50 protein-coding genes and 1 pseudogene (1 of these 51 cut by a window edge) are annotated in these 57,671 nt (G+C 63.5%); 28 read left to right on the forward strand and 23 right to left on the reverse strand.

Annotated features, from left to right (window positions below; all coding sequences use genetic code 11):
* Both NKH89_RS14285 and NKH89_RS14290 read right to left on the reverse strand, forming a co-directional pair.
* Window positions 1–344, reverse strand: partial view of a YciI family protein gene (locus NKH89_RS14285; protein ID WP_023720202.1) — the 5' portion only. The gene continues 37 nt to the left of window position 1, outside the view; 344 of the gene's 381 nt are visible here — the first part of the coding sequence; the start codon lies at window positions 342–344; its stop codon lies off the left edge, out of view.
* Window positions 345–372: 28 nt separating this feature from the next.
* Entirely contained in the window at window positions 373–1,557 is a 1,185-nt protein-coding gene (locus tag NKH89_RS14290; protein ID WP_352909160.1) for a pyridoxal phosphate-dependent aminotransferase, read from the reverse strand.
* Between the two features lie 82 nt (window positions 1,558–1,639).
* Here NKH89_RS14290 and NKH89_RS14295 point away from each other — a divergent pair, with 82 nt between their 5' ends.
* From NKH89_RS14295 to denD, 4 genes are all read left to right on the forward strand, one after another.
* A complete protein-coding gene (locus NKH89_RS14295) occupies window positions 1,640–2,326 on the forward strand; it encodes a GNAT family N-acetyltransferase (protein ID WP_023720204.1) in 687 nt (228 codons plus the stop codon).
* A 13-nt stretch (window positions 2,327–2,339) separates the two neighbouring features.
* On the forward strand, window positions 2,340–3,323 hold the full coding sequence (locus NKH89_RS14300) for a cation diffusion facilitator family transporter (RefSeq protein ID WP_023720205.1): 984 nt from the start codon (window positions 2,340–2,342) through the stop codon (window positions 3,321–3,323).
* Window positions 3,324–3,385: 62 nt separating this feature from the next.
* Complete coding sequence (locus tag NKH89_RS14305; RefSeq protein WP_031194351.1) at window positions 3,386–3,592, forward strand: hypothetical protein; 207 nt, start codon at window positions 3,386–3,388, stop codon at window positions 3,590–3,592.
* A 1-nt stretch (window position 3,593) separates the two neighbouring features.
* Entirely contained in the window at window positions 3,594–4,571 is a 978-nt protein-coding gene (gene denD, locus NKH89_RS14310) for a D-erythronate dehydrogenase (protein WP_352590598.1), read from the forward strand.
* A gap of 25 nt (window positions 4,572–4,596) precedes the next feature.
* On the opposite strand, the gene NKH89_RS14315 is transcribed toward denD, so the two are convergent.
* The 4 genes from NKH89_RS14315 to NKH89_RS14330 form a co-directional block, all read right to left on the reverse strand.
* Window positions 4,597–5,751, reverse strand: coding sequence for a nickel/cobalt transporter (locus NKH89_RS14315; RefSeq protein ID WP_352482093.1), 1,155 nt, complete (start codon window positions 5,749–5,751; stop codon window positions 4,597–4,599).
* A complete protein-coding gene (locus NKH89_RS14320) occupies window positions 5,748–6,416 on the reverse strand; it encodes a DUF1007 family protein (RefSeq protein ID WP_352494723.1) in 669 nt (222 codons plus the stop codon). Before NKH89_RS14320 ends, NKH89_RS14315 begins: the two co-directional genes overlap by 4 nt.
* Window positions 6,417–6,502: 86 nt before the next feature.
* Window positions 6,503–7,402 carry a LysR family transcriptional regulator gene (locus NKH89_RS14325; protein ID WP_023720210.1) on the reverse strand — a complete coding sequence of 300 codons (900 nt, stop codon included), beginning with the start codon at window positions 7,400–7,402 and terminating at the stop codon, window positions 6,503–6,505.
* A gap of 1 nt (window position 7,403) precedes the next feature.
* A complete protein-coding gene (locus NKH89_RS14330) occupies window positions 7,404–8,603 on the reverse strand; it encodes an amidase (protein ID WP_352909162.1) in 1,200 nt (399 codons plus the stop codon).
* 563 nt (window positions 8,604–9,166) lie between these two features.
* On the opposite strand from NKH89_RS14330, the gene odc2 reads away from it, so the two are divergent.
* Window positions 9,167–10,300 (forward strand): ornithine/lysine decarboxylase, encoded by a 1,134-nt coding sequence (gene odc2 / locus NKH89_RS14335; protein ID WP_023720212.1) that lies wholly within the window; start codon window positions 9,167–9,169, stop codon window positions 10,298–10,300.
* Window positions 10,301–10,434: 134 nt separating this feature from the next.
* Window positions 10,435–10,998, forward strand: a complete 564-nt coding sequence (locus NKH89_RS14340; RefSeq protein WP_352494790.1) for a GNAT family N-acetyltransferase — start codon at window positions 10,435–10,437, stop codon at window positions 10,996–10,998.
* 51 nt (window positions 10,999–11,049) lie between these two features.
* Here the strand turns inward: NKH89_RS14340 and NKH89_RS14345 are convergent, their stop codons facing one another.
* On the reverse strand, window positions 11,050–11,334 hold the full coding sequence (locus tag NKH89_RS14345; RefSeq protein WP_023720213.1) for an SCP2 sterol-binding domain-containing protein: 285 nt from the start codon (window positions 11,332–11,334) through the stop codon (window positions 11,050–11,052).
* A gap of 260 nt (window positions 11,335–11,594) precedes the next feature.
* Here NKH89_RS14345 and NKH89_RS14350 point away from each other — a divergent pair, with 260 nt between their 5' ends.
* Together NKH89_RS14350 and NKH89_RS14355 are read left to right on the forward strand one after the other, a co-directional pair.
* Window positions 11,595–13,376 carry a chloride channel protein gene (locus NKH89_RS14350; RefSeq protein ID WP_352494726.1) on the forward strand — a complete coding sequence of 594 codons (1,782 nt, stop codon included), beginning with the start codon at window positions 11,595–11,597 and terminating at the stop codon, window positions 13,374–13,376.
* Between the two features lie 256 nt (window positions 13,377–13,632).
* A complete protein-coding gene (locus tag NKH89_RS14355) occupies window positions 13,633–14,742 on the forward strand; it encodes a TauD/TfdA family dioxygenase (RefSeq protein ID WP_352909164.1) in 1,110 nt (369 codons plus the stop codon).
* Between the two features lie 38 nt (window positions 14,743–14,780).
* Here NKH89_RS14355 and NKH89_RS14360 read toward each other — a convergent pair whose 3' ends face one another.
* Window positions 14,781–15,791 (reverse strand): nucleoside recognition domain-containing protein, encoded by a 1,011-nt coding sequence (locus tag NKH89_RS14360; protein ID WP_352909166.1) that lies wholly within the window; start codon window positions 15,789–15,791, stop codon window positions 14,781–14,783.
* Between the two features lie 67 nt (window positions 15,792–15,858).
* Here NKH89_RS14360 and NKH89_RS14365 point away from each other — a divergent pair, with 67 nt between their 5' ends.
* Complete coding sequence (locus NKH89_RS14365) at window positions 15,859–16,311, forward strand: Lrp/AsnC family transcriptional regulator (RefSeq protein WP_023720217.1); 453 nt, start codon at window positions 15,859–15,861, stop codon at window positions 16,309–16,311.
* A gap of 225 nt (window positions 16,312–16,536) precedes the next feature.
* Window positions 16,537–16,935 (forward strand): GFA family protein, encoded by a 399-nt coding sequence (locus tag NKH89_RS14370; RefSeq protein WP_023720218.1) that lies wholly within the window; start codon window positions 16,537–16,539, stop codon window positions 16,933–16,935.
* Between the two features lie 90 nt (window positions 16,936–17,025).
* On the opposite strand, the gene NKH89_RS14375 is transcribed toward NKH89_RS14370, so the two are convergent.
* Window positions 17,026–17,589, reverse strand: coding sequence for a GNAT family N-acetyltransferase (locus NKH89_RS14375; RefSeq protein ID WP_023720219.1), 564 nt, complete (start codon window positions 17,587–17,589; stop codon window positions 17,026–17,028).
* Window positions 17,590–17,790: 201 nt separating this feature from the next.
* Window positions 17,791–17,961, reverse strand: a complete 171-nt coding sequence (locus tag NKH89_RS14380) for a GNAT family N-acetyltransferase (RefSeq protein WP_352482095.1) — start codon at window positions 17,959–17,961, stop codon at window positions 17,791–17,793.
* Between NKH89_RS14380 and NKH89_RS14385 the strand changes: the two genes are divergently transcribed.
* Entirely contained in the window at window positions 17,890–18,123 is a 234-nt protein-coding gene (locus NKH89_RS14385) for a hypothetical protein (protein ID WP_352481969.1), read from the forward strand. The two genes, NKH89_RS14380 and NKH89_RS14385, sit on opposite strands and share 72 nt — an antisense overlap.
* Before the next feature lie 33 nt (window positions 18,124–18,156).
* Here the strand turns inward: NKH89_RS14385 and NKH89_RS14390 are convergent, their stop codons facing one another.
* The 5 genes and pseudogenes from NKH89_RS14390 to NKH89_RS14415 all read right to left on the reverse strand — a co-directional run bounded on the left by NKH89_RS14390 (window position 18,157) and on the right by NKH89_RS14415 (window position 22,979).
* Window positions 18,157–19,338, reverse strand: a complete 1,182-nt coding sequence (locus NKH89_RS14390; protein WP_031194356.1) for an arabinose transporter — start codon at window positions 19,336–19,338, stop codon at window positions 18,157–18,159.
* Between the two features lie 532 nt (window positions 19,339–19,870).
* Window positions 19,871–20,881: pseudogene (locus tag NKH89_RS14400) on the reverse strand (zinc-dependent alcohol dehydrogenase family protein); the annotation flags it as partial.
* A 25-nt stretch (window positions 20,882–20,906) separates the two neighbouring features.
* On the reverse strand, window positions 20,907–21,302 hold the full coding sequence (locus NKH89_RS14405) for a (R)-mandelonitrile lyase (protein ID WP_352481974.1): 396 nt from the start codon (window positions 21,300–21,302) through the stop codon (window positions 20,907–20,909).
* Window positions 21,303–21,321: 19 nt separating this feature from the next.
* Window positions 21,322–21,792: a cyclophilin-like fold protein gene (locus NKH89_RS14410; protein ID WP_023720225.1), complete on the reverse strand. Its 471-nt coding sequence runs from the start codon at window positions 21,790–21,792 to the stop codon at window positions 21,322–21,324.
* On the reverse strand, window positions 21,789–22,979 hold the full coding sequence (locus NKH89_RS14415; protein ID WP_352481976.1) for an MFS transporter: 1,191 nt from the start codon (window positions 22,977–22,979) through the stop codon (window positions 21,789–21,791). The genes NKH89_RS14410 and NKH89_RS14415 overlap by 4 nt, the downstream gene beginning before the upstream one ends.
* 149 nt (window positions 22,980–23,128) lie before the next feature.
* On the opposite strand from NKH89_RS14415, the gene NKH89_RS14420 reads away from it, so the two are divergent.
* Window positions 23,129–24,022, forward strand: a complete 894-nt coding sequence (locus tag NKH89_RS14420) for a LysR family transcriptional regulator (RefSeq protein ID WP_023720226.1) — start codon at window positions 23,129–23,131, stop codon at window positions 24,020–24,022.
* 273 nt (window positions 24,023–24,295) lie between these two features.
* Here the strand turns inward: NKH89_RS14420 and NKH89_RS14425 are convergent, their stop codons facing one another.
* From NKH89_RS14425 to flaF, 6 genes are all read right to left on the reverse strand, one after another.
* Window positions 24,296–24,541, reverse strand: a complete 246-nt coding sequence (locus NKH89_RS14425; RefSeq protein WP_023675441.1) for a MoaD/ThiS family protein — start codon at window positions 24,539–24,541, stop codon at window positions 24,296–24,298.
* Window positions 24,541–26,805 carry a xanthine dehydrogenase family protein molybdopterin-binding subunit gene (locus NKH89_RS14430; protein WP_352481977.1) on the reverse strand — a complete coding sequence of 755 codons (2,265 nt, stop codon included), beginning with the start codon at window positions 26,803–26,805 and terminating at the stop codon, window positions 24,541–24,543. The genes NKH89_RS14425 and NKH89_RS14430 overlap by 1 nt, the downstream gene beginning before the upstream one ends.
* A 2-nt stretch (window positions 26,806–26,807) precedes the next feature.
* Complete coding sequence (locus NKH89_RS14435; protein ID WP_352845599.1) at window positions 26,808–27,284, reverse strand: (2Fe-2S)-binding protein; 477 nt, start codon at window positions 27,282–27,284, stop codon at window positions 26,808–26,810.
* The gene (locus NKH89_RS14440; RefSeq protein WP_352845601.1) at window positions 27,284–28,144 is read right to left on the reverse strand and encodes an FAD binding domain-containing protein; all 861 of its coding nucleotides are present in this window, start codon (window positions 28,142–28,144) and stop codon (window positions 27,284–27,286) included. The genes NKH89_RS14435 and NKH89_RS14440 overlap by 1 nt, the downstream gene beginning before the upstream one ends.
* A gap of 137 nt (window positions 28,145–28,281) precedes the next feature.
* Window positions 28,282–29,925: an MFS transporter gene (locus NKH89_RS14445; RefSeq protein ID WP_352909169.1), complete on the reverse strand. Its 1,644-nt coding sequence runs from the start codon at window positions 29,923–29,925 to the stop codon at window positions 28,282–28,284.
* Window positions 29,926–30,097: 172 nt separating this feature from the next.
* Window positions 30,098–30,433 (reverse strand): flagellar biosynthesis regulator FlaF, encoded by a 336-nt coding sequence (gene flaF / locus NKH89_RS14450; protein WP_352909171.1) that lies wholly within the window; start codon window positions 30,431–30,433, stop codon window positions 30,098–30,100.
* A gap of 525 nt (window positions 30,434–30,958) precedes the next feature.
* On the opposite strand from flaF, the gene NKH89_RS14455 reads away from it, so the two are divergent.
* A complete protein-coding gene (locus NKH89_RS14455) occupies window positions 30,959–32,146 on the forward strand; it encodes a TMEM43 family protein (RefSeq protein ID WP_352909173.1) in 1,188 nt (395 codons plus the stop codon).
* 21 nt (window positions 32,147–32,167) lie between these two features.
* Here NKH89_RS14455 and NKH89_RS14460 read toward each other — a convergent pair whose 3' ends face one another.
* Window positions 32,168–33,199 (reverse strand): histone deacetylase family protein, encoded by a 1,032-nt coding sequence (locus NKH89_RS14460; RefSeq protein ID WP_352481981.1) that lies wholly within the window; start codon window positions 33,197–33,199, stop codon window positions 32,168–32,170.
* Window positions 33,200–33,340: 141 nt separating this feature from the next.
* Between NKH89_RS14460 and NKH89_RS14465 the strand changes: the two genes are divergently transcribed.
* The 15 genes from NKH89_RS14465 (at window position 33,341) to amaB (ending at window position 56,099) form a co-directional block, all read left to right on the forward strand.
* Window positions 33,341–35,008: an amidohydrolase gene (locus NKH89_RS14465; RefSeq protein WP_352909175.1), complete on the forward strand. Its 1,668-nt coding sequence runs from the start codon at window positions 33,341–33,343 to the stop codon at window positions 35,006–35,008.
* A gap of 139 nt (window positions 35,009–35,147) precedes the next feature.
* Window positions 35,148–36,242 carry an ABC transporter ATP-binding protein gene (locus NKH89_RS14470; protein WP_352909176.1) on the forward strand — a complete coding sequence of 365 codons (1,095 nt, stop codon included), beginning with the start codon at window positions 35,148–35,150 and terminating at the stop codon, window positions 36,240–36,242.
* On the forward strand, window positions 36,242–37,162 hold the full coding sequence (locus NKH89_RS14475; RefSeq protein WP_352909178.1) for an ABC transporter permease: 921 nt from the start codon (window positions 36,242–36,244) through the stop codon (window positions 37,160–37,162). The genes NKH89_RS14470 and NKH89_RS14475 overlap by 1 nt, the downstream gene beginning before the upstream one ends.
* A complete protein-coding gene (locus NKH89_RS14480) occupies window positions 37,155–37,955 on the forward strand; it encodes an ABC transporter permease (RefSeq protein WP_023720239.1) in 801 nt (266 codons plus the stop codon). Before NKH89_RS14475 ends, NKH89_RS14480 begins: the two co-directional genes overlap by 8 nt.
* Window positions 37,956–37,977: 22 nt before the next feature.
* Window positions 37,978–39,012, forward strand: coding sequence for an ABC transporter substrate-binding protein (locus NKH89_RS14485; RefSeq protein WP_352909180.1), 1,035 nt, complete (start codon window positions 37,978–37,980; stop codon window positions 39,010–39,012).
* Between the two features lie 272 nt (window positions 39,013–39,284).
* Window positions 39,285–40,466 carry a serine hydrolase domain-containing protein gene (locus NKH89_RS14490; protein ID WP_352909182.1) on the forward strand — a complete coding sequence of 394 codons (1,182 nt, stop codon included), beginning with the start codon at window positions 39,285–39,287 and terminating at the stop codon, window positions 40,464–40,466.
* Window positions 40,467–40,586: 120 nt separating this feature from the next.
* On the forward strand, window positions 40,587–42,899 hold the full coding sequence (locus tag NKH89_RS14495; protein WP_352909184.1) for a Tex family protein: 2,313 nt from the start codon (window positions 40,587–40,589) through the stop codon (window positions 42,897–42,899).
* Between the two features lie 238 nt (window positions 42,900–43,137).
* Window positions 43,138–44,328, forward strand: coding sequence for an acyl-CoA dehydrogenase (locus tag NKH89_RS14500; protein ID WP_023720243.1), 1,191 nt, complete (start codon window positions 43,138–43,140; stop codon window positions 44,326–44,328).
* A 446-nt stretch (window positions 44,329–44,774) separates the two neighbouring features.
* Window positions 44,775–48,146, forward strand: a complete 3,372-nt coding sequence (locus NKH89_RS14505) for a transglutaminase family protein (RefSeq protein WP_352909185.1) — start codon at window positions 44,775–44,777, stop codon at window positions 48,144–48,146.
* Window positions 48,147–48,152: 6 nt separating this feature from the next.
* Window positions 48,153–50,564 carry a circularly permuted type 2 ATP-grasp protein gene (locus NKH89_RS14510; RefSeq protein ID WP_352909186.1) on the forward strand — a complete coding sequence of 804 codons (2,412 nt, stop codon included), beginning with the start codon at window positions 48,153–48,155 and terminating at the stop codon, window positions 50,562–50,564.
* A 7-nt stretch (window positions 50,565–50,571) separates the two neighbouring features.
* Complete coding sequence (locus NKH89_RS14515; RefSeq protein WP_352857069.1) at window positions 50,572–51,456, forward strand: transglutaminase family protein; 885 nt, start codon at window positions 50,572–50,574, stop codon at window positions 51,454–51,456.
* 109 nt (window positions 51,457–51,565) lie between these two features.
* The gene (locus tag NKH89_RS14520) at window positions 51,566–52,684 is read left to right on the forward strand and encodes a DNA topoisomerase IB (protein WP_023720248.1); all 1,119 of its coding nucleotides are present in this window, start codon (window positions 51,566–51,568) and stop codon (window positions 52,682–52,684) included.
* 86 nt (window positions 52,685–52,770) lie between these two features.
* On the forward strand, window positions 52,771–53,145 hold the full coding sequence (locus NKH89_RS14525; protein WP_023720249.1) for a YciI family protein: 375 nt from the start codon (window positions 52,771–52,773) through the stop codon (window positions 53,143–53,145).
* The gene (locus NKH89_RS14530) at window positions 53,142–54,404 is read left to right on the forward strand and encodes an RNA polymerase sigma factor (RefSeq protein ID WP_352481990.1); all 1,263 of its coding nucleotides are present in this window, start codon (window positions 53,142–53,144) and stop codon (window positions 54,402–54,404) included. The genes NKH89_RS14525 and NKH89_RS14530 overlap by 4 nt, the downstream gene beginning before the upstream one ends.
* A gap of 183 nt (window positions 54,405–54,587) precedes the next feature.
* Window positions 54,588–56,099, forward strand: coding sequence for an L-piperidine-6-carboxylate dehydrogenase (amaB, locus tag NKH89_RS14535; RefSeq protein WP_352909240.1), 1,512 nt, complete (start codon window positions 54,588–54,590; stop codon window positions 56,097–56,099).
* Between the two features lie 59 nt (window positions 56,100–56,158).
* Here amaB and NKH89_RS14540 read toward each other — a convergent pair whose 3' ends face one another.
* A complete protein-coding gene (locus NKH89_RS14540; protein ID WP_352481991.1) occupies window positions 56,159–57,022 on the reverse strand; it encodes a hypothetical protein in 864 nt (287 codons plus the stop codon).
* Window positions 57,023–57,671 lie beyond the last annotated feature (649 nt).

Raw genomic sequence — 57,671 nt, forward strand, 5'->3', positions numbered from 1 at the left:
TACAGCGAAATCGGGCGGATTTCGTAGACGGCGGTCGGATTGACGCGGCGAAGGTCGCGCGCAATGTCGACAGCGGCGTCACGGTTGGCGCAGTCGACAACATAGAGTCCCAGCAATTGTTCCTTGGTCTCGGCGAAGGGGCCGTCAACAACCATTCCGGTGCCTGGCCCGCGCAAGGTGCAGGCGTCTTGTGTCGCGCCGAGCCGCGCCGCCGGTCCGAGGGTGCCTTGCCGGTAAAGCCGATCGTTGATCTGGAGAAGATCGGTCATCAGCGCCGAATCCTGCTCCGGCGTCAGCGCCGTAATCGCTTCTTCCTCGTGATAGGCTAGAATGGCATAGAACATCTGGCGTCTCCTTTCGTCGATCGTGGCCTCACTTCGTCAGAAACGTCTCGATCCGCTCCAGCGCGCGCAGGATGTTCTCTTCGGAATTGGCGTAGGATAGCCTGACATAGCCTTCGCCGAGAATACCGAAATCGGGGCCGCCGATCAGCGCCACGCCGGCATCCTCGAGCAGCGCCGAGGCGAGCTTCTTGGCCTTCCAGCCGGTCTTGGAAACATTGGGGAAGGCATAGAAGGCGCCTTTCGGCGTAATGCAGGAAACACCGGGCAAGGCATTCAACCCCTCGACCACGACCTTTCTGCGGCGGTCGAAGGCGCGCATCATCGTGTCGACATCGTCCTGCGGGCCGTCGATGGCGGCTATGCCGGCATACTGGCTCGGCGCGTTGACGCAGGACCAGCAATTGACCGCCAGCTTGCGCACCTTATCGTAGAGATGCGCGCCCTTGTCGCCGTTCGGCCAGATCGACCAGCCCATGCGCCAGCCGGTCATTGCCCAGGTCTTCGACCAGCCGTTGAGCACGATCAGCCGGTCGCGGATTTCGGGGAAAGCGAGCAGCGAACAATGCGTCTCGCCGTCATAGGTCATCACGTCGTAGATCTCGTCGGAAAGGATGGCGACATCCGGGTGCGCTTGCAGGCCCTTGACCAGCTTCTCGATCTCGGCGCGCGGTGTGACGCCGCCGGTCGGATTGGCCGGCGAGTTGAGGATCAGCAGCCTGGTCTTCGGCGTGATCAGCGCCAAGGTCTCCGCGGCCGAAAAGGCAAAGCCGTTCTCCTCGCGCATCGGCACCGGGATGGGGGCAGCACCGGTGAACTCGATCATCGAGCGGTAGATCGGAAAGCCGGGATCGGGATAGAGAATTTCGGCACCCGGCTCGCCAAACATCAGGATCGCCGCGAACATGGTCGGCTTGCCGCCGGGCAGGATCATCACCGCTTCCGGCGAGACTTCGACGCCGGTGGTGGCCAGCGTGCGGCGTACCACCGCTTCGCGCGTCGCCAGCAGGCCGTTGGCCGGCGTATAGCCGTGATGGCCATCGCGTAGCGCCTTGATCGCGGCCTCGACGATATGCTGCGGCGTCTTGAAGTCGGGCTGGCCGATGCCGAGATTGACAATGTCGCGGCCCTGGTGGGCAAGTGCAGTGGCACGCGCCAGCACTGCGAACGCATTTTCCTCGCCGAGGCGGTCGAAGGCCGAAATCGTGTGGAGCATTTTTCCCGTCCGTGTGGTTCTTTCAGAGAGCGTGCGTTTTTGTGAGCGTCCGCCCGCAAAAGTCAAACGGATTGGAGTTTCGGTGTCGGAAAATCTCAAGAATTGGCAACCGCGCCCGCGGCCCGAACGCAAGTTGCTGGAGGGGCGCACTGTCAGGCTGGAGCCGCTCAACGCCGAAAAGCACGGCGACGGCCTGTTCGAGGCCTCGTCAGTGGTCGATGCCGGCGGCCGCTTCGCCTGGCTGTTCGACGACCCGCCGCAGACCCGCGCCGCCTTCCAGCCATGGCTGGACAAGGCCGAAGCCAGCGATGACCCGCTGTTCTTCACGGTCATCGACAAGGCCAGCGGCAAGGTCGCCGGGCGCCAGACGCTGATGCGCATCGATCCGGCCTATGGCGTGATCGAGATCGGCAACATCTATTGGGGACCGCTGATCTCGCGCAAGCCGGCGGCGACGGAAGCGCAGTTCCTGTTCATGAAGTACGTCTTCGACGAGCTTGGCTACCGCCGCTACGAATGGAAATGCAACAATCGCAACGAGCCGTCGAAGCGCGCGGCGGAACGTTTCGGCTTCAAGTTCGAGGGCGTTTTCCGTCAGCATCTTGTGGTCAAGGGCGAAAACCGCGATACCGCGTGGTATTCGATCATCGATAAGGAATGGCCTGATCTGCGCAGAGCCTATGAGGCGTGGCTCGATCCTGCCAATTTCGACAGCGATGGCCAGCAGAAGCGGCGGCTCGAGGATTTCCGCGCCGAGTTTGGCGCGTAGCAGGAGCTCATAGATGGCGCATACCCACGACCATGCCGCGCAGGGCCACGACCACAGTCACGGTGCCGGGCATGTGCATGGCTCGACCGACAAGAAGCGCGTGCTGATCGCGGCTTGCCTGACCGCCGGCTTCATGGTCGTCGAAGCGCTTGGCGGTCTCCTGACGGGATCGCTGGCGCTGCTGGCGGATGCCGGCCACATGCTTGCCGACTGCATTGCGCTCGGCCTTGCCTGGTATGCCTTTCATCTTGCGAGCCGGCCGGGGACCGTGCGCCTCACCTACGGCTTCGGCCGGGTCAAGACACTGGTCGCCTACACCAACGGCATCGCCATCTTCGCCATTGCGCTGTGGATCGTCTATGAGGCCTGGGGGCGTTTGCTGACGCCTGAGCCCGTGCTCGGTGGGCCGATGCTGGTCGTTGCGATCGCCGGCCTTGCGGTCAATATCGGCTCTTTCTTCGTGCTGCATGGCGGCGACCGCGACAGCTTGAACATGCGCGGCGCCATCCTGCACGTGCTCGGCGACCTGCTTGGCTCGGCCGCGGCGATCATCGCGGCGCTGATAATCCTGGCGACGGGCTGGACGCCTATTGATCCGATCCTATCGGTCCTTGTCGCGCTGCTGATCCTGTCCACGGCATGGTCGCTGATGCGCGAGGCTGCCCACGTCCTGCTCGAAGGCGTGCCGGCAAGCCTCGACCGCGACCTGATCGCGAGGGACATCGAAGGCTCGATCAAGGGCGTGCGCGAGGTGCATCACATGCATGTCTGGTCGATCGACGGTTCCAGCAACATGGCGACGTTGCATGCCTGCCTCAATGACGGCGTCGACGCGCATATGGCGGTCAGCGCGATCAAGAAACGGCTTGCGCAGGAGCATGGCATAGCCCATGCCACCGTCGAACCGGAATTCGGCCAATGTGCCGACAGCCATGAGCATGATGGCGAGCACGATCACGCGCATGATGCGGCACCGCACCGTGGCCACTATCACTGATTTCGGGAGTTCCTGGTATTGGCAACGATCGACATGAACGCCCGCTACCCTGGGGCCGCGTGATGGACCGCGACACCCGCAATGCGGCAATCGGCGCCGCCTGGATTTTGCTGCTGTTCGGCATCGCAGCCTATTATCTTCCAACCGTGATGCTGGCGGTCGGCAACGTCTCGACGGTTCTTGCCGGCGTCGTCGCCGCGATCTTCATGGTGGCAATCTTCGTCGTGTTCTGGCTGCGTAGCCGCAGCCAGCGCAAAAAGGGAAAGTGACATGCGCATTCTGATTACCGGCGCGGCAGGCATGGTCGGCCGCAAGCTCATTGCCCGGCTGGCCAAGGACGGGACACTCGGCGGCCGCAAGATCGCCGCGCTCGACCTTCACGACATCGTGCCACCGCAGGCGCCCGCCCTCGAAGGCGTCAGCATCAGCGTCCACACCGGCGACCTTGCCGCGCCGGGCGCGACGACAAATCTGGTCGCGCCGCGGCCCGACGTGATCTTCCATCTCGCCGGCGTGGTGTCGGGTGAAGCGGAGGCCAATTTCGATCTCGGCTACCGCGTCAATCTCGATGGCACAAGGGCGCTATTCGATGCCGTCCGGCTGGCGGCATTTGCGCCGCGCCTCGTCTTCACCTCATCGATCGCCGTGTTCGGCGCGCCGTTTCCCGAAATCATTCCGGACGAGTTCCACCCGACGCCGCTGACCTCTTACGGCACGCAGAAGCTGATGGGCGAGGCGCTGCTTGCCGACTATACCAGGCGTGGCTTCTTCGACGGCATCGGCATCAGGCTGCCGACCATCTGCGTCAGGCCGGGAAAGCCGAACAAGGCGGCCTCGGGTTTCTTCTCCGGCATCATCCGCGAGCCGCTGAGCGGCCATGAAGCCATCCTGCCGGTGCCGCGCTCGGTCGTCCACACACACGCCAGCCCGCGTTCGGCGGTGAATTTTTTGATCCATGCGGCTGGAATTGACGGCGCTGCAGTCGGGCCGCGCCGCAACCTGACGATGCCGGGCGTCGCCGTCAGTGTCGGCGAACAGATCGAAGCGCTGGAACGTGTTGCCGGCGCCAAGGCGGTCAAACTGATCCGCGAGGAGCCCGACGAGACGATCTGGGCGATCGTGAAGGGTTGGCCGACACGCTTCGAGGCGCGGCGCTCGAGGGAGCTTGGCTTCGCTGCGGAAACGAGCTTCGACGAGATCATACGCGTCCATATCGAGGACGAGTTGGGCGGCAGGATCCCTAGTTAAAGCACCCCGATCGGGCGCAACGAGGTCAGGCGCCAGTCAGGCTGGCCGATAGCAGCAGCAGACCGAACAGGAAGACGAAGGCGGCACCGCCGATTTCGACGAAGGAATGGATGCGGTTGCCCATGCGGCCGTCGCCGGCGAAATACACCGCCCAGTTCTTCGCGGTGACCGCAAGCGTCGCCAGAGCCGAGACGGTGATTGCGGTGCCTAACGCCATGGCCAGCACCGACAGGATACCGCCGAACCACAGCCCATTTAGCAAGGCGAAGCTCAGCACGATCAGCGCGCCGGAACAGGGGCGGATACCGACGGCAGCCACCGCCGACCAAGCCGTGCGCCAGTCGAAGCGATCGCCGGAAAGCAGCGCCGGGTCGGGCGCATGCGAGTGCCCGCAGGTCTCGCAGACCTCCCCCGCCGCATGGCTGTGGTGATCGTGCGCAGCATGGGCGTGGTCGTGTGCGCCGTGGTCATGATGGTCATGCGCATGGTCGTGATCGTCATGCGCATGAAGCGCGTGGGAATGTGCCGCATGGGCATGCGCGGAATGTGAATGGCCGGCATGTGAATGGCCGGCATGGGCAGCCGAGAGGCTGTAGCCGGGATTTGCGCCGAACAGGCGCAGGATGGCCGGGCCAGCCTTGCGCCACAGCAGCCAGGCGCCGAACAGGGTGACGAAGACATAGCTCATGATTTCGAGGAACCATGCGGCGTCGGTCATCGATATCGCGGTGCCGCGCAGCACGAAATAGGCGAGCAGCATCACCACGATCGCGGTCAGCGCCTGCAGCAGGGCCGAGACGAAGGACAGCATGATGCCGCGCCGGAGCGCCACTTCATTGGCCACCATGTAGGATGAGATCACCGCCTTGCCGTGACCGGGGCCGGCAGCGTGGAAAATGCCATAGGCAAAGGACAGGCCGATGAGCAGCCACATCTTGCTGCCGTCCTGGCGCATCGCCTTCATCGCGCCGGCAAGCGCATGATAGAATTCCTGCTGGCGCAGATTGATCCACATCAGGATGTGGGCGAACGGGCCGGTGGCGGTTGGAGCCATGCCGTCATTGGTGCCGATGCCGAGCGAGCTCTGGGCGTGGGCGGAGCCGAGAAAGTGCGTCATCACAAAGGCGGCGGCCAGAAGACCGACTGCCAAACGCAGGGACGGTTTCGTCACTGGATCTATCCTTCCGGCTGACAGGTCAGTTCAAGCTTGGTGGCAAAGATCTTGCTCATGTCGGTGCCCGTCGGATCGTTGAAGAACGCGTCGGTCAGGGTCTTCTGGTTCTGGGCGATCGCCTCATCCGGATTCGGGCGGACAACCTTGCTGGTGCAGGTCGGCGGCAGGCCATCGACCTGCAGATGGGCATCCTCGGTGAAATCGATCGCGGTGTAGAAGGTCGGGTCGTACACCCCGATGTCGATCTTGCCGCTGAGCTTGATCGGCGCCTTCGGTTCAGATTCGAACAGGATGATCAACTGGTCGTTGTCGAAATTGGCCATCAGCTGCGGCGGCGGGGTCATTGCCACGTCCTTGCCGTCGACGGTGACGAGCTGGAAGTAGTTGAATTCGGCAAGCGAGGCATGGACGGTGTCGGCAACATCCTTCAGCTCCTTGTCGTCGAGCTTCAGGTCGGAATTCTTGTCGAACTCCATCATCACCGTGCTCGAAAACAAGTCGTCGAAGCGCCAGACATGGCGCAATGCCTTCACAGTTTGGTGATCCGGGCCGAGGACCACTTCGAGCCGTGCCTCGGCGAAGACGTGGGGATGCACCTCGGCCGGTCCGACGGCGGCGATAGTCGCGGTCAAGGCCGAAGCCAGCATGATTGCTTGCTGTTTCAGGTGCATTCTCGGTCGCGATTCAATCGGCTTCGGTGAATTGCCGACAGTTACCAGAAAGGGGGCGAAAATGGGACCGCAAGCCGGCTGAAAGCTCATGCGGTGTCCAGCGCCTTGAACCACTGCACCAGGAAGTCGACGAATACGCGAACTTTTGCAGGCAGATAGCGCCGGTGCGGATAGACGGCGAAGATGCCGCCGCCGGGCAGGATGCGGTCATCCAGCGCAGTCACCAGCTTGCCGCTTTCGATGTCGGGCGCGGCGATGAAATCCGGCAGGATGGAAAATCCCAACCCAGCCACGGCAGCGGCCCTTGCCGCCATCGGGCTGTTGACCTCGATCGGGCCGGAAACCGAAACGCTCACGGTATCGCCGCTGTCGCCCTTGAACGGCCAGTTGGTGAGCCAGCGGCCATTGGTGTCGATGATGCAAGGCACGCGGGCAAGGTCTTGCGCCCTGACCGGCATGCCGTGCTTGGCGATCAGTTCGGGAGACGCGCAAAGCCGTACCGAAAATGGCGCCAGGCGCCTGGCGATCAGCGAGGAATTCTCCAGCCGCGAAATGCGCACCGCCAGATCGAAACCCTCCTCGACTAGATCGACGAAGCGATCGTCGAGATGAATGTCGAGGACGATGTCGGGATGCTGCTTGGCGAAGTCGATCAGCGATTGGCCGATCGGCGCGTCGGCGAAAGTACGCGGCGCCGACAGCTTGATCCTGCCGCGCACGTCGCCGGAGGATTCGCGCACCGCATCGGCAAGGCTGTCGACCTCGCGCACGATCTCCGAGGCGCGCCGGTAATAGGTATGGCCGGCCTCGGTCAGGGAGAACTGCCTGGTGGTCCGGTTGAGCAGCAGCGCGCCGAGCTCGTCCTCGAGCTCGCGCACGTATTTCGACAACAGCGCCTTGGAGCGGCCGATCTTGCGCGCCGCCGCCGAAAAGCCTTCGGCCTCGACCACGTCGATGAAGGCACGCATGCGGGTCAGCGTATCCATGTCATGCGCCTCCTTGGCGGGCTGAAAGGATGCGGGCGGCCAGCGCAATCAGCTGCCGGTCGCTGTTCTTCGGACCGAGCAGCGAAAGTCCGAACGGCGCGCCTTCGGCTCTGCCGAGCGGCAGCGTGATTTGCGGAAAACCGGACAGGCCGGAAAGGCATAGCAGTCTCAGCGCGCGCTCGCGATAGGTCTGCAAATCGTCGAATGTCGCGGCCTTGAGCGGCGCGGCACCCGGAGCGGTCGGAAGCACAAGAACGCCGTCGTGGCCAAGCAGGCCGGCAAGTTCGAGGCGAAACGAAACGCGACGTTCCGTTTCGTGCTGCGCGGTTGTCGCGCTGATGGTCGCGCCATGCTCGATGCGCTCCTTGACGCCGGGGCCGAGCATGCGGTCGCCGCCGGCGATCCAGGCGCCGTGGCTTTGCCAGGCTTCATAGCCCTGCAGCTTACGGAAGCACCAATAAAGATCGTCGATTGAATGCGACAGCGGGCCAACGCTGCGCGGCGCGCCCAGCACCGACGCGACACTGCGGACCATGGCGCGATATTCATCCGCCTCCAGCGGGCCGAGCACGAGGCTGTCCAGCGCGTCGAGGGCAAGAGGGCGTACCAGTTCGTGGCGATGCGGATCGTCGCCGAGCAGCACCGTGCCGACCTTTTCGTAAGTGACGATATCCCTGGCGAACCAGCCGAACGTGTCCAGCGAAGGCGCCAGCGGCATGGTGCCGTCGAGCGGGATGCGGCCATGCGTCGTCCTGAGGCCGATCAGGCCGCAGAAGCTTGCCGGCGCACGGATCGAGCCGCCGGTGTCGGACCCGGTGGCGATGTCGGCGAGCCCGCCGGCTACCGCCGCGGCAGAACCGGAGGATGAGCCGCCGGTGACGCGGTCGGGTGCCGCCGGATTGATCGGCGACGGGAAATGCGCGTTCAGCCCCAGCAGGGAAAAGGCGAGTTCGTCGGTCTGCGTCTTGCCGACGAAGCGTGCGCCCGAATCAAGCAGCGCCTGGACGGCCGGCGCGGTCGCCGTGGCCGGTGAAGCTTCCCGGTATTTCTGCGGATTGCCGCAGCCGGTGCGGTAGCCGGCGACGTCGAAGATATCCTTGACGGCCAGCCGCAAGCCGACAAGCGGGCCGGATTGCGCATTGGTAACAGGGGCTTGATCAAGGTCGAGAAAAGCGTTCAGCGGGCCGCGAGTGCCTGTCATGCGTTCGATATCCGGATGTGCTTGCCGCAGCATTGTTCTTCTGGTTGCCGCAGCATTGTTCGATGCCACAAATTTTACAACCTGCCATACGATTTTTATTGATTGTGAAATCTTTCGCTCTTATATCGCGCTTGCCCAAAGTCGCACGTGCCTGTGGGTGTCCGCCGATCCTCGAATGGTGAGGGATATCGGTAAGGTAACTGGAGCCAACCCCTCCAGTCGGTTTAGCGGCCAACCGCCAACCGAGGACACCTTGAAGCAACGACGGTGCGGGCCTTTCTGGTGTTCTGCCGGTCGTCCAAAGACCGGGGTTACTGAAGAGGCACACCTTCATTGCCGGCAGTGCGGACGGGTCTCCCATCCAAGCCAAGGCAGACAAAGCGAACCGAGGCCGGGCAAGGCCAAGGTTCACCGCCGCGAGACGGCGCTTCATGGTTCCGGGGTCTCCACCGGCTGGTTCCATGGATTTCCGTCCCGCCTTTGTCCACCGCGTGTTCGCGAGGCCGAGAGCCCGCGTCCGCAAGCCTTTGTGCGCGCCGAAAGGCGCTGATGGAGAGACCCCGATGGCTACCCAGCGCATCCTTGATTTCCTCGCTACCCGACGTCCGAACGGCCCGTGCCTCGTCGTCGACCTCGATGTGGTGCGCGACAATTTCCGCGCCTTCGAGAAGGCGCTTCCCGATTCCAAGATCTACTATGCGGTGAAAGCAAACCCGGCGCCGGAAATCCTGCGCCTGCTTGCTGCGATGGGCTCGTCCTTCGACACCGCTTCCGTTGCCGAAGTCGAGATGGCGATGGACGCCGGTGCGCCGGCGGACCGCATCTCCTTCGGCAACACCATCAAGAAGGAGCGCGACATCCAGCGCGCCTACCAGCTCGGCATTAAGCTGTTTGCGGTGGACTGCGTCGAGGAGGTCGAGAAGATCGCCCGTGTCGCTCCCGGCGCTCGCGTGTTCTGCCGCGTCCTGACCGACGGCGAGGGCGCCGAATGGCCGCTGTCGCGCAAGTTCGGCTGTGTGCCGGCGATGGCGGTCGACGTGCTGCGCCATGCCAGGGCGCTCGGCCTCGATGCTTATGGCGTGTCGTTCCATGTCGGCTCGCAGCAGACCGACCTGACCGCCTGGGACCGCGCGCTGGGCGACGCCAAGAAGGTGTTCGCGACGCTCGCCGACGAAGGCATCGTGCTGAAGATGGTCAATATGGGCGGCGGCTTCCCGACCCGCTATCTCAGGGATGTGCCGGTGGCGCAGGCCTATGGCCAGGCGATCTTCTCGGCGCTCAGGAAGCACTTCGGCAACGCGATCCCCGAGACGATCATCGAGCCGGGCCGCGGCATGGTCGGCAATGCCGGCGTCATCAAGTCGGAGGTCGTGCTGATCTCGAAGAAGGCCGACAACGACAATGTGCGCTGGGTGTTCCTCGACATCGGCAAGTTCGGCGGTCTCGCCGAGACGATGGACGAGGCGATCCGCTACCCGATCGTCACCGCGCATGACGGCAGCGAGACCGCGCCTTGCGTGCTCGCCGGCCCGACCTGCGATTCGGCCGACGTGATGTACGAGAAGACGCCGTATCCGCTGCCCTTGTCGCTGACCATTGGCGACGAGGTGCTGATCGAGGGCACCGGCGCCTACACGACGACCTACGCGTCGGTTGCCTTCAACGGCTTCGAGCCTCTCCGATCCTACGTGATCTGACGGTTCGAAAGAACCGATCAGATCATCCCGAGGTGGGCGCCTGTCGCCCGCCCGGGCTCGCCTGTGGAACAATCCCCTCGTGAAGGATCGCGGAAGTGGACGTTTTGGATTTCATTGTTGAAGGCGCCGCGGGGATGTCCCCCTCGAGGGGGGAGAATGCCGGCGCTTTTGTCATCACTGCCGAAACCGCTGCCGATATCGGTGCGCGCGAGGCTTTGCTCGATCGCGCCATGGGGCCGAAGCGCCGGAAGAAGTCGTCGGAAAAGCTGCGGCGCGGCCGCCGGCCTTCGGAGGGCCTTGCCTTTGTCGCGCGCGATGCGTCGGGCGCTGTTGCCGGCACCGTGCGGCTGTGGGACGTGGTGCTGGGCGAGGGCGGCAAGGCAGCGCTGCTGCTCGGCCCGCTTGCGGTCGACCCGGCGCTGAAAAATGCCGGCATCGGCTCGGCGCTGATGCGCCATGCAGTGACTGAGGCCGAGCGGCTTGGCCATGCGGCGATCCTGCTGGTCGGCGACGCACCCTATTACGAGCGCTTCGGGTTTTCGGCCGCAAAGACCGGCTCGCTGGCCATGCCGGGGCCTTACGAGCGGCACCGCCTGCTGGCGCGGGAACTGGTGGTCGGCGCGCTCGACGGCGCGCAGGGCACGTTGAAGGCGGCCGGGCGCAAGCTGAAGGCGCAGCGGCTGTCGCTCGCTGCCTGATGGTTCGAAGCCGCCGTCGTCGCGCGCGGCGGCTTGTCTCACCTTAAGCGATCAGCCGATCAGCTGGCTGAGCGCCATGGCGACGCTCATGTCGCCTTCGACCTTTATCTTGCCGGACATGAAGGCCATGGTCGGGTTGAGATCGCCTGATATCAGCGAGTCCAAATCGTCGAGCGACAGCTGTATGGTGCAATCTGCCGGTGCATCGGTGGTCGAGACATCGGCGCCGTCGATGACGATGACGCCGTCGCTGCCGGTGTCGAATTTCACGGAGCGATCGAACCCGGCGCTCGCCACGCGCGACCTGATCTTGTCGGCAATCTCCTGAACGCTCATGGCGGTTCTCCTCGTCTGGTTGCGTTTGTCGCGCCTTGGCGCTTCGACCCGGCCGAAGCCGCTTGCCTGGTTTTACAGCCACGGTCGGCGCATATAGCTTCGGGTTGACGTTTACGTCAACGCGGTTCCCCGAGCTGAAGATGGGCTTTATCGCCGCAGCATCACGCGGGCATGACACCTTGGCGGCCGGCATTGTTGCCATGCAAAGCCGCCGGGCGTATCAGGCACCACTCCCCTTTTGATATCGGCGAGCCGCCCCGGTGCTTTCCAGAAACGAACCGCAAGTCTATGCCCGCCGACTGCGCGCGGTGCTGATCCGATCGATCCCGCTGCTCGAGGCGCGCGGCATCGCCGTCGTCATTCTGGCGGCTTTGGTCGGGGTGATAGCGGGTGCGCTGGTCACCGGCATGAGCGAACTGGTGCAGGTCCTGCATGGGCTTATGTTCGGCGTTCAGCCCGGTGGTCGGCTTTCGGCGATGTTTTCGCTGCAAAGGCCGGAGCAAGCGCTGATACCGGCGATCGGCGGCATCCTGCTCGGGCTGACGGTGATCTGGCTGAGAAAGCGGAAGTTCCGCACGCCGGTCGATCCGATCGAAGCCAACGCCCTTTACGGCGGCCGCATGTCGCTGACCGACACTTTCATCATCGCCGGGCAGACGATGATCTCGAGCGGCTTCGGCGCTTCGGTCGGGCTCGAGGCCGGCTACACGCAGGTGGGTTCCGGCCTGGCGTCGCGGCTGGCGCGCTTGTTCAGGCTGCGCCGCAACGATGTCCGCATCCTCGTCGGCTGCGGTGCGGCCGGCGCGATCGCCGCCGCCTTCGATGCGCCGCTGACCGGCGCCTTCTACGGTTTCGAGCTGGTCATCGGCATCTATTCGGTCGCCAATGTCGCGCCGGTGATGGCCGCCGCGATCTCGGCCTCGCTGACCGCCGAAATGTTCGGCGGCGTGCCGTTTCCGCTGGAGCTCGCGGGTCTGCCGGCGCTCACCGTCAGCCAGTATTTGCCGTTCATGCTGCTCGGGCTTTTGGGTGGCGGTGCTTCGATCGCCATCATGCATCTGGTGAGCCTGATCGAGCGCATCTTTGCGCGGCTGTCGATCGACGCCTCGTTGCGCCCAGCCATCGGCGGCGTGATGGTCGGGCTGCTGGGGCTGATCACGCCGCAGGTCCTGTCCAGCGGCCATGGCGCGCTGCACCGCGAATTCGCGATGAATTACGGGCTGGCCGTGGTGGCCAGCGTCTTCGTGCTGAAGCTGTCGGCGTCGGCGATCTCGCTCGGCTCCGGCTTCCGCGGCGGGCTGTTCTTTGCCTCTTTGTTCCTCGGTGCCCTGCTCGGCAAGATGTTCGCCGGCGCGATGGCGTTCGTCTCGCCGGCGACCGGCATCGACCCCGCCGTCGCCGCCGTCGTCGGCATGACCTCGCTCGCCGTCGGCGTCGTCGGTGGCCCGTTGACGATGACCTTCCTGGCGCTGGAATCGACCCGCGACCTGACGCTGACCGGCGTGGTGCTGGCCGCCTCGCTCATGGCGGCGATCCTGGTGCGAGAAACGTTTGGCTATTCCTTCTCGACATGGCGCTTTCACCTGCGCGGCGAAACCATCCGCAGCGCCCATGATGTAGGCTGGATGCGCAGCCTGACGGTCGGATCGATGATGCGCAAGGATGTCCGCACCATCGACGCCTCAACGACGCTTGCAACATTCCGCAAGCAGGTGCCCCTCGGTGCCTCGCAGCGCGTCATCGCGGTGGATGCCGAACTGCACTATGTCGGCGTGCTGATCGTCGCCGAATTGCACAGCCATTTGTCGGATGACGAGATGCCGGTGCTGTCCTTCGCCAAATTTAGGGATGCGGTGCTGGTGCCGAGCATGAACGTGCAGTCGGCGGCCGAGACCTTCCAGCGCGCCGGCGCCGAGGAATTGGCAGTGGTCGAGGATTTCACCGACCGCAAGGTGGTCGGTTTGCTGACCGAAGGCCATCTGATGCGCCGCTATGCCGAGGAACTCGACAAGGCGCGGCGCGATCTGTCGGGCGAGGGGTAGCCGAGAGGGGATGGCGATCCCGCTGCATTTAGCTGGACACCGCCGGCGAATGACCGCTACCATCGCGGTGGCTTTGAACCAGATTTCATCTGGAGCCAGATTCCGCCTGGAGATGGCGTGCTCGAAGAACCGAACAGAAATCCCGGATCCCATCGCTATGGGAAGCCGAGCTTGTGGTGGCCACCACCGTTGGGTTGACGGCCTGCGGGCCTGATCCAAGCTGAAAATCAAATTCTGTGTTCAGAGAGACATCATCATGAATACCCTGCTTTCCGTGGAAGCCCGGGAGACCGCGCTTGCCGTGACTTTCGTGTCGGGCGAAACAGTCTGCTACCCCTGGCTTTGGCTAAAGGACAATGCACCATCGGCGTTTCACCCGCAGACCGAAGAACGAACTTTCGACCTGACCAGCGTAGACCCCTCGCTCAGACCCATCAGCGTGCGGGACAGGGGCAGCGCTGTGGGCATTGTCTGGCAGAACGACCAGGCTGAGGAGGAATTCCCGAGCCAGTTCTTTGAGTCCTACCGTCCCGGCAGAAAGCGGGACGATCCGGCCGACATCGCTCCGAAACTCTGGGACGCCTCAATCAATCTTGAAACCATGCCGCGTCACGCCGGGGACATCTTGCAAAGCGATGCCGATCTGCTCGCCTGGCTGAAGGCAACGGCTGCATACGGGCTGTCCATCGTCGATGGGCTTGACGATGATCCCGATGCGGGGCGGCGTGCGGCCGAGCGGATTGGTTTCCTGCGCCAGACAAATTTCGGCACGATGTTCGAAGTCGTGTCGATGCCGAACCCGAACAATCTGGCCTATACGCCGGTCGCCTTGCCGCTACACACCGATCTCGCGAACCAGGAGGTGCCGCCCGGCTACCAGTTCCTGCATTGTATCGCCAATGACGCTGAGGGCGGTGGATCGATCTTTGCCGACGGGTTTGCGGTCGTCGCCGCGCTACAGGCGGAAGATCCGGAAGCCTACCGCCTATTGTGCGAGATCGAGATCCCCTATCGTTTTCACGATGAAAACTACGATCTGCGCGGTCGGTTTCCTGTGATTGTAACGCAACGCGACGGGGAAGTGACGGAGTTGCGGTTCAACGCCCATCTTGTCGATGTCATCGACCTTCCCTCCGACCTATGCGCGCCCTTTTATGCGGCTTATCGCAAGCTGATGATGATGATCCGCGGGCCGCGTTTCCAAATAGCCTACCGCCTGAAGGCCGGCGAAATGGCGGTCTTCGACAATCGCCGGGTGTTGCATGGCCGCCAATCGTTCAACCCGAACACCGGGCCGCGACATCTGCGCGGATGCTATGTCGATCGTGGTGAGTTTCAGAGCCGAATTCGCGTCCTGTCCCGATAGCGGCACGACACACATGTCGGCCGCTGTGCAAGGAGGGCTCACGTCAACGGCCCGCTAATCGCCGGCTCCGAAATCCGATTGTGCGAACTGTCTTCTTCCTTGTGGAAGAGTGTCTTGAAGAAAAGAGCGTCGGGAACCGCATTGATTACTTTTGCGATCACGGCGGTCGCGAGCACGGCAAACGCTAGGCGACCGAGAAGCACGCTCGTGACATCGGCGCCAAGTGCGACAACGACCAACGTGTCCTCAATGAGGCTATGGGCAAAACCCATGAACACGCAGGCGAGGAATATCTGACGCGGCTCCGCGCTAGGCGTGCGCGCCTCGCGGATCAGCAGTCCTGGGCCATAGGAAATCCCGAGAAACAGGCCGACAGCGGCGAGAGGTACCGTCTGCTTTTCGATGCCGGCGAGCCGAAAGAGCGGTGCAAGCCCTCTGTTCATCCACTCCAAAATGCCCGCCATCTTGAGAAGCTCGATAACCCAGCTTAGCGCAAGCAAAACGATGAGCATGATGCCCAGGGTTTTGACTGTGCCCAGGAGAAAGCCGCCCCAGTCGGTGCTTTCATTCGTCGGCATCCACGCCGGCGCCACCGGTCCTGACAGCCATCCGGTCACGGCGAATATCTGATGCAGAAGGACAGCAAAGACCAAACCCCCGCCAATACGAAGCGCCGCGGTGACCAGGAAGCTCGGCCCGGTCCTCTGAATGATCCGTTGCTCGATCGGAATGGCATGTGCAAACAGCAAGAGAGCCGAAAGAACCGTCATGTCGGCAGTGCTGAGCGCCGAAACCGGAACCAAGGTGAATACGATCACAAGCGCGCCCCAGATCCCGACCAGCAATCCCGTCAGCCAGGCAAAGGCGAGTTCAGGTGGCAACCCCACCTGCAACATGAGCGGGGAGAAGAACGGAGAAATTGCCTGGATGACGCGAAGGTCCTGCAGGAGCCGCGTGGCTATCGCAACCGGAACGATCACGCGAACCAGCTCCCAGTAGATTTCAAGCGTTTCCAATGTCTTGCGATAGAAGGCGGCGCAAATTGCCATCATGCTGCTCCATCATCCCTGGAGCCATTGGGGTACCTGAGACGCTTCGCATTTGAGCGCGACCGAGATGGACAAGATCGACAGAAGGCTTCTCAACCTGCTCCAGGATGATGCCTCACGAACGAACGCCAAACTGGCGGGGTTAGTCGGGCTTTCCCCTTCGAGCTGCCTGCGCCGCATACGACGACTGAAGAAAAGCGGCGTCATCAGCCGCGTTGTCGCGCTTCTCGCACCTGCAAAGGCTGGCCGGGGCTTGAAAGCGATCGTCACCGTCGAACTGGAGCGTCATGGCGAGCAGTATATGCGGGACTTTCTCGAGTTGGCCGCTCAGGAACCGGCCGTCACTCAGGCCTACAGCGTGAGCGGCGAAACCGACGCCGTCCTTATGCTCCGCCTGACGGATATGGAAGAGTTCGATGCGCTATGCGAGCGACTGTTCCGAGACCGAAGCAACGTCGCGCGATACCAAACGATGTTCGTGATCCGAACGGCCAAAGAAGTGACCGCAATTCCACTGTAGTGTTCGGGTTGCGATAGACCTGCTAGGCCGTGAATTCAGCGGCCCGGCGAAGAAACTTTACGAACTTTCAATATGCCGCAAAGGCGGTAGTGAAGGAACGCCTAGCGCACGCTAGGACAATCGCTGGCGCCGAATGTCGGAATTGGGCGCCAGCTCGACGCATTTCATGGCGCCTCCCTCACGCCCAGGCATGAAGCTGTCCTTGTTGACTCAAGGAGAATTTGCATGCGTGGTCATTGCTTATGTGGCGCTATTGCTTTTGAAGTCGATGGCCCGGCACAGGCCTGCGTGGTCTGTCATTGTGAAAGTTGTCGGCGGCAATGTTCTGCGCCGATGACCTCCTATATTGGCGTCTTGAACGGCCAATGGCGATGGCTGAGCAAGCTACCGAAGGTATTCAACTCTTCTCCCGGTGTGGAAAGAACATTTTGCGATCACTGTGGCACGCCGCTGTCCTTCCGCTCAAAGAACATGTCTGATGTCATGCATTTTTTTGCGGCAGCGATGGAGGAGCCAGAAAAATTTGCACCTACGCTGCATGTCGCCTTTGAGGAGAAGCTCCCTTGGTTGAAGCTCGCCGACAACCTGCCGACCCGTTTTGGGCCTGACTACACGAAAGACTAGGATCTGCTCGCATCGAGACAAACGGCGGAAGCTGAGGACAGCGTCCGGAAGCGAGATGATACCCCCGTCTGTTCAAACGGCGGTCAAACATTATCGATCGTGGCTGCTCTCGACCTGCTTGAGCGGCAGCAGGTAGGCGATGATCTGCTGATCGCCGAGAGCTGGATCAAAGCCAATAACGTCGGATGCGAAAAGGTCGTGGGCGGGGCGTCTCTCGAAGCCAAGGCTCTCATACAGCTTGCATGCAGACGTCATGAACGAGGCGGTGTGAAGCGCAAGGCCGCTCGAGCCCTGCAGACGCGCTTGCAAGACGCACCATTCGCAAAGCACGCGGCCATATCCGCGGCCCTGTGCCGAGGGAGCAACCGCGAGGGTCCTGAGGCCTGCCAGCCCGGGCGGCCAGCCCATGCGGTCAAAGGCGGCATCGGCGTAGTAGGTGACCGTCCCGACGAGCTGTCCCTCGGCTTCGAGCACCGCGACGCTAGCCTTCGCCCATCGCCCCGCGATATCCCGCGCGTCGTTCACGTAGGGCTCGAAGATGTGTGGCGCCAGAACGGGCCGTAACGATGCGAAGGCGTCGGAGACGAGCCCGCCAATTTCATCCAGTTCCTGACGGCTTGCCAGCCGGACGCGTGGCTTGGATGCGATTTGCATGCATGTTCTCACTGCACCAGTAATTGGACGATATGTAGGGCGTTGTGTGCCCCTCCGGCTGGCTGGACTTCGCCCGGCTTCGGCCGTGTCCCGCAGCGCGATTCACCCGGAGAGATTCGCCTGCCACAATAATCACCGGCAGCAAGATTCCAATGGACCTGAGCCGTCGAGCCGCGACGAGGAGTTAATCGGCGGAGTACCTCAAGCTTTCGGTAACAGTTTGCTCATGCTTATGCGCTCCTCGACCTCGTATCCGCACTTTCGGTAGAACCCAAGAACCGTCGAATTGGAAGCGACAATTTGGAGGTTGATCTTTATGCAACCAAGGCCGGCGAGCCGCCTTTCGGCCTCATGGATGAGGGCCTCGCCGATCCCTTTTTGGCGATGGGACTGCAGGGTAGCGATGCGCGATATCTACCCTCGATGGCCGTCATACCCGGCCATGATCGATCCGACGACCTGATCGGCCTCTATCGCCACCAAAAGCAGGTTCGGCTGATGCCTCAGCTTCCCGCGAAGCGGGAGCGATCGTAGTTGCGCGACATCTCGAGCCCAGACTATCCGGCTCTATAGTGGAGCGTTACGGCGACCCAGCAGCAGAGCGATGCCCAACGCCGGAAGCGTCGCCATCGCGACGGCGAAGAAGACGAATTGCAGCCCGGCCGATGCGGCGACCAAGCCGAGCGCCGGACTGCCGAAGCCGAGCGCCACGTCGAGGAAGACGGTGTAGAGTCCCATGGCCAGGCCGCGGCTGCGTGGCGGAAGACGGCTCACGGCCTCGGCACCGAGGCCGGGATAGACCAGCGAGTAGCCAAGGCCAGTCAGGCCCGCTCCGATGGCGGCTAGAACGGGCCCGGGCGCAAGCCAGATCAGCATCAGCCCTGCAGCCTCGACAGCCACGAAGATCATGGCGACCCGTGCGCCCCCTAACCTGTCAGGCAGGTGGCCGAAGCATAGCCTTGCCACGATCAGCGACGCGGCATAGGCCGTGAAGGGAAGCCAGACCGGCTGCCAGCCCCGCTCGGCAAAGAGCAGCGCGCCGAAGGCCAGAATCGCACCATAGCCGAGACTGCTGAAAGCTGCTCCCACTCCGGGAAGCCAGACCGCTTGCGCCACGCTCCTCCATGACTGCGGCACGCTGCTCGCGGCGGCGCTGGCGCCGCGCATCGGCAGGATGGCAAGCAGCGTTGCAAGCGGCAGGACGATCGTCGCCAGTGCGATCGCGGTGAAGCCGCTCGCCGCATAAAGCGCAGATCCGATCGGCGCGCCTAGCGCGAGTGCTGCGAACATCGCCGTGCCCACCCAGGCTATGACCTTTCCGGAGTTCTGTCCGCCCGCAAGGGAGAGGCCCCAGGCGACGCCACCGGTGATGATGAAGCTCTCAGACGCGCCCAGTACCGCCCGGCCGGCGAACAGCGCCGATGCGGACGCCACCGGCCGGTCGAGCAATGTCAGTGAGCCGAGGTAAAATAGCCCCGCCACGGCAGCGGCAATGAGGCCGACGACGACGGCCCTCTTGCCGCCGCGCCCATCGGCATAGTTTCCAGCCCCAATGCGCGACAGCATCGAGGCGACGAACTGGCTGCCAGTGACCAGCCCGACCGCGAAGGGGCCGAAGCCGAGCTGCTGGTGAAGATGCAGCGGCAGGACGGGTAGCGCCAAGCCGATCAGGAGGAAGCCGGCGAAGACAGCCGCCATGATTGGCACCAGTTCCGCTATCGCGCCATTTCGGTCTGAAGTCCGCGCCATTGTGGCCACCGATAAAACTTTGACAGTCGGGCTGTTCCGATCAGTAACGTTCGTAGGTCACGCGCCAGCCTTCGGCCGGATTGTCCGGCGTCAGGACCAGTTTGTTGTCCGAGACTTCGAATTTGCGTTTCATGCTCTTCCCGACAAGGTTGCGGACCAGGGAGGACTCGATCGTGATGACGAAGGTCTTGTCCTGGTCGTCGATAGCGACCGGCCCGTAATAGGCTTCGTAGCCATTCTCTGTGTAAGGCGTGTCCGGTGCCTTGGCGTCGGGGTTCTGCGCCTGCACCGACAGGGTGCCGGCCTCGGTGAAGATGACCTGGCCGGAATATGGCACGGGCTTGAGGCTTCCCTCGGCACCGGCCTCGAGCGACCTCATGCGCCATGCGCCGATGATCGGCGACTCTTGCGAGAAAGCCGGCGTGGCGACCGAAAGCGCAAGGGCGGCAATCTTCAATCTCATCGTCATATGTCGTTGTTCCTTTTCTGATTTGTGGGTGCGGACAGGCCGTCCGCCCAATCTTCGCTCACACCGAAGCATGACCTTGATGGCGCGCCGCTCGTCCATGGCGCGGTAGCCTTCAGCGACCTCGGCCAACGGCAGCTTGAGGTCGAAGACCTTGCCGGGCTTGATCCGACCTTGCAGCACACGGCCCATAAGGTCGGGCAGGAAGCGGCGCACCGGCGCCGGGCCGCCCAGCATGCGCTTCTGGCCGAAGAACAGTTTTTGGCCGTCGAAGTTCACGCCGTGCGGCACGCCGACATAGCCGATGGTGCCGCCGGGGCGAGAGCAGGCCAGCGCCTGGTCGAAGGATTCCGCCGTGCCGACGCATTCCAGCACCGAGTCCGCGCCGACGTCCTTGGTGAGCTCTTTGATCCGGGCCACACCTTCCTCGCCGCGCTCGGCGACGATGTCGGTCGCGCCGAACTCGCGGGCGAGTTTTTGGCGGCTGGCGTGCCGGCTCATGGCGATGATGCGCTCGGCGCCCATCTCCTTGGCCGCAAGCACGCCCATCAGGCCGACCGCACCGTCGCCGACCACCACCACCGTCGATCCTTCTCGGACCTCGGCTGCGTCGGCCGCATACCAGCCGGTGCCGAGCACATCGGACACAGCCAGCAGGTCAGGGATGAGTTCGGCCGGCGGCACCTCGGCGGTGGCGACCAGTGTGCCATCCGCCAACGGCACGCGGGCGTAAGGCGCCTGCGCGCCCGACATGAACTCGCGCTGCACACAGGACGACTGGAAGCCGAAGCGGCAATGCGGGCAGGTATTGTCGGAGAGGCAGAACGAGCCGACGACGAACTGGCCGGGGCGCACCGTGCGCACCTCTGCGCCGACCTCGACGACGATGCCACAATATTCGTGGCCCATATGCATCGGGCCGTCGACCCGCTGCAGCCCGCGATAGGGCCACAGATCCGAGCCGCAGATGCAGCTTGCCGAGAGCTTGATGATGGCGTCCGTCGGCCGCATGATTTTCGGATCAGCGATCTCCTCGCAGCGGATGTCGCCCGGTTTGTGAAGAACGGTTGCGAGCATTTTGGTTCCTTTCGAGTGGAGAAGATCAAGCGCGGTAGTCGGCGTCGCTGACATGTTCCAGCCAGTCCACGACCTTGCCGTCCTTGACCTCCTGGAGAGCAATGTGGGTCATGGCAATCTGAGCCGACGCGCCGTGCCAGTGCTTTTCGCCGGGCGCGAACCAGACGACGTCGCCGGCACGGATTTCCTCGACCGGGCCAGCCTCGCGCTGCACGCGGCCCAGGCCCGAGACGACGATCAGCGTCTGGCCGAGCGGATGCGTGTGCCAAGCGGTGCGGGCGCCGGGCTCGAAGGTCACCTGTGCGCCTTGAACCCGCCCGGCATCGAAGGGATTGAAGAGCGGATCGATCCGCACCGTTCCGGTGAACCAGTCAGGTGGTCCCTTGCCGGAAGGCCTCGTGCCAGCGCGAAGAATGTCCATGGTGATCTCCTTTGTGTCCTCAAGTGCGTTCGATGCGAAGCGGGAACTCGCCGCGAATGTGCAGGGCCTGCTCGCCCTCGTCGAAGCGGCCGAGCCTGATCAGCCCGGGATGGCGATAGTCGGCGTAGAACATGGCCAGGTTACCCCAGGACGTGAAATAGCAGAGGTCGTAGGGCTGCTCGTTGGCGAACGGACCACTTCCCTTCTCTGTCAGCTTGCGCGGCAGATAGGCGATCTTCTCGTTATGCGCGTAGTCCTCGATCTTGAGATCGAGCGGCAGCATGGAAAAGAAATCGCGCGCCGACGGATTGTCGTAGAGCGTGGCGGTCATGATGCGGCCGTTGAAAATCATCCTGATCTTCATGTTGGTTGACTCATGGCTGACTGGGGCTTCGCCTTCTTGGCTGGCGGCTGCTCGAGGCAGGGCCGCCACCGCGAGCGCGGCGCCGAGCAATGTCCGGCGGTTAAGCGGCGCACGCTCGATGATCATGGCAAAGATCTCCGGGCCATATGCGATGCGGCAAGGGCGGCGAGCGCCGATCCGCAGAGCAGCACTGCACCTAGAGTGAACGCTCCCCACCAGCCGACCGTATCGAAGAGCGTGCCGCCGATCGCGGCGCCGCCGGTGATGGCGAGCTGGATGACTGCCACCTGCAGCCCGCCGCCGGCCTCTGCGTCGTTCGGCAACGTCCGGCTGAGCCACGTGCCCCAGCCAACGGGCGCGGCCGTGCCGAAGAAGCCCCAGGCAACGAGCAGCAGCGCTGTGGGAACGGGGAGGGCACCAAGGGCGATGAGCGCAGCGGCCAAGGCCGCCATGACCAGCGGGATGACGATGAGGATGCTGAACAGACGCGTGGACAAAAGCCGGCCGACGCACCATGTGCCGAGCACCCCCGCCAGCCCCATCGCCAGCAGGATCGCCGAGAGAGCAGCGATGTCGAGCCGGGTGACGCCCTCGAGGAAGGGCCGCAGATAGGTGAAGAGCGCGAACTGGCCCATGAACAGCATCATGATCGACGCCATGCCGATGGCGACGGGAAGACGGCCGAGGAGCGCCAGTGGATTGCCTGAACGCTTCCCCCGGCGCGGGGGCAGCGCCGGCAGGCTTGTCCACTGCCAGGCCAGCGCCAGAAGCCCAAACGGCACGACGAGGAAGAAAGCGCCGCGCCAGCCGACATAGGCGCCAAGAAAACTGCCCAGCGGCGCGGCGATGGTGGCCGCAATGGCATTGCCGGCGTTCAGCATGGCGAGACCCTTCGGAACCATGTCTTGCGGCACGAGGCGCATGACGATCGCGGTCGACATCGACCAGAACCCGCCGATCGCGATGCCGAGCAGCGCCCGGCCGACCATGAGGAACGCGTAGTTCGGCGCGAAGGTGACAGCCAAACCGGACACGATGAGGAGGAGGGTGAAGCCGGTCACGACCAGTCGGCGGTCGATATGGCGCGTGAGGCCGGCGACCAGCAGGCTGGTCACGACGGCGAAAACGCCCGAAATCGAGATCGCCTGTCCCGCGCGGCCCTCGGTGATGCCGAGATCGGCCGCTAGCGGCGACAGCAGGCTGACCGGCATGAATTCCGACGCGATGAGCACGAAAACACACAGCGCCATCGCCAAAACCGCGCCCCATGCGGCGCGGTCACCGACAAGCCTTGTGTCGTACGTCGTTTCCATAATTGGCATCCTTGCAGGGCGACCGGGCGGATCAGCCGCCAACGCCGTCGCGATGCCAGAAGATATTGCAGAGGAACCCATTCTATTAGACTAAGTAATTCGCATGGACTTATCTGCTCATGATATAAATATCCGACGGGAGGTACCCTATGCAGCGCGATGGCATGAAGGATCTGCTATGGTTCGTGGCGGTCGCGCGGGAACGGAGCTTCACCAAGGCGGCGGCCAAGCTCGGAACCTCGCAGTCGACCCTGAGTTCGACAATCAAGGAGCTTGAAGCTCGTCTCGGCGTCCGCCTGCTGACACGTACGACGCGGAGCGTCGCACCGACCGAGGCCGGCGAGCGACTTTTCCAATCTCTTGTTCCCCGCTTCGAGGAAATCGAAGCGGACCTCGCAAGCCTGGTGGCCTTTCGCGACAAGCCCTCCGGAACGGTCCGTATCACGCTTTCCGACCATGCGCTCCAGACGACCGTCTGGCCGAAGCTGCAGCCCTTGCTCAGCGACTATCCTGACGTGTGCGTCGAACTCTACAGCGACAACGGCATGAAGAACATTGTGGAGGAGCGCTTCGACGCAGGCGTGCGGCTTGGTGAGAGCATCGACAGGGATATGATCGCAGTGCGCATCGGGCCGGATTGGAGGCTCGTGGCCGTGGCTTCGCCGGAGTACTTTTCCCGCCATCCGGTTCCGACCGCACCGCAGGATCTGGTCGATCATGACTGCATTAATATGCGGCAGGCGACGTTCGGCGGATTATATGCCTGGGAATTCGCCAGGGATGGCCGCGACCTTCGTGTGCGCGTGGAAGGCCAGCTCACCTTCAATTCGTCCATTCCCATGATCGAGGCTGCGATAAGCGGTTTCGGGATCGCCTATGTCCCGGAAAACCTCGTCAGCCACCACATCGCCAAGGGATGCCTTAGGCTCGTGCTTGACGACTGGAGTCCGCCATTTGCGGGCTATCACCTCTACTACCCGAGCAGGCGACAGCTCTCGCCTGCGATGGCGGTGATCATTGAGGCGCTCCGCCATCGCATCTGACTCCCAAGACTGTGCCTATGAATCATGAAGCTGACATTGGTAAATGGTAGGTTCTGATCCAAGCCATTTGACTTCTACGCTGCGGGCGGCTGCTTTCGCCTCAAAGCAGACGTGTAGCTCGCTCGCCTCTATGTCTGTGATTGACACAGAAGCGTCATCGAAAAGGAGCCAAACTCGCCGGCTGAACTGGCCAAGAATTCTCGTGGATAGCCAAGGTTTTTCTCGAGCCTAGGCCAAGTCTTGGTCGTCGATGGTAGGGACACGGTTGTCCAGTTATCCCCCGGCAAGACGCGGCAGCAGGAATATCTCCGCCCCTTCCGGCAGTTCCTTCGACCAGGTGTCGCGATAGATCGTCCCGTCGATGGCGACGGCGATGCCGCGATCGATGTAGGGCTCGAGGCCGGGATACTGTTCAGCCAGCTTCCTGAACAGCTCCCGAATATCCTTCGCCTCGATCTCGACCTTGCTCTTGCCTCCGGCGATCGCGCCGAGCGATCCCCAGAGCGTTACTTCAACCATCAGCCTTCCCGTTCCGCCTCGATCGCCGCCAGGATGCGCGGCGGCGACATCGGTATATGCGCCATGCGCACGCCGACCGCGTTCGAGACTGCATTGGCGATCGCCGCCAGCGGCGGCACGATCGAGGTCTCGCCGACGCCGCGCACCCCGTAGGGATGGTTAGGGTTGGGGATCTCGAGGATCTGTGTGTCGATCATCGGCAGGTCCGAGCAGACCGGGATGCGGTAGTCCAGGAAGCCAGGGTTCTGCAGCCGCCCGTCCTTGCCGTAGATGTACTCTTCGTTGAGCGCCCAGCCGATGCCTTGCGCGGCACCCCCCTGGTACTGCCCCTCGACGTAGGTCGGATGCACCGCCTTGCCGGCGTCCTGAACGACGGTGTAGCGCAGCACCCTGGTGAAGCCGGTCTCCGGATCCACCTCGATATCGCAGATATGGGTGGCGAAGGAGACGCCGGCGCCGTCGGCGACGAGCTCGCTGTGGCCGGCGATCGGTCCGCCCGTCTTTCCGGAAGCGGCCGCGATCTCCTTCAGCGACAGCGCAGCAAGGTTGCCGTACTTCTCGCCCCTAGCGATCGCGTGGCCCTTTTCCCAGACCACGTCGTCGACCGGGATGTCCCACGTCTGCGCGGCGCGATCCCGCAGGATCTTGATGGCGTTGCGAGCGGCGGAGATCGTCGCCATCGAAGACGAGAAGGTGCCGCGGCTGCCGTCCGTCATATCGTTGTAGCCGAGGCTGGAGGTATCGGCGACCACCGCCTTGACCTGCTCATAGGGGATACCGAGCTCTTCTGCCGCCACCAGCGAAAGCGAGGCGCGCGAGCCACCCACGTCAACGGTTCCGACGGCAAGCGAGACCGAACCGTCCATGCCGATGTTGAGGTCGGTGCAGGTCTGGCCACCGAAGTTGAACCAGAAGCCGCAGGCCATGCCGCGGCCCTGGTTCTTGCCGAGCGGCGCCTTCATGTGCGGATGGCTCTTCGCCGCCTCCAGCGTTGGGCCGATGCCGATCGGGCCGTATACCGGGCCGTAGGACGATCTGGTGCCTTCCTGCGCCGCGTTCCTGATCCGGAACTCGACCGGGTCCATGCCGATCTCCTTGGCCAGCTCGTCGACCGCGCTTTCCACCGCAAACGCCGCCATCGGTGCCGACGGCGCGCGATAGGCCGCCGTCTTGGGCCGGTTGACCAGCACTTCGTAGCCGACCGTCCTGACGTTCTCGAGCTTGTAGCAGGCAAAGGCGGTCATGGCGCCGATCTCAGCCCACATGCCGGCATAGGGGCCGCAGGAATAGCGCAGCGTGGCCTCGGCCGCCGTGATCGTGCCGTCCTTACGGGCGCCGATCCTGACGTCGATCGAGGTGGCGCTAGTCGGGCCGGAGGCGCGGAACACCTCGTCGCGCGTCATGACCAGCTTGACCGGCCGGCCGGCTTTGCGCGACAGCGCCAGCGCCACCGGCTCGGCCCAAACATGGGTCTTGCCGCCGAAACCACCGCCGATCTCCGACGAGGTGACGCGCAGCTTCGAGGCCTCCATGCCAAGCAGCTGGGCGCAGTGCTGGCGATAGACGAAATGCCCTTGCGTGCAGACCCAAAGATCGGCGGTGCCGTCGGAGCTGACATTGGCGACGCAGGCATGCGGCTCGATATAACCCTGGTGCGTCTGCTCGGTCTTGAAGGAGCGTTCGACGACGAAATCGGCCTGGCCGAAACCTTCATGGATGTCGCCATGGCCGTACTGGGTGCGCTTGGTGACGTTGGAAGGCTTGACGGGCTTTTGCTCAAGGCCCTCGGTGAAGATGGCGTCGTTGAGCACGGGTGAGGAGTGCTTCATCGCCTCGTCGACGTCGGTGACATGCGGCAGCACCTCGTAGTCGACTTCGATCAGCTTCAGTGCCTGCCTCGCCGTGCGGGCATCGACCGCAGCGACCGCGGCCACAGCATGGCCGTCGTAGAGCGCTTTCTTTCGCGCCATGCAGTTGTCGAGGATGTCGTACATGGCGGCATCGCCGTCGGTGAGGTCGGGCAGGTCGGCCGCGGTGATCACCGCCTTGACGCCGGCGAGCTTCTCCGCCTTCGACGTGTCGATCTTCCTGATCGTGGCATGCGCATGGGGGCTTCTGAGAACGCGCCCGACCAGTTGCCCGGCCATGTTGAAGTCGGCGCCATAGCGTGCACGGCCCGTCACCTTGTCGACGCCGTCGGGACGGATGGGACGCGTGCCGACAGAGGTGAAATTGCGTCCGGAGTAACGTGGATCGAAATTCATCGTCATGCTCCCTTCATCACGCTCGCGGCGTCCTGAACGGCACGCACGATCTTGTCATAGCCGGTGCAGCGGCAGAGGTTCCCGGCGAGGCCGAAGCGGATCTCCTCCTCGGTTGGATCGGGGTTCTTGGCCAACAGGTCCTTGGCCGCCATGAGGAAGCCCGGCGTGCAGATGCCGCATTGAAGCGCGGCGTGTTCCAGGAATTTCTGCTGCAGCGGATGCAGCTTGTCGCCATGCGCCATGCCCTCGATGGTTTCGATGCGCCGCCCTTCAACCTCCGCGCCGAGCACCAGGCACGAGCACACCAGCCGGTCGTCGAGGATGATGCTGCAGGCGCCGCAGTCGCCGGTGCCGCAGCCTTCCTTGGCGCCCGTCAGCCCCAGGCGATCGCGCAGGACATCGAGCAGCGTCTCGTCCGGCTGGCAAAGGTACTCGACATTGTCGCCATTGATTGTCGTTGATACTGCCACACCAGCCATTATTTGCCTCCTGCACGTGCATAGGCGGTCGTGGCGGCCCGCTTGGCCAGCACACCCGCAACTTTCCGTCTGAATTCGATAGTGCCTCGCTTGTCGTCGATTGGACGACAGGCCCCCGAGCAGACCTTGGCGAGCCTTTCCAGCGTGGCTTCGTCCAGCTTGGAGCCGATGAGAACCTCGGCGGCCTCCTCGACCAGAATCACCGTCGGCGCCACGGCGCCCAGCGCCAGGCGGGCGAATTTGACGCGACCTTGCTCATCGAGCATCAGGTTCACGCCGGCGCTTACCACGGCGATGTCCATCTCCGTGCGCGGAATGAAACGCAGATAGGCATCGCCCGAACGCGGCAGACGTTTGTCGAGCAGGATTGCCTCGATGATCTCGCCCTTGGTCAGCGACGTCTTGCCCGGCCCAGTCGGTACCGCTTCCACGGCAATCGTGCGCCTGGCTCCCGGGCCGACGACCACCGCCTTGGCGCCAGCGGCTACCAGCGCCGGCACGCTGTCGGCGGCCGGCGAGGCGTTGCACAGATTGCCGACGATGGTGCAGCGTCCCTGCACCTGCTTCGAGCCGATCAGCTTGGCCGCTTCGACGACGCCGGGCCATGCGTTCTTCAGGGCCTTGCTCTCGCCCAGCACCGCGCAGGGGACCGCCGCGCCGATGCTGAAGCCCTCGGCTGTTTCCCTGATCTCGCCAAGCCCGTCGATCGCCTTGATGTCGACGATCAGGTCGGGTTCGATAAAGCCGCCTTTCATTCTCACCAAGAGGTCGCTGCCTCCGGCAAGGATGGCGGCCGTGCCGGCTGAGCCGGCCAACAGGCCGGCGGCGTCTTCAATTGAAAGCGGACGTATGTAACGCATCGTCTCCCCTTAGTGGTCATAATCACATCAACTGATATAAACCGTCTCTCCACAATGGCCATCCCATTCGTACATTCGCGGATTGGGCCAGCCGTAGCAATTTCATTTGCTCGTCCAACTGGACGCCGCGCCGGCCACTAATGCTCGATCGGTCCCTTCGGCATCACCAGCGCCGTGCCGGCTGTCGTCGGCCGCTCGATCATGCGGCGGACGCGGGGTGGCTCGTTGCCGCTGTGCAGGGCCCTTATGCGCTCGCCGATGACCGCGTCGGCGTAGGTGGCGCGCCTGTTGTGGCGGATATATTCGACCCAGGTTGGCGTGTGGTAGTGCTCGATCCATATCGAGGGATTTTCGAGATCGCGCGCCAATGTCCAGTTGCGGGCGCCGTCACGCCGGCGGATGCGGCCCCGTTCGGCCATGGTGGCGAGGAATTCCGGCACGTCCTCGTTGCGGATCACGTATTCGATCATGATGGCGATGGGACCACTGCGCGGCTTCAGATCAAGTGCCAGATGCGGCTCCTGGAAGCGGTTGAGCGGATCGAGGTTGAGCACGGCCTGCTGCGGCAGCGGCAGCAGCAGGCCGATGGCGCCTCCCGCCAGCATCGCGACGCTGGCCGCCATCAGGGCGACTTCGGCGCCATGGGCGTCGGCAACCACGCCCCAGACCCAGCTGCCGAGCGCGATACCGCCGAAGGTTGCGGTCTGGTAGACCGAAAGCACGCGGCCGACCACCCAGCGCGGCGTCGACATCTGCACGGTGACATTGAAGTGCGAAAGCGCTGTCACCCAGCAGGCGCCGCCGACCAGCAAGCCGAGTGAGGTCTGCCAGGCATTCTCGCTGACGGCGGCATTGAAGGCGCAGAGCGCGAAACCGGCGAATGCCATGCGCACCATGGTTTCGCTGGACAGCAGCTGCCGCAGCCTGACGCTGGTCAGCGCGCCGCCGACGGCGCCGATGCCGAAGGCGCCGAGCATGATGCCGTAGCTCAAGGCGTCGCCCTTGACGACGTCGCGCGCGACCAGGGGAAGCAGTGCCAGGACCGCGCCGGCGCTGAAGCCGAAGGCCGAGCTCCTGACCAGCACCTTGCCGATATTGGGCGACATCGCGACGTAGCGCAGGCCAGCGCCCATCGCGGCGCCCAGCGTCTCGCGCGGCAAGGTCGATGCCGGCAGTTCCGGCCTCCAGCGGGCCAGCACGACGATGAGGCCGACATAGCTCAGCGTGTTGACGGCAAAGGCCGCGGCGGCGCCTGCGGCGGCAACGATGATGCCGCCGATCGCCGGGCCGACGCTGCGCGTCAGGTTGAAGCCCATCGAGTTGAGCGCGATCGCCGCCGGCACCTTGGGACGAGGCACCATGTCGCCGACCGAAGCCTGCCAGGACGGGCTGTTGAGCGCGGTGCCACTGTCGATCAGGAAGGTGAAGGCGAGCAGCGTCCACGGCGTCATCAGGTCGAGATAGGTGAAGACGGTGAGAAGAGCCGAGACGGCGAGCATGAAGATCTGCGCGATCAGCATGATTTTGCGCCGGTTGAAACTGTCGGCGATGGCGCCGGCCAGCAGCGCGAAGAGCATGATCGGCAAAGTGGTCGAGGCCTGGACCAATGCGACCTGGTAGGACGAGGTAGCGATCGTCGTCATCATCCAGGCGGCACCGACGCCCTGGATGAGGCCGCCGAAATTGGAGACGAGGCTGGCGGACCACACCGCCCGGAAGATGCCGTGCCGGAACGGCGCCAGCGCCGAGGCGCTTTCGCTTTCCGGTGTGTCCTCGTTCATCGATGCTTTCCCGGGCTCAAATGCGTTTGTTCTTGCGATGAATCGGCCCCTCAAGCCAAGGATTCAAAAAATAGAACATCACAGCGCAAAGGGCGAACGCATTCTCGAGAAAGATCATGGTCCAACAACAAGATAGCGAGCGCGGAGCCCGTCCGGGCGCGCCATAGCGGGCTCACTGCATGCCGTCCCTGACGATCTCCGCCACTTCGATCAAGCCTTCGAAATTGTCGGTGCGGCCCTGGCGGATGTCTTCGGTTTCGCGCAGCAGCCACAAACCGATCGAGATGAGATTGGCGCGCAGTTCCCTGGGCAGGGCGCTGTCGCCAGAGCGGAGATCTTCGACGAAGGCGGTCCAGACGCGACTGGTGAAATGCAGGGCCTCGGCCGCTTCCAGCGAATCACGGCCAATCATCACCGCCGCCAACAGCATGTCGATCGAACGGCTAAGAAGCTGCCGATGCCTGGCCCCGGCAGCGGTCTGCATTTCGGCTCGGGGGAATTGATACATCGTTGCTGCTCTACCGCTCCGTCGGCGTTGTCAGGTCAGGAAACTCAACAGATCGAGTTGCGAGATTTGATCCAGATGCTGGCATCGCCAGCTGCCGAATACGCATCACTTCACCAGGGACACCACCACGCGACGCCGCGCACAAAAATCGCACCTGTTGCAGGGAGCGCGAATCCGGCTCCGGAATGGTTCCGGAACATGAGGTTTTGGTGGTCGCCGCGCCCCCGAGGAACGGCTGATTCGGCTACAATCTAACCGTAGACGAATCCGACATCAAACGCGATTTGACTGAAACGAATTCCATCGGTCGGGGCGCTCCGAGGGTACATTTTCGAAGCGCCCGTGTGCTTTGCGGCGGTCGGATCCAACTGCAAGTGTGCCGTATCGGCAATTCGTCGATTGCGATAGGCTCCTGTTGTCGGGACGGATGGGGCGTCTGTCTCGGTTTGGCGTAACGCCGGTTGCATGCCACTGCGCGACAGAGCGCGGATTCGTGAAACTGGCTTTGGGGAATTGGGGGAAACAATGGGCGATTCAATTCAGGAAATAACGTCCGTCTCGTGGTTCGGGCGGATCAAGCGGGCGGTCGGCGGGATCGTTTTCGGCTTGCTCTTGATCGTGCTGATGGTGATCGGCCTGTTCTGCAACGAGGGTCGCGCCGTGCAGACGGCGCGTTCGCTGGCCGAGGGATCGGGCGCGGTGATCTCGGTTGGCGCCGATAGCATCGATGCTGGCAATGACGGCGAGCTTGTCCATGTCACCGGGGCGGTGACGGCGAGCAGCGGCCTTGCCGATCCGGACTTTGGCATTTCGGCGCAAGGATTGCGGCTGTCGCGCAGCACCGAGATGTACCAGTGGAAAGAAGAACAGAAATCCGAGACGACGAAGAAGCTTGGTGGCGGCGAGGAGACGGTGACAACCTACAGCTATTCGAAAGTGTGGGACGACAGCCAGATCAACTCGTCGGAGTTCAAGAAGCCGGACGGCCATGAGAATCCGCCGATGGAGATACACAGCAAGAGATTCCAGATCCCGGACGGCAAGCTCGGTGCCTTCACGCTCGACCGGCCGGTGCTGGACCTGATCGGCGGCGACAAGGAATTTTCACTGTCACCGGACCAGTCGGCTACCATCGATGCCGCCTATACCGGCACCAAGCGGGTCAACATCGTCGACGGAAAGATCTATCTCGGCTTCAACACCACGTCGCCGGCGCTGGGCGACTATCGCATTGGCTACGAGCTGGCGCCGCTCGGCCTGGTCAGCGTCGTCGCGCGCCAGGCAGCGGGCGGGTTCGAACCCTACCAGACAAAGGCCGGCGACCAGTTGCTGATGGTCGACATCGGCAATGTGCCGGCGGAAAAGATGTTCGCCGACGCGGTCAGCCAGAACACGCTTATCACCTGGCTGCTGCGCGCCGCCGGCCTGCTGCTGTTGGCCATCGGCTTTGCCCTGCTGCTCAGCCCGATTGGCGTCGTCCTCGACGTTATTCCTTTGCTCGGCAGCGTGGCGCGGATGGGCACCGGCATCATTGCCTTTTTCCTGGCGATCCTGGTCGGCACGACGACGATGGCGATCGCCTGGTTCTGGTACCGGCCGGTGCTGGCGGCAGGCATCCTGGCCGCCGGCGTCATCGCGGCGGCGGCGGTCTATTATCTTGGCCGCTCGCGCAGGCAGGCCGCACCGCTTGCCACGCCGAGCGCCGCTACATGATTGCAGGCACCGGCGGCACTTCTAGCGGTCCTCGAAGCCGGTCAGCACGCCGACGGCGTTGACGCCGATCTCCTCGACGGCGTAGCCGCCTTCCATGACGAACAGCGTCGGCAGGCCGAGCCTGGCGATGCGGCGGCCGATTCTGGGATAGTTTTCCGTTTTCAGCTTGAACTGGCTGATCGGGTCCTTCTCGAAAGTGTCGACGCCGAGTGAAACCACGACGACGTCAGGAGCATAAGCCGAAAGCCTCGTGCAGGCCTCCTCGAGTGAGGCGTTCCACACGTCCCAGCCGGTGCCGAAGGGCATCGGATAATTGTCGTTGAAGCCTTCGCCGTCGCCCTCGCCGCGTTCGTCGGCATGGCCGAGAAAGAACGGATATTCGGTCATCGGATCGCCATGCAGGTTCAGCACCTGCACGTCGCCGCGGCGATAGAATATCTCCTGGGTGCCGTTGCCGTGGTGATAGTCGATGTCGAGGATCGAAACGCGCCCGGCGCCATGGTCGCGAAACCTTTGCGCGACGACGGCGGCGTTGTTGATGAAGCAATAGCCGCCCATGAAGGCCGCCCCTGCATGGTGCCCCGGCGGGCGGCACAGCGCGAAGGCGGAAGGCTCACCGGCCTTGACCAGCGCAGCGGCTGTCAGCGCGACATCATAGGACGACTTGATAGCGTCCCATGTGCCTTTGACAAAAGTCGCGCCGCCGTCGAAGGAGTAGAAGCCGAGCAACGCATCGATGCCTTTCGGGCGCACGTCGCCGCGCAGGCCGCGCGTCGGCCAGGTGAAGGGAATGGCCGAACCGGTGCGGCCCGACGCTTCCCAGAGCGGCCACACGGTCGGCAGGAAATCGATGTAGTCGCTGGCATGAACCTTCTTGGCGGCGGCGAGGTCGTGACTTTCCGGTGACAGGATCGGACCGAGCTTTTCGCTCTCCACCCGCGCCCTGATGAACTCGGCGCGCGAGGGCTTTTCAAAAGCCGGCACGATGGCGCCGGCGATCAGTTCGACATTGCCGGAATGGCCGGCATGGAGAGGCGAAAAAACAGTCTTCATGAAATCTTTCCGTGGTGAGACGCGGCGACCCTAACCGTCCTGCATGGCCCTTCACAAGGCGCTGGGCCAACCAGCCATGGCTTGCTGGCACGGCAGCCGGTCGTCTAGCCTGCCGGCAGCGCAACCAAACCGTGGGAAATCATGAGTTCAAATGCCGACCTGATCGTCACCAATGCCCGCGTGCTGACCATGGATGAAGGCAATCCGACGGCCGAAGCGGTGGCGATAAAGGACGGCAACATCCTGGCGGTTGGCGATCGCCGGACGATCGAGGCGCTGAAAGGGCCGGCCACGAAGGTCATCGATGCGCAAGGCGGGTCGGTGGTGCCGGGCTTTATCGAAGCGCATATGCATCTTTTCGGCGGCGCGGCCGAACTCGACAATCTGCACCTTCAGGGTGTGCATGGCTTCGATGCGCTGAGCGACGCGATCCGCGCCTACGCGGCGGCACGGCCGAACGCCAAATTGCTGCTGGGGGCCGGCGTCGACTACACTATCCTTTCCAAGGAAGAGCCGGTCACCCGCCATCATCTCGATCGCATCATCGCCGACCGGCCGTTCGCGATGTCGGCTTCCGATCACCACACGATGTGGGCCAACACAAAGGCGCTGGAACTGGCTGGCATCCTGCACGGCAACCAACTCGGTCCCGGCAACGAGATCGTCATGGGAGCGGATGGCCTGGCGGCGGGCGAATTGCGCGAGGGCGAGGCGTTCGGGCCGATCCTCGAGCTTTCCGGGCAGAACCGCCTGCGGCTCGGCCTTGCGACAGGCGGCGAGCCCGAGCCGTACCCTTCCGCCGCCGAAGTCGCTGCCGATCGCGACCTGATGCATCGCGGGTTGGAATGGTGCGCCCGCCACGGCATCACCTCGATCCAGAACATGGACGGCAATTTTTACCAGCTCGAGCTGCTAGCCGGGCTGGAACAGGAAGGGCGGCTGCTCTGCCGCACCAAGATACCTTTTCATTTCAAGAATTTCATGACGCTCGACGTGCTGGAAAAGGCATCGAGCATGGCCAACTCCTACCAATCGGAATGGCTGTCGTCCGGCATGGTCAAGATGTTTTACGACGGCGTGCTGGAAGGCTGGACCGCGGTCATGGTCGACGACTATGCCGACCGGCCGGGCTGGCGCGGTGAGCCGCTGTTTACGCCCGAGCATTTCGCCGAGGTGGCGCTGGAGGCCGACCGGCGCGGCCTGCAGATCGCCGTGCATTCGATCGGCGACGGCGCGGTGCGCGCGGTTCTCGACGGTTACGAGGCGGCGCAGCGGAAGAACGGCAGGCGCGACAGCCGGCACCGGGTCGAGCACATCGAGATCACCACTGCCGCCGACGTGCCGCGCTTCGCCGAACTCGGCGTCATCGCCTCGATGCAGCCGCCGCACCCGCCCGGCGCCATGGACTTCCCGCTGGAGCCGACGCTTTCGCGCATCGGCCGCGAAAGATGGCCGCTGAGCTATGCCTGGCGGACACTGAAACAGGCGGGCGCGCATGTCGTCTTCGCTTCCGACTGGCCGGTGTCGCGGGTCGACCCGATCCTGGGCATTCAGGCGGCGGTGCTGCGCAAGCCTTGGGCAGAGGGCGATCCAGACCAGAGCTTCTCGCTGATCGAGGCGCTTGCCGGTTATACGGTCGAAGGTGCCTATGCCGAATTCATGGAGCACCGCAAAGGCCGGCTGAAACCAGGCTATCTGGCCGATCTGGTGGTGCTGTCGGCCGATATCGAGGCAACTGAACCGGGTTTGCTACACAAGGTGCATCCGGTCAGCACCATCTGCGGCGGCAAGATCACTTACCAGGGTTGATGATGACGCTGACGATGGCACGGAGCTTGCATTCTGAACCGAGGTCCAGATGCATGGTTGCCAAGCCGACCGGCATATGCTGACAATCGAATGGGAACTGGATCCGCCATCAAGAGCGGACATGAAAATGGGGTAATGCGTGCCGGATCAACCGGGTAAGAGTGCAATCGAGGTCCGCGGCGTCCGCAAGGTGTTCGGTACCGGGGACGCCCAAGTCGCCGCTCTCGACACGGTTTCGGTGTCGATCCGCGAGAACGAGTTCTTCACGCTGCTGGGGCCGTCGGGCTGCGGAAAGACGACGCTGCTTCGGCTGATCGCCGGGTTCGATTTCCCCAGCGAAGGCGAAATCCTGCTGCACGGCCAGGACATCGCGCCGCTGCCGCCGTTCAAGCGGCCGGTCAACACCGTGTTCCAGTCCTATGCGCTGTTCCCGCACATGACGGTGGCGGAGAATATCGGCTTCGGGCTGGAGATGCTGGGCAAGCCGAAGACCGAAATCAAGGCACGCGTCGCCGAGATGCTGAAGCTGGTCAAGATGGAGGCGCTGAGCGCCCGCCGCACCAGCCAGATCTCCGGCGGCCAGCAACAGCGCGTGGCACTGGCGCGCGCTCTGGCGCCCCAGCCGAAAGTGCTGTTGCTCGACGAGCCACTGTCGGCGCTCGACTACAAGCTGCGCAAGGAAATGCAGATCGAACTGAAACGGCTGCAGCACCAGACCGGCATCACCTTCATCTTCGTCACCCACGACCAGGAAGAAGCGCTGACCATGTCGGACCGCATCGCCGTGATGTCGGCCGGCAAGATCCTGCAGGTCGGCACGCCCTGGGACATCTATGACAAGCCGGCCGAGCGCTTCGTCGCCGACTTCATCGGCGAAACCAATTTCCTGACCGCTGCCATCACCGGCATCGACAACGGCAAGGCGCGTGCGACACTCAAGTCCGGCGCGACGATCGACGCGACCGTGGCTGAGGGCTTCCAGCCGAAGGCGAATGCCACCCTGGTGGTCAGGCCGGAACACGCAAAGCTGACCGGCGGCAAGGGCGATCTTTCCGGAACCGTCGAAAACATCGTCTATTTCGGCACCGACACGCATATTCATGTCCAACTGGACAGCGGCGAAGCCTTCACCGTGCGCCAGCAGAACACGCGCAGCGCAGGCTGCGGTTTCGAGCGGGGCGACAAGGTCGGCGTCTCGATCGGCAACGACGCCGCGCAAGTGCTGAGGGATTGATGGCGAGCGCGGAAGAAGTCGCCAAGGCGGCCGAACGGCGCGACATCCGCGACCGCTGGCTGCTGTCGGCGCCGGCCCTGCTGATCATCTTCCTGGCAGCGACCGGCCCATTGCTGATCGTGCTGGTCTATTCGCTCCTGACGCCGGGTCCTTATGGCGACGTGAAGTGGCAATTTTCGCCGGAGGCCTGGATTTCGGTGTTCATGGAACGCGACATCTTTGACGGCACGCTGTCGGTTGCCGCCGCCCATGTCACAATTTTCTGGCGCTCGATCAAGCTTGCTATCGTGACCACGCTCGCCACCTTGGCGCTCGGTTTTCCCACCGCCTATTTCATGGCGACACGCAGCGAGAAGACGCGCGATCTCTGGCTGTTCCTGATCACCATACCGTTCTGGACCAACTTGCTGATCCGAACTTTCGCCGTGCTGCAGATCATCCGCAATGAAGGTCTGATCAATACAGTGCTGCTCAAGCTCGGCATCATTTCCGCGCCGATCCAGATACTCTTCACCGACACAGCGATCCTTATCGGCATGGCCTATGTCTATCTCCCGCTAATGGTGCTGCCGATCTATGCCAGCATGGAGAAGCTCGATTTCCGGCTGGTCGAGGCCGGCTACGATCTTTATGCGACACGCTTTCAGGTGCTCAGACGCATCATTTTCCCGCTGGTCAAGCCCGGCGTGATCGCTGGCTCGATCCTCGTCTTCATTCCAGCGCTCGGCGCCTATGTCACGCCCATCTTGCTCGGCGGCGGCAAGACCATGATGCTCTCCAACCTGATCGAGATGCAGTTCGGGCAAGGCCGCAACTGGCCGCTTGGCTCGGCCCTGTCGATCGCCGTCATGATCATCGTCATGGTGGCGCTGCTTGCCTATGTGCGTAACGCCGGCCGCTCAGAGATGCGCCATGGCTAGAAGCTTCGCAATCAAGCATCAGCCAGGGTTCACCGCGATCGCCGCGACCTGTTTCGTCGTGCTCTATCTGCCCATCGTCATACTCGTCGTCTATGCCTTCAATGCCGCGACTTCGACCTCCGAATGGGGCGGTTTCTCGCTCAAATGGTTCCAGTCGGCTTGGCAGAATACGCAGGTGATCGACGCCACGCTGCGTTCCTTCCAGATCGGCGCCATCGCGGCAACCCTTGCGACCATCGCGGCGACCATGGCGGCGCTCGCGACAACGCGCACGGCAGCCTATCCGGGCCTGACTTTCAAATATGCGGCGATCAACCAACCGCTGATGGTGCCGGAGATCGTCACCGGCGTGGCGCTGCTGATCTTTTTTTCGCGCATAAAGATATTCACCGGCTATTCGGGTCTCGGCTATCTAATCGCCGCGCATACGGCCTTTTGCATTCCCTTTGCCTATCTGCCGATCCGGGCGCGGCTGGAGAACATGGACCTGACGCTGGAGCGCGCTGCCGCCGATCTCTATGCGACGCCGTGGCGGACGTTCCGTCGCATCACGTTGCCGCTGCTGTGGCCCGGCATCCTCGCCGGACTGATGCTGGCCTTCGTCATCTCGCTCGACGATGTCGTCATCACCGAGTTCGTGAAATCCGGCGGCCAGGACACGTTGCCAACCTACATGCTCGGCCAGATACGCCGAGGCATAACGCCTGAAATCAACGCGATTTCGACCGTGTTCCTGCTCTTGTCGGTCGCCATCGTGACGTTGTTTTTCTTCATCAGCAGGAAACGGGACTGAGCATGAAAATGGGAGTTAGAACATGAACTGGAAGACAACAGCGACCGCCATCGGGTTGGCATTGCTCGCCTCGACGAGCCTGGCTCGCGCCGACGGCGAATTGAACATCTACAATTGGGGCAACTACACCAGCCCCGACGTGATCAAGAAGTTCGAGCAAAAATACAACGTCAAGGTGACCATCACCGACTACGATTCCAACGACACGGCACTGGCCAAGGTCCGCCAGGGCGGCACCGGCTTCGACATCGCGGTGCCGTCACAGACCTTCGTGCCGATCTGGATCAAGGAAGGCCTCGTTCAGGAAACCGATCCGGGCAAGATGGAGAATTTCAAGAATGTGGCGCCGGAATGGGCCAATCCCGATTTCGATCCCGGCCGCAAATATTCCGTGCCGTGGGCCTGGGGCACCGTAGGCATCGTGGTGAACACCGACGCCTACAACGGGCCGTCGGACAGTTGGGGCATCATCTTCAATACGCCCGATGGACTGAAGGGCAAGGTCAACGTCGTGCCGGAAATGAACGACGTCATGTTCGCGGCGACCAAATATGTCGGCGCCGCGCAATGCGCCAGCGACAAGGAAACGCTGAAGAAGGTGCGTGACACGCTTGTCGCGGCCAAGCCGAACTGGATTGCTATGGAATACAACACAATCGAGAAGATGGGCGCAGGCGATTTCAAGGCGACAAGCGACTGGAACGGCTCGGCTCTGCGCCAGCGGCTGGCGAACCCCAAGATCCACTATTTCTATCCCAAGGAAGGTTTTGGTCTCTGGAGCGACAATGTCATGGTCCTGAAGGAAGCCAAGAACGTCGAGAACGCCAAGCTGTTCCAGAACTTCATCATGGATCCGGAGAACGCCGCCGGCCTGTCGGCTTTCCACCGCTATGCCAACGGCATTGCCGGTTCGGACAAGTACATGCCGGCCGACATGAAGGACGCGCCGGAGGTCATTATCCCGGAAGCCGTCAAAGCGCGTGGCGAGCTGCAGACACTGTGTTCCCCGGAGGTGCAGGACATCTACAGCAAAATCTGGACCGAATTGCAGAAGTAACCCACGTCCGGCCGAACCCGGCGGCATTGCCGCCGGGCCTTTTCCGGCGATCGGACTGCCCATGATTTCCTATCGCAACTCCGATCCGCAGCCGCCGATCATGCAGGGTTCGCCACCACGGATATCGACCGGGACACGACCATGGTTGGGGTGAAGCTTTCGAGCCATCCGGATTTCACCAATGTCGCCTATTCGCTGACGACGCTGAAAGCCGCGGGCGCGATCGACGCGGTGCTCGCTTAGGGCACAACAATAATCCGGAAGGAAGCGCCATGACCGGCAAGACCGCGTTCGAAACGAGATATGGCTTTGCCCGAAACCAAGTGCTGCTCGGCAATTGGCGAGAAAGCCCGTTCAGCCGGTGGTCGTTCCAGAATGCCGGCGAGCTGGTGCCGAGCGCTGCCGTGGCGGCAAAGCCGGGCAGCAGCGAGGCGCCGGCGCAGGATTTCGGCGACCTACTTGGTGAAAAGGTCGCTCTTGCAGGCGGCGCGGAGACTGTCGCAGCTTTTCTCAAGCGCTCCGATACCGACGCGCTGACGATCATGAAAGGCGGCAAATTCGTCGGCGACTGGTTCGCACCGCATATGGAGTTCGGGGCGCGCCACATCGTCTTTTCGATCAGCAAGTCGCTGACCGCGATTGTTGCCGGGATATTGGCAGGCGAGGGGATTTTCGATCCGCAGGCTCCGGTAAGCCGCTATCTGCCCGAAGCTGCCGGCTCGGCCTATGGCGATGCGAGTGTGCGGCACGTGCTCGACATGGGTGTCAGCCTCGACTTCGAAGAGGCCTATCTCGATCCGGAAAGCGCCTTCGCCCGCTATCGCCGCGCCATGCTGTGGAATCCAGGCGGGGGCACCGAGAGCCTGGCCACTTTCCTCATGACGCTGCAGGGCCTGGCCGAGCCGCATGGCCGGACGTTCCGCTACCGTTCGCCCAATTCCGACCTGCTCGGCATCCTGCTCGAACGTGCGTCGGGCCGGCGCTTCGCCGATCTGATGCGCGAGAAATTATGGGAGCCGCTCGGCGCTGTCAGCGAAGCTTCGGTAACCGTGGACATGGAAGGCACGGCGCGTACGGCCGGCGGCATTTCGGTGACGCCGCGCGACCTCGCCCGGGTCGGCGAGATGATGCGGCAAGGCGGCATGGCCAATGGCTGCCGTATCGTGCCGGAGAGCTGGGTGCGCGACACGACCGAAACTGGCGGTGACGCCGAGGCTTGGCAACGCGGCACGATGGCGTTCCTGTTTCCGCGTGGCCGCTATCGCAACAAATGGTACCAGACGGGCGCGGCAAGCGGCGCCTTCTGCGGCATCGGCATCCACGGCCAGTGGCTTTACGTCAATCCGAAGGCCGAAATGGTAATCGCAAAGATGTCGTCGCAGCCGGTACCGGTCGACGATCCGCTCGATTTGGATATGATTTCTTTCTTCGAGGCGCTGAGCCGGATGGTCTGATCCGATCCAGACAGCCCGACCTTTCCTGTGGACCTCTCGCCGGGTTGAAAATGGCGCGGTTGGCGCATCGGTGCTCTGCGCCTATGGTCGCGTCTCTTTTCGACAAACAGCAGGATCGACATGGCATCCGACATCAAGCGCATCGCAACCATCATAGCCGCCGAGATCGGCGCCCGGCCCGAACAGGCCGCGGCGGCGATCGGCTTGCTCGACGACGGTGCGACCGTGCCGTTCGTTGCCCGCTACCGCAAGGAGGTCACCGGCGGCCTCGACGACACGCAGTTGCGCGACCTCGCCGAGCGGCTCGCCTATCTGCGCGAGCTCGACGCGCGCCGCGACACCATCGTTGGTTCGATCCGCGAGCAGGGCAAGCTAACGGAAGAGCTTGAGGCAAAGATCGCTGCGGCCATCACAAAGGCCGAGCTCGAAGACATCTACCTGCCTTACAAGCCGAAGCGCCGGACCAAGGCCGAGATCGCACGCGAGCGCGGACTGGGACCGCTGGCGGAAACTATCCTGGCCGATCGTGCGGCCGTGCCGGCCGAGCTGGCGCTGGCCTACATCAGCGAAGACGTGGTCGATACCAAGGCAGCGCTCGAAGGTGCACGCGATATCCTGTCCGAACAGTTCGCCGAGAACGCCGACCTGGTCGGCAAGCTGCGTGCCTACATGAAGGAACGCGCCTTCCTGCGCTCGCGCGTCATCGACGGCAAGCAGGAGGCCGGCGCGAAATTCTCCGACTATTTCGACCATGTCGAGCGCTGGGCCAACGTGCCGAGCCATCGCGCGCTGGCCATGCTGCGTGGCCGCAACGAGGAGGTGCTGTCGCTCGACATCGAGGTCGATGCCGACGATGTGTCACCGGTGAAACCGGTCGAGCGGATGATCGCCGACGCCTACGCCATCGGCCGCCAGTTGCCAGGCGACCGCTGGCTGATGGAGGTCGCCGGCTGGACCTGGCGCATAAAGCTGTCGCTGCACCTGACGCTCGATCTGATGCGGGACTTGCGCGAGCGGGCCGAGGAGGAAGCAATCCATGTCTTCGCCCGCAATCTCAAGGATTTGCTGCTTGCCGCGCCCGCGGGCTCACGGCCGACGATGGGCCTCGATCCGGGCATCCGCACCGGGGTCAAAGTGGCGGTGGTGGACGGCACCGGCAAGCTGCTGGCGACGACGACGGTCTATCCGTTCCCGCCGAAGAACGATGTCCGCGGCACGCAGGCCGAACTGGCGAAGCTCATCCGGCTGCACAAGGTCGAGCTGATTTCGATCGGCAACGGCACTGGCAGCCGCGAGACCGAAAGGCTGGTGGCCGACATGCTGGCTGATATGCCGGCCGGGTCCGGGCCGAAGCCGCTCAAGGTGATCGTCAGCGAGGCCGGCGCCTCGGTCTATTCGGCGTCGGCAACGGCGGCGGCGGAATTTCCCGGCCTCGACGTGTCGCTGCGCGGGGCGGTGTCGATCGCGCGGCGCCTGCAGGATCCGCTCGCCGAACTGGTCAAGATCGAGCCGAAGTCGATAGGCGTCGGCCAGTACCAACACGATGTCGACCAGTACCGCCTCGGCCGCTCGCTTGAGGCGGTGGTCGAGGATGCGGTCAATGCCGTCGGCGTCGATCTCAACACGGCGTCGGCGCCGCTTCTGGCGCGGGTTTCGGGTCTCGGCGCATCGCTGGCCGAAGCGATCGTTGCGCATCGCGATGCGACCGGCCCGTTCGCCAGCCGCCGCGAACTGTTGAAGGTGTCCCGCCTTGGACCCCGCGCGTTCGAGCAATGCGCCGGCTTCCTGCGCATTGCGAACGGCACCGAACCGCTCGATGCCTCGGCGGTGCATCCGGAAGCCTATGGCGTGGCCAAGAAGATCGTTGCGGCCTGCGGGCGCGACGTTCGCTCGCTGATGGGCGACAGCGCCGCACTCAAGGCACTCGATCCGCGCGTCTTCGTCGACGAGCGCTTCGGCCTGCCGACGGTGCGCGATATCCTGTCGGAGCTGGAAAAGCCCGGCCGCGATCCGCGCCCCGGCTTCAAGACCGCGACCTTTGCCGACGGCATCGACGACATCAAGGATCTGAAGCCCGGCATGCAGCTTGAAGGCACCGTCACCAATGTCGCGGCCTTCGGCGCCTTTGTCGATATCGGCGTGCACCAGGACGGATTGGTGCACGTCTCGCAACTGGCCGACCGTTTCATCAAGGACGCGCACGAGGTGGTCAAGGCCGGCGACGTGGTCAAGGTGCGTGTCGTCGACGTCGATATTAAGCGCAAGCGCATCGGCCTGTCGATGCGCAAGGACGGCGACGGTGGCGCACCGAAGCCGCGCGACAATGGCAACAGGCCGGTGCCGCGCGCGCCCACGCCCCAACGCCAGCCGGAGCGGCCGGCGCAGCAGGGCGCGTTCGGCGCCGCTTTGGCCGATGCGTTGAAGCGGAAGTAATTTCGCGAGCCGGGCTGTGGCAGGTCATACGGCGGCGCTCGACATTGATGATCCATCACCAATGCTCATGGATCGGCGAAGCTATTTCGTTTGATTTTTTGGGGACGGAAGCCGATAAGCCGCGCGTTTCAAGATTTCTGTTTGATGCATGTCGTTATCCCCAAGCTGCCGAACACCCTCGGGTCAGGCCCGTGGGCAAGCTTTGGGCGACATGCATGAGTTTGGGAGACCGAGAGCCATGGCCGCCGATAAGAATGCATTCGTCTGGGACGATCCTTTCCTGATCGAGGACCAGCTTTCGGAAGACGAGCGCATGGTGCGTGATGGCGCCGCGGCGTTTGCCGCCGACAAGCTCGCTCCGAAGATCGAGGAAGCCTATCTCGAGGAGAAGACCGACGCCGGGATCTTTCGCGAAATGGGCGAGGCCGGTCTGCTCGGCATCACCATCCCCGAGGAATATGGCGGGCTCGGCGCCAACTACGTCACCTACGGGCTGGTGGCGCGCGAGGTCGAACGCGTCGATTCCGGCTATCGCTCGATGATGAGCGTGCAGTCGTCGCTGGTGATGTATCCGATCCATGCCTATGGCTCGGAAGAGCAGCGCAAGAAATACCTGCCGAAGCTGGCGTCGGGCGAATGGATCGGCTGCTTCGGCCTGACCGAGCCGGATGCCGGTTCCGACCCGGGCGGCATGAAGACGCGGGCCGAGAAGACTGCGAGCGGCTACAGGATCTCCGGCTCGAAGATGTGGATTTCCAACGCCCCGATCGCCGACGTGTTCGTCGTCTGGGCAAAATCGGCCGCGCATGACAACGAGATTCGCGGCTTTGTCCTGGAAAAGGGCATGAACGGGCTGTCGGCGCCGAAGATCGGCGGCAAGCTGTCGCTGCGAGCGTCGATCACCGGCGAAGTGGTGATGGAAGGCGTCGAAGTCGGCGAGGACGCGCTGCTGCCCAATGTCTCGGGCTTGAAGGGGCCGTTCGGCTGCCTCAACCGCGCGCGCTACGGCATCTCCTGGGGCGCCATGGGCGCGGCGGAGGATTGCTGGCACCGCGCCCGCCAGTATGGCCTCGACCGCAAGCAGTTCGGCAAGCCGCTGGCCGGCACGCAGCTTTTCCAGAAGAAGCTCGCCGACATGCAGACCGAGATCGCGCTCGGCCTGCAGGGCAGCCTGCGCGTCGGGCGGCTGATGGATGAAGGCAAGATGGCGCCGGAGATGATCTCACTCGTCAAGCGCAACAATTGCGGCAAGGCGCTCGACATCGCCCGCCAGGCCCGCGACATGCATGGCGGCAATGGCATCCAGATCGGCTACCACGTCATGCGCCACGCCCAGAACCTGGAAACGGTCAACACCTATGAGGGCACGCATGATGTGCATGCGCTGATCCTCGGACGGGCGCAGACCGGGTTGCAGGCGTTCTTTTAGGGTTCAGGTGTTCTTCGCTCCAAGGATGCCCGTGCTTCGCATCTTCCCTCGCAAAGCGGCAGATCGGCAATTTTCGCCGACGGTGCCACATTTTGTTCTTGCTTTGTGCCAGCAGCTATGCTACTAATTTGGCTATGGTGCTAATTGGCACCGACGACCCGCCCACAGAGGCGGGTTTTCTTTTCAGCTCTTTTCGACCAAGCGTCGCGCGGGTTGCCGATCATCGATATCGGCGGGACAGTGCCCGGTGCTGACCCACCGGCCTTCGGCTCTGCAGCGTTGCAACGTCTGCGGCCACGCTGCGGAATCCCAGGGTCGGCGCTTCGTTTGTGAGGCTGTGAAGGCTGCTTAATTTAGGTGCAGCGCAACATCTCTGCTTGGAGAATGGTCAGCATTCGTGTCAGGGTTCAGCGAACTCCTTTTGAAACGCCGACTTCAGGGGCACCATGGCAATTCTGGCAGCCGTCTATCACCTGACCCACTACAAATACGACCGGCCGGTCGTATTGGGCCCGCAAGTCATAAGGTTGCAGCCTGCGCCGCATTCCCGCACCAAAGTGCTCAGCCATTCGCTGAAGGTCGGGCCGGCAAACCACTTCGTCAATCTGCAGCAGGACCCCTACGGCAATTTCCTTGCCCGCTTCGTCTTCCCCGAGCCGGTAACGGAATTGAAGATCGAGGTCGATCTCGTTGCCGACATGACGGTCTACAATCCGTTCGATTTCTTCGTCGAACCGTCGGCCGAGACGTTTGCGTTCGAATACCCGGAAGAGATCAGGGACGATCTGACCATCTACCGGACGCCGGAACCGGCAGGGCCACTGTTGCAGGCGTTCCTCAAAACCATCGACCGCAGTGCGACCAATACCGTCAATTTTGTCGTCGACCTCAATGCGCGGCTGCAGCGCGAGATCGCCTATATCGTGCGCATGGAAACCGGCGTCTTCTCGCCCGAGGAAACGCTGGCCGCCGGCAAGGGATCCTGCCGCGATTCGAGCTGGCTCCTGGTGCAGATACTGAGGAACCTCGGCATCGCCGCGCGTTTCGTCTCCGGCTATCTGATCCAGCTCAAACCCGACCTCGTCGCGCTCGACGGACCGCCCGGTACGGCGACCGATTTCACCGACCTCCATGCCTGGTGCGAGGTGTATCTGCCGGGCGCCGGCTGGATCGGCTTCGACCCGACCTCCGGCCTGCTTACCGGCGAAAGCCATGTGCCGCTCGCGGCAACGCCGCATTTCCGCAATGCCGCGCCGATCTCCGGCATGGCGAGCTTCGCCAATGTCGAATTCGGCTTCGACATGCGGGTCGACCGCATCGCCGAACATCCGCGCATCACCAAGCCGTTCTCCGACGAGAGCTGGCAGGCGCTCGACGCGCTGGGCGTCGAGGTCGATGCAGCACTCCAGGCCGGCGACGTGCGGCTGACCATGGGCGGCGAGCCGACCTTCGTCTCAATCGACGATTTCGAGGCGGCCGAGTGGAACACCGCCGCCGTCGGGCCAACAAAACGCGAAAAGGCCGATGCGCTGATCCGCCGGCTGCGCGAACGCTTCGCGCCGGGCGGCTTCCTGCATTACGGACAGGGCAAATGGTACCCCGGCGAAAGCCTGCCGCGCTGGACGTTCTCGCTTTACTGGCGCACCGACGGCGAGCCGGTGTGGAGCGATCCGTCACTGATCGCACATGAAAAGAGCGAGGCGGATGTCGGACCGAAGCAGGCCGAGAGCCTGCTGACCGCGATTGCCGACGAACTCGGCATCGACAAGACGATGGTCAGCGAAGCCTATGAGGATCCGGCCGAATGGCTGCTCAAGGAAGGCAAGCTGCCGGACAATGTCGATCCCTCCAATTCGAAGCTGGAGGACCCGGAGGAGCGCAGCCGCATGGCGCGGGTGTTCGAACGCGGGCTGACCAAGCCGTCGGGCTACGTGCTGCCCGTCCAGCGCTGGAACAGCCAGGCTTCCGGACCGCGCTGGCGCTCGGAGAAGTGGAAGACGCGGCGCGGCAGGCTGTTCCTGGTGCCCGGCGATTCGCCGGTCGGCTACCGCCTGCCGCTCGGCACGCTGCCTTATGTGCCGCCGGCGCAGTTCCCCTATATCGTACCGGTCGATCCATCGCTGCCGCGCGGACCATTGCCGGCGCGTGAGGCGATCTTGCCCGGTGCTGCTTCTTCGCCCGCTCCGGCCGAACTGGAAGGCGCCGACGAAATGGCGCGACGCCAGCAGGCGGTCTCCTTCACGGCCGTTACCGGCCAGCAAGACCGCGTCGAACAGGAGATTACCGAGATCGGCGGCGCCGTGCGCACAGCGCTTTCGGTCGAGCCGCGCGACGGACGGCTTTGTGTGTTCATGCCGCCGGTCGAGGCGCTGGAGGATTATCTCGAACTGGTCGCGGCGGCGGAGAACGCGGCAAGGGCTATCGGCCTGCCGGTGCATATCGAGGGCTACGGCCCGCCGCACGATCCGCGCCTCAATGTCATCCGTGTCGCACCCGATCCCGGCGTCATCGAGGTCAATATCCACCCGGCCGCGAATTGGCAGGATTGCGTGGCGACGACCACGGCGATCTACGAAGAGGCGCGGCAGACGCGGCTTGGCGCCGACAAATTCATGATCGACGGCCGTCACACCGGCACCGGCGGCGGCAACCACGTCGTCGTCGGCGGTGCCACGCCCAATGACAGTCCGTTCCTGCGCCGCCCCGACCTGTTGAAGAGCCTGGTGCTGCAATGGCAGCGGCATCCGTCGCTATCCTATCTGTTCTCCGGCCTGTTCATCGGCCCGACCAGCCAGGCGCCGCGCTTCGACGAGGCACGACACGATTCGCTCTACGAACTCGATATCGCGATGGCGCAGGTGCCACATCCGGACAAGGGCGCGGCACCCCTGCCGTGGCTGGTCGACCGGCTGTTCCGCAACCTCCTGACCGACGTGACGGGCAATACGCATCGCTCCGAAATCTGTATCGACAAGCTGTTTTCGCCGGACGGGCCGACCGGCCGGCTGGGGCTGGTCGAATTCCGCGGCTTCGAGATGCCGCCCAACGCGCGCATGAGCCTGGCGCAGCAATTGCTGGTGCGCGCCATCATCGCCCGGGCCTGGAAGAACCCGCTCGACGGCCGCTTCGTACGCTGGGGCACCTCGCTGCACGACCGTTTCATGCTGCCGCACTATGTCTGGGCGGATTTTCTCGATGTGCTGGACGACCTCAAGCTGAACGGCTTTGCGTTCCGTCCGGAATGGTTCGACGCCCAGCTCGAATTCCGCTTTCCGTTCTGCGGCGAGGTCCAGCATGCCGGCATCAAGCTGGAGCTCAGGCAAGCACTGGAGCCTTGGCATGTGATGGGCGAGCAAGGCGCGATCGGCGGCACGGTGCGCTTTGTCGATTCCTCCGTCGAACGGCTGCAGGTGAAGACCGAGGGGCTCAACCCGGAACGTCACGCCGTCGTCTGCAACGGCCGCCGGGTGCCGATGAAGGTGACCGACAACCGCGAGATCGCGGTGGCCGGCGTTCGCTTCAAGGCCTGGCAGCCGGCGTCGGGCCTGCATCCGGCGCTGCCGGTCAACACGCCGCTGGTCTTCGATATCTATGACCGCTGGTCGGGCCGCGCGGTTGGCGGTTGCGTCTACCATGTGGCACATCCCGGCGGGCGCAGCTACGACACGTTCCCGGTCAACGGCAATGAAGCGGAGGCGCGGCGGCTCGCCCGCTTCGAGCCGCGTGGCCATACTCCGTCCGGCTATGTGCTGCGCAACGAAGAAGCCTCTGAAGATTTCCCGATGACCCTTGACCTTCGGCGGCCGCAAAGACTCTGATCAGCCATGGCGAAGGGGAATCACAAAAAGCTGCGCAGCAAGCCGCAGACCCACAGTCTGCTGGAGCACTATCAACCGATCGACGGCGTCGTCGACGAGATGGTCGATGCGTCGGGCAATCCGCGGCCGGCCTGGCGGCACTTCATCGAGGCACTGGAGGACCTGGGGCCGGAAAAGCTTGCCCAGCGTTTTGCCCGCGCCGACCAGTACCTGCGCGATGCCGGCGTCTACTACCGCGTCTACGACAAGGCCGGCGCCAATGAGCGGGAATGGCCGCTGGCGCATGTGCCGCTGCTGATCGAGGAGGAGGAATGGGCTGACATCAGCGCCGGCCTGGTCCAGCGCGCCGATCTGTTCGAGGAGACCATCGCCGACATTTACGGGCCGAACCGGCTGGTCGAGAAAGGCATTCTGCCGGCTGGATTGATCGCGGCCAGCTCGGAATATTTGCGGCCGGTCGTCGGCACCAGGCCTGCCAGCGGCCATTTCCTGCATTTCTGCGCCTTCGAGCTCGGTCGTGGCCCGGACGGCCGCTGGTGGGTGCTTGGCGACCGCACCCAGGCGCCATCGGGCGCCGGCTTTGCGCTGGAAAACCGCGTCGCCACCACAAGGGCACTGTCCGACATTTACGGCGAGATGCATGTGCACCGCTTGGCCGGTTTCTTCCGCCGTTTTCGCGATGCGCTGATCGGCATGGCCAAGCAAGCCGGCGGCCGTGTCGCCATCCTGACGCCGGGACCGCTGAACGAGACCTATTATGAACATGCCTATATCGCCCGCTATCTCGGCATCATGCTGCTCGAGGGCGAGGACCTGACTGTCTCCGGCGGCAGGCTGATGGTGCGCACAGTTTCGGGGCTGATGCCGGTCAGCGTCTTGTGGCGACGGCTCGACGCTGCCTTTGCCGATCCGCTCGAGTTGCGGTCGGACTCGCAGATCGGCACGCCGGGGCTGGTCGAAGCGGTCCGGCAAGGGGCGGTTTCGGCCGTCAATGCACTGGGTTCCGGCCTGATGGAGACGCGCGCTCTGCTCGCCTTCCTGCCGAAGATTTCGCGCGCCCTGCGCAATGAGGAACTGCTGCTGCCGACCGTCGCGACATGGTGGTGCGGGCAGGATACGGAGCGCGAACATGTGCTCGCCAATATCGATAGCATGGTGATCGGCCCGGCACTGTCGACGCGGCTTGCCTTCGAGGACGACGGCTCGACCAAGCTCGGGTCAGCGCTGTCGGCCGAGGAACGGGCCGAGCTCGTCGCCCGGATCGAACAAGACGGCGGCGACTTTGTCGGCCAGGAAGCGGTGACGCTGTCGACCACTCCTGTCTATGTCAGCGGCTGGCTGGAGCCGCGGCCGGCAAGCCTGCGCGTCTATCTGGCGCGGACGCCGGAAGGCTGGACCGTGATGCCGGGCGGTTTTGCCCGTGTCGGCTTCTCGCTCGACCCGACGGCCATCGCCATGCAGCGCGGCGGCCAGGCGGCGGATGTTTGGGTGGTCAGCGACAGGCCGGTGGAGCGTGAGACGCTGCTGCCGCAGGAGCATGACAGCTTCACCCGAACCTTGCCGGGCAGCCTGCCCAGCCGCGCGGCGGAAAACCTGACATGGCTCGGCCGCTATATCGAGCGATCGGAAGACACGGTGCGCATCCTGCGCGCCTACCACGTGCGGCTGGCCGAGACATCCGATCCCGAGATGCCGCTGCTCGCCGACATCAGGGACTATCTCGCGCCGTTCGGTATCGACGTCGAGACGGCAATCCCGTTGGGGCTCATCGGCACGCTGGACAGCGCCGTGTACAGCGCCGGGCAGATCCGCGACCGCTTCTCGCCCGATGGCTGGCTGGCATTGAAGGACCTGTCGAAGACGATCCATCAATTTGCCGTGACAGTGGCGCCGGGCGACGACGCGACAAGGGCAATGACGGTCATCCTGCGCAAGCTGGCCGGGTTTTCCGGCCTGCTGCACGAGAATATGTACCGTTTCGCCGGCTGGCGTTTCCTGGAAATCGGCCGCAGGCTCGAACGCGGCATCCAGATCGCCCGCACGCTCGCCCGACTGACCAGGGCCGAGGCGCCGGAAGGCGCGCTCGACATGATGCTGGAGATCGGCGACAGCGTCATGACCCACCGCCGGCAATATCCGGTGCAGGCGGGACGGCGCACGGTGGTCGACCTTCTGGCGCTCGATCCGCTCAACCCGCGCTCAATCCTGTTCCAACTCGAACGGCTGAAGGCCGAGATCGCGCTGCTGCCCGCTGTCGGCGGTGAAGGCCATATGTCGCCGGCGGCCAAGGAAATCCTGCAGCTCAACACGTCGATCGCCATCAGGGAGCCCTCGGACATGACGGCCAAGGCCCTCAGCGATCTCGCCAATGAAATCGGCGGCCTCTACAACAGCCTCTCCAAAGCCTATTTCGGATAGAGACGGCATGCTCTACGACATCAGGCTTCACCTGCGTTACGACTATGATGCGGCGGCCGGCGGCGGCCGCCATCAGGTGCGTGTGCTGCCGCCGACCATCCCTGGCGTACAGCGCGTCATCGCCGCTTCACTGTCTTTTGTGCCGGCGCCCAGCGAACGCTCCGACTTTTCCGACTTTTTCGGCAACAGTGTCACCTCGATCGCCTTTCGTGACGCACATGATGCGCTCGACATCAGGATGAGCGCGCGTGTTTCAGTGTCGCGGCCGGAGCCCGGGCTCGACGTATCGCCCGACCTACGCCGGCTGAGGGAAGAACTCGGCGCGGTGCACTCGCTGGCGCCGGCTTCGCCGCATCACTTTCTGGCCGCCAGCGATCATGCCGGCATCGACCCGGCAATCACTGCCTATGCGAAAGGCAGTGCCAGCAGTTCGACGGTCGGCACGGCCATGGCTCTGTGCAACCGCATTCACCGCGATTTCACCTATGACGGCGAGGCGACCACGGTGCAGACGCGGGCCAGCGACGCCTTCGGCCTGAAGCGCGGCGTCTGCCAGGATTTTTCCCATATCATGATCGCCGGCCTGCGTGGCCTCGGCGTTCCTGCAGGCTATGTCAGCGGATTCCTACGCACCATCCCGCCGCGTGGGAAGCCGCGGCTCGAAGGCGCCGACGCCATGCATGCCTGGGTCAAGGTGTGGTGCGGGCGCGATGCCGGCTGGCAGGAATTCGATCCGACCAACGGCATGCGGGCAAGCAACGATCATATCACGGTCGGCTATGGCCGCGACTACTCCGATGTGGCGCCGATCGTCGGCGTGCTGAAAACCACGGGCGGGCAGGTTGGCGAGCAGGCAGTCGACGTCATACCGGTCGTGCTCGAAAAGGCGTGACGGCACCTCCTCGTTGCACGGCGTCGTCGTTAATCTGTCCTGGCAATCAAAAGGCGGTGGAACCCGCAGCCAGCAGGCGGCTTATCTACGGAAATTCCGTGGAGAGGACATGCTGGACAAATCCGGGTCGTCGTCTGGCCGATCGGCTGTTAGGAAAGCTGCACCAAAGAACGGGGTGCCGCGGAACGGAGCGCTGGAGAACGGCGCGCACGCCTCGGCCGTTCGGGCCTCGCTCAACTATGTCGCCGACACCGAACCCGGTATTCGCCGGCTGCGTTCAGGCAACGGGTTCTCGTACAAAGGGCCCGACGGACGTGCCGTCGACCAGGACGCGCTGGCACGCATCAAGGCGCTCGCCATTCCACCGGCCTGGACGGATGTGTGGATCTCGGCGGATGCCGACGGTCACATTCAGGCAACCGGTCGGGACCAGCGCGGGCGCAAGCAATACCGCTATCATCAGCACTGGGCGGAGGAGCGTGACGGGGTCAAATACTCGAGCCTCATCGCCTTCGCCGAAAGCCTGCCCGAATTGCGACGGCAGATCGATGCCGATCTGCGCCGTCACGGCCTGCCGCTGGAACGCGTCGTTGCGGCCATCGTCTGGCTGCTCGACAACACGATGATCCGCGTCGGCAACGCCGCCTACGCCCGCGATAACAAGAGTTTTGGGCTGACCACGCTGCGCGACCGCCATGTCGACATCAAGGGCTCGAGCCTGCGTTTTGCCTTCATCGGCAAATCCGGCAAGGAATGGAGATTGAAGCTTGTCGATCGCCGGATCGCCAAGATCGTGCGTGGAGCGCAGGACCTGCCGGGCCAGAAACTGTTCCAGTATCTCGACGAGGAAGGAAACAGGCATCCGGTGCGCTCCGACGACGTCAACCGCTATATCAGGGAGAATGCCGGCGTCGAGTTCAGCTCCAAGCATTTCAGAACGTGGGGCGGAACCATCCACGCGGCGTCGCTGTTTGCGCAAACCGAACGCCCGGAAGGCCAGGCACAACAAAAGCGGGCGATGAACGGCGTCATCGACAAGGTTGCCGAGCGGCTCGGTAATACGCGCGCCGTCTGCCGCCGCTGCTACATCCATCCGGAAGTCTTCCGCGCCTGGTCCGAAGGAGGGCTGCTTGGCGAAATGGCGGACGCCAACAGAGGCAAGCGCTCGATCGCCGGGCTCGACGACGAGGAGGCCCTGGTCTTGAGATGGCTGAAGGCGAGGGAATGACGCAGGACCGGGGGCGTATTTTTTTGTCGACGCCATGTCGGGATCGGTCCTAGTGTTTCGTCCTTTGACAGAGAAAAGGACGACCCATGCTCTACGCGATCCTCTGCTATGCCTCTGAAGACGTCGTCTGCTCCTGGAGCAAGGAGCAGGACGATGCCGTCATGGAAAAACTTATCGGCGTACAAGAGAAATATGCCAACGCCGGGCGGCTTGGCCCCGTGGCGCGGCTTTTGCCGACGACGGCGGCGACAACGCTGCGAAAGGTCAAGGGCGAATCGATCGTCATCGACGGCCCGTTTGCCGAAACCAAGGAACAGTTCCTCGGCTTCTACACGCTCGAATGCGCCGACCTCGACGAGGCCGTCGACTTCGCGCGCGAGCTTTCCGAGGTCAACCCGAGCGGCGGCTCCTACGAGATCCGGCCGGTCTCGCTCTTCAATCCCGCCAAGGTTTCCGCATGACCGAACTTGCCTGGATCAGCACGGCAATCAGCACCGCTCGCCCGCAGGCGATGGGAGCATTGCTGCGCTACTTCCGCGACCTCGACGCGGCGGAGGAAGCATTCCAGGACGCCTGCCTGAGGGCCCTGAACAACTGGCCGAAAAATGGCCCGCCGCGCGATCCGGCAGCCTGGCTGATCTTCGTCGGCCGCAACAGCGGCATCGATGCGGTGCGCAAGCGCGCCAAGCAGGCGCCGCTGCCGGAGGAGGACCAGATCTCCGATCTCGACGATGCCGAGAGCGACATCGCCGAGCGGCTGGACGGTGCGCATTACCGCGACGATATTTTGCGGCTGCTGTTCATCTGCTGCCATCCCGACCTGCCGGCCACCCAGCAGATCGCGGTGGCGTTGCGCATCGTCTCCGGCCTGACGGTCAAGCAGATCGCCCGCGCCTTCCTCGTCGGGGAAAGCGCCATGGAGCAGCGTATCACGCGCGCCAAGGCGCGTATCGCCGATGCCGGGGTGCCGTTCGAGACGCCGGGAGCGGTCGAGCGCTCCGAACGGCTCGCCGCCGTCGCCGCCATGGTCTACCTGATCTTCAACGAAGGCTATTCCAGCAACAGCGGCGAGGCGTCGGCGCGTGCGCCGCTTTGCGAAGAGGCGATCCGGCTGGCCCGGCTGCTGCTCAGACTATTCCAGACCGAGCCGGAGATCATGGGGCTGACGGCGCTGTTGCTGCTGCAGCATGCACGCGCGCCGGCCCGCTTCGACGAGAACGGCGAGATCGTGCTGCTCGAAGACCAGGACCGCAGCCTGTGGAGCCGCAAAATGATCGATGAAGGCCTGGCGCTGGTCGATAAGGCGTTGCGCCATCGCAAGCCCGGTCCCTACCAGGTGCAAGCGGCGATCGCCGCGCTGCATGCACGGGCGGAAAAGCCCGAGGATACGGACTGGAACGAGATCGACCTGCTCTACGGGCTGCTCGAGCAGATGCAGCCGTCGCCGGTGGTGACGCTCAACCGCGCCGTCGCCGTCTCCAAGGTGCGTGGACCGGAAGCCGCACTCGCCATGATCGAGCCGCTGGAGCAAAGGCTTTCCGGTTATTTCCACTTCTTCGGCCTCAAGGGCGGCCTGCTGATGCAGCTTGGCCGCGGCGACGAGGCGCGTGTCGCTTTCGACCGCGCCATCGCGCTTGCCAACACGGCAGCCGAGGCGGCGCATATCCGCATGCATATCGACCGGCTGATGAAAGAAGGCGCCAAGCAAAGGGCGCATTGATCCGACGCCTCCGCCTGGTTCAACGGTCTGACCTTTGCTTAGACCATGCCGGGGTGGCGATTTTTCCCTGAAACGAGTAATGCCACGCCATGACAGTGCCTGATGTGCCGACCAGCACAGAGACGGCGTGGCACAAGGCTTTGACCGACGCCATATGAGCGGCGGGATCTGAAAGGGATGAAAATGACGATTGCGAAGGAAACGGCCGGGCTTCTGGCGAAACTGGGTGTTGCCGAGGGCGCGCTTACAGGCGGCGATCTCATCGTGCGTAGCCCGGTGACCGGCGAGCAGATCGCCGCGCTGAAAACCATCTCGCCGGCCGACGCGGCAACGACCATCGACAATGCCCATAAAGCTTTCCTGGCGTGGCGGCAGGTACCAGCTCCCAAGCGCGGCGAACTGGTGCGGCTGCTCGGCGAGGAATTGCGCACACACAAGGCCGAGCTTGGCCGGTTGGTCTCGATCGAAGTCGGCAAGATTCCATCCGAGGGTCTTGGCGAAGTGCAGGAGATGATCGACATCTGCGATTTCGCCGTCGGTCTCTCCCGGCAATTGTACGGCCTGACCATCGCCACCGAGCGCCCCGGCCACCGCATGATGGAGACCTGGCATCCGCTCGGCGTCGTCGGCGTCATTTCGGCCTTCAATTTCCCGGTGGCGGTCTGGTCGTGGAATGCAGCGCTGGCGCTGGTCTGCGGCGACGCGGTGGTGTGGAAGCCGTCCGAGAAGACACCGCTGACGGCGCTCGCCTGCGAAGCGATCTTCAAGCGCGCGGCAAACCGTTTCGGCGATGCGCCGGAAGGGCTGGCGCCCGTGCTGATCGGCGATCGCGCCGTCGGCGAGATCCTGGTCGACCATCCGAAGGTGCCGTTGGTCTCCGCCACCGGTTCGACGCGCATGGGCAGGGATGTCGGCCCACGGCTGGCCAAGCGCTTTGCCCGTGCCGTGCTTGAGCTCGGCGGCAACAACGCCGGCATCGTCTGCCCGACGGCCGATCTCGACATGGCGCTGCGCGCCATCGCCTTCGGCGCCATGGGCACGGCCGGCCAGCGCTGCACGACGCTCAGGCGCCTGTTCGTGCATGAAAGCGTCTATGATCACCTCATTCCGCGCCTGAAGAAGGCCTATGAAAGCGTCTCGGTCGGCAATCCGCTGGAGACAAGCGCTCTCGTCGGCCCGCTGATCGACAAGGCTGCCTACGAGAACATGCAGAAGGCGTTGGAGGACGCGGCTTCGCATGGCGGTAAGATAACCGGCGGAATGCGGGTCGAGAACGGCCATGCGGAGGCCTACTATGTGCGTCCGGCGCTGGTCGAAATGCCGCGCCAAGTTTCGCCGGTGACGGAGGAGACCTTCGCGCCGATCCTCTATGTGATGAAATATTCGGATTTCGACGCCGTGCTCTATGAGCACAATGCGGTCGGCGCGGGGCTTTCCTCGTCCATCTTCACCCGCGACCTGCAGGAATCCGAGCGTTTCCTCGGCGTCGACGGTTCGGACTGCGGCATTGCCAACGTCAATATCGGCACTTCGGGGGCCGAGATCGGCGGCGCCTTCGGTGGCGAGAAGGAAACCGGCGGCGGCCGCGAGTCGGGCTCGGATGCCTGGAAGGCCTATATGCGCCGCGCTACCAATACGGTGAACTACTCCAAGGCGCTGCCGCTTGCGCAGGGCGTGTCGTTCGACATCGATTGAAATGCCAGACCGTCGTGGTGGCGGCGCCAAAGCCGCCACGACGGCGTTTGGCTCGCCGTTCAGCTGGCTTCGGAAGTTACAACACAATTGTCGAAGGCTGCATCGATGATGGCGAGCTTGACCGCCTGGGCAGTCATGTATTCCTGATAGAACTCGCTCGAAACCCACATGACCGAGTGACCCCGCTGGCCCAACCAGCCAATGCTGCCGAGTTCCTCGGCATCGCGCAATTTGCGTGACAGGTGGGTCCGGGAAAGCTTGAGCCAGTTCGCGAAATCTCCGATTGAGACGACACCGGTCGGAATTCGGTCCAGGTCGGCATGATCAGGATCGACGCCAGACATCAGCCAATCCATGACGATGCCGCCATTGTCGAGCCAGGTGAACAAGGAAAAGGTCTGTCTCGGCTCCCGCACGGCATGCGACGAAAGCAGGCCGTCGGCCACCAGCGGCTGCAGTTTGGCGAGCAGGTCCGGTTGTGCGACGAATGCAGCCAGTCGAAATCCATTGTCCAGGCTGTCCAGCGTTTTCAGATGCGCCATGACCCAGCCGGCAACCGTCTCCAGAGTGCCCGCGGTCGGCTCAAAGGGGCGGATGCGCCCGTATTTGATCGGCAGATGCCGAATGAAACCGTAATGCAGCATCTCCTTCAGGAAGGCGTCGGCGGTGTTGCGGCTGGCCACCGAATGCCGGCAGATGTCGTCCATGAACCGTGCAGACGTAAGTCCCTTGCGATGATCGTCCGGCTCTCGATTGAAATACAAGCCAAGGCCGATATGGGCCATCAGCCAACGCTGTTGCGCGGCGAATACGGAGGCCAGCCGCGGGTTCGCTTCATAGGTTTGGAGAAGCGTCCGCGACTGAGCCTGGACGTGGCGACGCAGTGCCGGATGGCGGGCAATGTCTTCAGAAACCAGCGCCATCCCCGCCGAGCCCAACCAAGTTTGCAACTGGAAATACCGATCACAATTTCAGCCTTCGCGGGTCGTGTCCAGCGCCGGCGGATCAGGATAAGAGCTGAATCCTGCCGGCTAGTGGCTGAATTCCGCGACTTGATCGCCGAGGCCCCTGATCTCGCGGCAGAAGGCTAGCCTGCTTGAACCCACCAATGATGGCTTCGCCTGTCCAGCACGTGCTCCCGCCGATGGCGACACGGAACCAACACAAGTTTTGCTCGTTGAAGAACGCTGATTGGACTGAGACAGTGAGGAACTACAAAATGGAGAATGGCCTTTTCGCCACGCCGCCTGCAGCGTTCCGGAAAACAGAGTCGGTTTGGCTACGGGCGCTCAAGTGGCTGTTACGCCGGGTGCGCAGCGCCTCCGACAGCTCGGGAACCATGTTGAAACCAATCCTTTCCGGACCCGAGAATGATAGCGGGCCCACTACGCCTCGACGCGCTTGAGGCCGAAGCGCGCTGCGATCTTGACGCCAAAAATAACCGCTCACATGTCTCTTTATGGCTGCCGCCGCGGCCGAGAGCCATGACCGCTTTGAAGGCCCGCCACCGCGGCGTGTTCGCCTGATGCAGCAGGCGAGAGCGGCGGTGGCACGCAGCGGCGGGAACCATCG

The organism is Mesorhizobium sp. M0923, assembly GCF_040319365.1.
Classification (GTDB): domain Bacteria; phylum Pseudomonadota; class Alphaproteobacteria; order Rhizobiales; family Rhizobiaceae; genus Mesorhizobium.

Coding starts and splice junctions, on each gene's coding strand:
- NKH89_RS14290 (WP_352909160.1), bottom strand. CDS start 1,557: ATGCTCCACACGATTTCGGCCTTCGACCGCCTCGGCGAGGAAAATGCG.
- NKH89_RS14300 (WP_023720205.1), top strand. CDS start 2,340: ATGGCGCATACCCACGACCATGCCGCGCAGGGCCACGACCACAGTCAC.
- NKH89_RS14305 (WP_031194351.1), top strand. CDS start 3,386: ATGGACCGCGACACCCGCAATGCGGCAATCGGCGCCGCCTGGATTTTG.
- denD (WP_352590598.1), top strand. CDS start 3,594: ATGCGCATTCTGATTACCGGCGCGGCAGGCATGGTCGGCCGCAAGCTC.
- NKH89_RS14320 (WP_352494723.1), bottom strand. CDS start 6,416: ATGCACCTGAAACAGCAAGCAATCATGCTGGCTTCGGCCTTGACCGCG.
- NKH89_RS14325 (WP_023720210.1), bottom strand. CDS start 7,402: ATGGATACGCTGACCCGCATGCGTGCCTTCATCGACGTGGTCGAGGCC.
- NKH89_RS14330 (WP_352909162.1), bottom strand. CDS start 8,603: ATGACAGGCACTCGCGGCCCGCTGAACGCTTTTCTCGACCTTGATCAA.
- odc2 (WP_023720212.1), top strand. CDS start 9,167: ATGGCTACCCAGCGCATCCTTGATTTCCTCGCTACCCGACGTCCGAAC.
- NKH89_RS14340 (WP_352494790.1), top strand. CDS start 10,435: ATGTCCCCCTCGAGGGGGGAGAATGCCGGCGCTTTTGTCATCACTGCC.
- NKH89_RS14345 (WP_023720213.1), bottom strand. CDS start 11,334: ATGAGCGTTCAGGAGATTGCCGACAAGATCAGGTCGCGCGTGGCGAGC.
- NKH89_RS14355 (WP_352909164.1), top strand. CDS start 13,633: ATGAATACCCTGCTTTCCGTGGAAGCCCGGGAGACCGCGCTTGCCGTG.
- NKH89_RS14360 (WP_352909166.1), bottom strand. CDS start 15,791: ATGGCAATTTGCGCCGCCTTCTATCGCAAGACATTGGAAACGCTTGAA.
- NKH89_RS14365 (WP_023720217.1), top strand. CDS start 15,859: ATGGACAAGATCGACAGAAGGCTTCTCAACCTGCTCCAGGATGATGCC.
- NKH89_RS14370 (WP_023720218.1), top strand. CDS start 16,537: ATGCGTGGTCATTGCTTATGTGGCGCTATTGCTTTTGAAGTCGATGGC.
- NKH89_RS14375 (WP_023720219.1), bottom strand. CDS start 17,589: ATGCAAATCGCATCCAAGCCACGCGTCCGGCTGGCAAGCCGTCAGGAA.
- NKH89_RS14390 (WP_031194356.1), bottom strand. CDS start 19,338: ATGGCGCGGACTTCAGACCGAAATGGCGCGATAGCGGAACTGGTGCCA.
- NKH89_RS14405 (WP_352481974.1), bottom strand. CDS start 21,302: ATGGACATTCTTCGCGCTGGCACGAGGCCTTCCGGCAAGGGACCACCT.
- NKH89_RS14410 (WP_023720225.1), bottom strand. CDS start 21,792: ATGATCATCGAGCGTGCGCCGCTTAACCGCCGGACATTGCTCGGCGCC.
- NKH89_RS14415 (WP_352481976.1), bottom strand. CDS start 22,979: ATGGAAACGACGTACGACACAAGGCTTGTCGGTGACCGCGCCGCATGG.
- NKH89_RS14420 (WP_023720226.1), top strand. CDS start 23,129: ATGCAGCGCGATGGCATGAAGGATCTGCTATGGTTCGTGGCGGTCGCG.
- NKH89_RS14425 (WP_023675441.1), bottom strand. CDS start 24,541: ATGGTTGAAGTAACGCTCTGGGGATCGCTCGGCGCGATCGCCGGAGGC.
- NKH89_RS14430 (WP_352481977.1), bottom strand. CDS start 26,805: ATGAATTTCGATCCACGTTACTCCGGACGCAATTTCACCTCTGTCGGC.
- NKH89_RS14435 (WP_352845599.1), bottom strand. CDS start 27,284: ATGGCTGGTGTGGCAGTATCAACGACAATCAATGGCGACAATGTCGAG.
- NKH89_RS14440 (WP_352845601.1), bottom strand. CDS start 28,144: ATGCGTTACATACGTCCGCTTTCAATTGAAGACGCCGCCGGCCTGTTG.
- NKH89_RS14445 (WP_352909169.1), bottom strand. CDS start 29,925: ATGAACGAGGACACACCGGAAAGCGAAAGCGCCTCGGCGCTGGCGCCG.
- flaF (WP_352909171.1), bottom strand. CDS start 30,433: ATGTATCAATTCCCCCGAGCCGAAATGCAGACCGCTGCCGGGGCCAGG.
- NKH89_RS14455 (WP_352909173.1), top strand. CDS start 30,959: ATGGGCGATTCAATTCAGGAAATAACGTCCGTCTCGTGGTTCGGGCGG.
- NKH89_RS14460 (WP_352481981.1), bottom strand. CDS start 33,199: ATGAAGACTGTTTTTTCGCCTCTCCATGCCGGCCATTCCGGCAATGTC.
- NKH89_RS14465 (WP_352909175.1), top strand. CDS start 33,341: ATGAGTTCAAATGCCGACCTGATCGTCACCAATGCCCGCGTGCTGACC.
- NKH89_RS14475 (WP_352909178.1), top strand. CDS start 36,242: ATGGCGAGCGCGGAAGAAGTCGCCAAGGCGGCCGAACGGCGCGACATC.
- NKH89_RS14480 (WP_023720239.1), top strand. CDS start 37,155: ATGGCTAGAAGCTTCGCAATCAAGCATCAGCCAGGGTTCACCGCGATC.
- NKH89_RS14485 (WP_352909180.1), top strand. CDS start 37,978: ATGAACTGGAAGACAACAGCGACCGCCATCGGGTTGGCATTGCTCGCC.
- NKH89_RS14490 (WP_352909182.1), top strand. CDS start 39,285: ATGACCGGCAAGACCGCGTTCGAAACGAGATATGGCTTTGCCCGAAAC.
- NKH89_RS14495 (WP_352909184.1), top strand. CDS start 40,587: ATGGCATCCGACATCAAGCGCATCGCAACCATCATAGCCGCCGAGATC.
- NKH89_RS14500 (WP_023720243.1), top strand. CDS start 43,138: ATGGCCGCCGATAAGAATGCATTCGTCTGGGACGATCCTTTCCTGATC.
- NKH89_RS14505 (WP_352909185.1), top strand. CDS start 44,775: ATGGCAATTCTGGCAGCCGTCTATCACCTGACCCACTACAAATACGAC.
- NKH89_RS14510 (WP_352909186.1), top strand. CDS start 48,153: ATGGCGAAGGGGAATCACAAAAAGCTGCGCAGCAAGCCGCAGACCCAC.
- NKH89_RS14515 (WP_352857069.1), top strand. CDS start 50,572: ATGCTCTACGACATCAGGCTTCACCTGCGTTACGACTATGATGCGGCG.
- NKH89_RS14520 (WP_023720248.1), top strand. CDS start 51,566: ATGCTGGACAAATCCGGGTCGTCGTCTGGCCGATCGGCTGTTAGGAAA.
- NKH89_RS14525 (WP_023720249.1), top strand. CDS start 52,771: ATGCTCTACGCGATCCTCTGCTATGCCTCTGAAGACGTCGTCTGCTCC.
- NKH89_RS14530 (WP_352481990.1), top strand. CDS start 53,142: ATGACCGAACTTGCCTGGATCAGCACGGCAATCAGCACCGCTCGCCCG.
- amaB (WP_352909240.1), top strand. CDS start 54,588: ATGACGATTGCGAAGGAAACGGCCGGGCTTCTGGCGAAACTGGGTGTT.
- NKH89_RS14540 (WP_352481991.1), bottom strand. CDS start 57,022: ATGGCGCTGGTTTCTGAAGACATTGCCCGCCATCCGGCACTGCGTCGC.